56 protein-coding genes and 1 tRNA gene (2 of these 57 cut by a window edge) are annotated in these 54,542 nt (G+C 64.4%); 25 read left to right on the forward strand and 32 right to left on the reverse strand.

Annotated features, from left to right (window positions below; translation table 11 throughout):
* Together AC1D1Y_RS08950 and AC1D1Y_RS08955 are read left to right on the forward strand one after the other, a co-directional pair.
* On the forward strand, positions 1-274 hold the 3' end of the coding sequence (locus AC1D1Y_RS08950; RefSeq protein WP_477676382.1) for a peptide ABC transporter ATP-binding protein. Its footprint begins 740 nt before the window's first position; 274 of the gene's 1,014 nt are visible here — the last part of the coding sequence; the start codon falls outside the window, past its left edge; it ends in the stop codon at positions 272-274.
* Positions 275-408: 134 nt separating this feature from the next.
* Positions 409-2,046 (forward strand): ABC transporter substrate-binding protein, encoded by a 1,638-nt coding sequence (locus AC1D1Y_RS08955; protein WP_477682028.1) that lies wholly within the window; start codon positions 409-411, stop codon positions 2,044-2,046.
* A gap of 83 nt (positions 2,047-2,129) precedes the next feature.
* Here AC1D1Y_RS08955 and AC1D1Y_RS08960 read toward each other — a convergent pair whose 3' ends face one another.
* The 3 genes from AC1D1Y_RS08960 to AC1D1Y_RS08970 form a co-directional block, all read right to left on the reverse strand.
* Positions 2,130-2,753 carry an HAD family hydrolase gene (locus tag AC1D1Y_RS08960; RefSeq protein ID WP_477682029.1) on the reverse strand — a complete coding sequence of 208 codons (624 nt, stop codon included), beginning with the start codon at positions 2,751-2,753 and terminating at the stop codon, positions 2,130-2,132.
* 39 nt (positions 2,754-2,792) lie between these two features.
* Positions 2,793-4,511, reverse strand: a complete 1,719-nt coding sequence (locus AC1D1Y_RS08965; protein WP_477682030.1) for a thiamine pyrophosphate-binding protein — start codon at positions 4,509-4,511, stop codon at positions 2,793-2,795.
* A 146-nt stretch (positions 4,512-4,657) separates the two neighbouring features.
* Positions 4,658-4,966, reverse strand: a complete 309-nt coding sequence (locus AC1D1Y_RS08970) for a hypothetical protein (protein WP_477682031.1) — start codon at positions 4,964-4,966, stop codon at positions 4,658-4,660.
* A gap of 160 nt (positions 4,967-5,126) precedes the next feature.
* Between AC1D1Y_RS08970 and AC1D1Y_RS08975 the strand changes: the two genes are divergently transcribed.
* The 11 genes from AC1D1Y_RS08975 to AC1D1Y_RS09025 all read left to right on the forward strand — a co-directional run bounded on the left by AC1D1Y_RS08975 (position 5,127) and on the right by AC1D1Y_RS09025 (position 15,944).
* Entirely contained in the window at positions 5,127-5,774 is a 648-nt protein-coding gene (locus tag AC1D1Y_RS08975; protein ID WP_477682032.1) for a TetR/AcrR family transcriptional regulator, read from the forward strand.
* Positions 5,775-5,921: 147 nt separating this feature from the next.
* A complete protein-coding gene (locus AC1D1Y_RS08980; protein WP_477682033.1) occupies positions 5,922-6,695 on the forward strand; it encodes an ABC transporter permease in 774 nt (257 codons plus the stop codon).
* Between the two features lie 81 nt (positions 6,696-6,776).
* Positions 6,777-7,784 carry an ABC transporter substrate-binding protein gene (locus AC1D1Y_RS08985; protein ID WP_477675273.1) on the forward strand — a complete coding sequence of 336 codons (1,008 nt, stop codon included), beginning with the start codon at positions 6,777-6,779 and terminating at the stop codon, positions 7,782-7,784.
* A gap of 18 nt (positions 7,785-7,802) precedes the next feature.
* On the forward strand, positions 7,803-8,588 hold the full coding sequence (locus tag AC1D1Y_RS08990; RefSeq protein ID WP_477682034.1) for an ABC transporter ATP-binding protein: 786 nt from the start codon (positions 7,803-7,805) through the stop codon (positions 8,586-8,588).
* A gap of 11 nt (positions 8,589-8,599) precedes the next feature.
* Positions 8,600-10,030 carry an enolase C-terminal domain-like protein gene (locus AC1D1Y_RS08995; protein WP_477682035.1) on the forward strand — a complete coding sequence of 477 codons (1,431 nt, stop codon included), beginning with the start codon at positions 8,600-8,602 and terminating at the stop codon, positions 10,028-10,030.
* Positions 10,031-10,053: 23 nt separating this feature from the next.
* The gene (locus AC1D1Y_RS09000) at positions 10,054-11,217 is read left to right on the forward strand and encodes a Gfo/Idh/MocA family protein (protein WP_477682036.1); all 1,164 of its coding nucleotides are present in this window, start codon (positions 10,054-10,056) and stop codon (positions 11,215-11,217) included.
* 11 nt (positions 11,218-11,228) lie between these two features.
* A complete protein-coding gene (locus tag AC1D1Y_RS09005) occupies positions 11,229-12,413 on the forward strand; it encodes a dihydrodipicolinate synthase family protein (protein ID WP_477682037.1) in 1,185 nt (394 codons plus the stop codon).
* A gap of 60 nt (positions 12,414-12,473) precedes the next feature.
* A complete protein-coding gene (locus AC1D1Y_RS09010) occupies positions 12,474-13,439 on the forward strand; it encodes a Bug family tripartite tricarboxylate transporter substrate binding protein (protein WP_477682038.1) in 966 nt (321 codons plus the stop codon).
* Positions 13,440-13,450: 11 nt separating this feature from the next.
* Complete coding sequence (locus tag AC1D1Y_RS09015) at positions 13,451-14,152, forward strand: SDR family NAD(P)-dependent oxidoreductase (protein ID WP_477682039.1); 702 nt, start codon at positions 13,451-13,453, stop codon at positions 14,150-14,152.
* A 4-nt stretch (positions 14,153-14,156) separates the two neighbouring features.
* Complete coding sequence (locus AC1D1Y_RS09020) at positions 14,157-15,050, forward strand: NAD(P)-dependent oxidoreductase (protein ID WP_477682040.1); 894 nt, start codon at positions 14,157-14,159, stop codon at positions 15,048-15,050.
* Between the two features lie 15 nt (positions 15,051-15,065).
* On the forward strand, positions 15,066-15,944 hold the full coding sequence (locus AC1D1Y_RS09025) for a sugar phosphate isomerase/epimerase family protein (protein WP_477682041.1): 879 nt from the start codon (positions 15,066-15,068) through the stop codon (positions 15,942-15,944).
* A 12-nt stretch (positions 15,945-15,956) separates the two neighbouring features.
* Here the strand turns inward: AC1D1Y_RS09025 and AC1D1Y_RS09030 are convergent, their stop codons facing one another.
* Positions 15,957-16,535: a histidine phosphatase family protein gene (locus AC1D1Y_RS09030; protein WP_477682042.1), complete on the reverse strand. Its 579-nt coding sequence runs from the start codon at positions 16,533-16,535 to the stop codon at positions 15,957-15,959.
* A 98-nt stretch (positions 16,536-16,633) separates the two neighbouring features.
* Between AC1D1Y_RS09030 and AC1D1Y_RS09035 the strand changes: the two genes are divergently transcribed.
* The gene (locus AC1D1Y_RS09035) at positions 16,634-17,185 is read left to right on the forward strand and encodes a DNA-3-methyladenine glycosylase (protein ID WP_477682043.1); all 552 of its coding nucleotides are present in this window, start codon (positions 16,634-16,636) and stop codon (positions 17,183-17,185) included.
* 3 nt (positions 17,186-17,188) lie between these two features.
* Here the strand turns inward: AC1D1Y_RS09035 and AC1D1Y_RS09040 are convergent, their stop codons facing one another.
* A complete protein-coding gene (locus AC1D1Y_RS09040) occupies positions 17,189-17,965 on the reverse strand; it encodes a MipA/OmpV family protein (RefSeq protein ID WP_477682044.1) in 777 nt (258 codons plus the stop codon).
* 106 nt (positions 17,966-18,071) lie between these two features.
* Positions 18,072-19,325, reverse strand: a complete 1,254-nt coding sequence (locus tag AC1D1Y_RS09045; RefSeq protein ID WP_477682045.1) for an MFS transporter — start codon at positions 19,323-19,325, stop codon at positions 18,072-18,074.
* Between the two features lie 48 nt (positions 19,326-19,373).
* Here AC1D1Y_RS09045 and AC1D1Y_RS09050 point away from each other — a divergent pair, with 48 nt between their 5' ends.
* Complete coding sequence (locus tag AC1D1Y_RS09050; RefSeq protein WP_477682046.1) at positions 19,374-20,246, forward strand: AraC family transcriptional regulator; 873 nt, start codon at positions 19,374-19,376, stop codon at positions 20,244-20,246.
* Positions 20,247-20,255: 9 nt separating this feature from the next.
* Here AC1D1Y_RS09050 and AC1D1Y_RS09055 read toward each other — a convergent pair whose 3' ends face one another.
* The 4 genes from AC1D1Y_RS09055 to AC1D1Y_RS09070 all read right to left on the reverse strand — a co-directional run bounded on the left by AC1D1Y_RS09055 (position 20,256) and on the right by AC1D1Y_RS09070 (position 22,498).
* Entirely contained in the window at positions 20,256-20,834 is a 579-nt protein-coding gene (locus AC1D1Y_RS09055; RefSeq protein WP_477682047.1) for a hypothetical protein, read from the reverse strand.
* A 38-nt stretch (positions 20,835-20,872) separates the two neighbouring features.
* Positions 20,873-21,619 carry a hypothetical protein gene (locus tag AC1D1Y_RS09060; RefSeq protein ID WP_477682048.1) on the reverse strand — a complete coding sequence of 249 codons (747 nt, stop codon included), beginning with the start codon at positions 21,617-21,619 and terminating at the stop codon, positions 20,873-20,875.
* 109 nt (positions 21,620-21,728) lie between these two features.
* Positions 21,729-22,283 carry an RNA polymerase sigma factor gene (locus tag AC1D1Y_RS09065; protein WP_477682049.1) on the reverse strand — a complete coding sequence of 185 codons (555 nt, stop codon included), beginning with the start codon at positions 22,281-22,283 and terminating at the stop codon, positions 21,729-21,731.
* Positions 22,280-22,498: a YgaP-like transmembrane domain gene (locus AC1D1Y_RS09070; RefSeq protein WP_477675288.1), complete on the reverse strand. Its 219-nt coding sequence runs from the start codon at positions 22,496-22,498 to the stop codon at positions 22,280-22,282. Before AC1D1Y_RS09070 ends, AC1D1Y_RS09065 begins: the two co-directional genes overlap by 4 nt.
* Before the next feature lie 141 nt (positions 22,499-22,639).
* Between AC1D1Y_RS09070 and AC1D1Y_RS09075 the strand changes: the two genes are divergently transcribed.
* The gene (locus AC1D1Y_RS09075; RefSeq protein ID WP_477675289.1) at positions 22,640-23,524 is read left to right on the forward strand and encodes a CAP domain-containing protein; all 885 of its coding nucleotides are present in this window, start codon (positions 22,640-22,642) and stop codon (positions 23,522-23,524) included.
* Between the two features lie 7 nt (positions 23,525-23,531).
* On the opposite strand, the gene AC1D1Y_RS09080 is transcribed toward AC1D1Y_RS09075, so the two are convergent.
* Positions 23,532-24,977, reverse strand: a complete 1,446-nt coding sequence (locus tag AC1D1Y_RS09080; RefSeq protein ID WP_477682050.1) for a coniferyl aldehyde dehydrogenase — start codon at positions 24,975-24,977, stop codon at positions 23,532-23,534.
* A gap of 156 nt (positions 24,978-25,133) precedes the next feature.
* Between AC1D1Y_RS09080 and AC1D1Y_RS09085 the strand changes: the two genes are divergently transcribed.
* The 3 genes from AC1D1Y_RS09085 to AC1D1Y_RS09095 all read left to right on the forward strand — a co-directional run bounded on the left by AC1D1Y_RS09085 (position 25,134) and on the right by AC1D1Y_RS09095 (position 27,825).
* Positions 25,134-26,078: a DnaJ C-terminal domain-containing protein gene (locus AC1D1Y_RS09085; RefSeq protein WP_477682051.1), complete on the forward strand. Its 945-nt coding sequence runs from the start codon at positions 25,134-25,136 to the stop codon at positions 26,076-26,078.
* A gap of 29 nt (positions 26,079-26,107) precedes the next feature.
* A complete protein-coding gene (locus tag AC1D1Y_RS09090) occupies positions 26,108-27,208 on the forward strand; it encodes a DNA alkylation repair protein (RefSeq protein ID WP_477682052.1) in 1,101 nt (366 codons plus the stop codon).
* Between the two features lie 119 nt (positions 27,209-27,327).
* Entirely contained in the window at positions 27,328-27,825 is a 498-nt protein-coding gene (locus AC1D1Y_RS09095) for a CreA family protein (protein ID WP_477675293.1), read from the forward strand.
* A 3-nt stretch (positions 27,826-27,828) separates the two neighbouring features.
* Here the strand turns inward: AC1D1Y_RS09095 and AC1D1Y_RS09100 are convergent, their stop codons facing one another.
* Positions 27,829-28,134, reverse strand: a complete 306-nt coding sequence (locus AC1D1Y_RS09100) for a plasmid stabilization protein (RefSeq protein ID WP_477654687.1) — start codon at positions 28,132-28,134, stop codon at positions 27,829-27,831.
* A gap of 224 nt (positions 28,135-28,358) precedes the next feature.
* On the opposite strand from AC1D1Y_RS09100, the gene AC1D1Y_RS09105 reads away from it, so the two are divergent.
* A complete protein-coding gene (locus tag AC1D1Y_RS09105) occupies positions 28,359-29,072 on the forward strand; it encodes a YebC/PmpR family DNA-binding transcriptional regulator (protein WP_477682053.1) in 714 nt (237 codons plus the stop codon).
* On the opposite strand, the gene AC1D1Y_RS09110 is transcribed toward AC1D1Y_RS09105, so the two are convergent.
* The 4 genes from AC1D1Y_RS09110 to AC1D1Y_RS09125 all read right to left on the reverse strand — a co-directional run bounded on the left by AC1D1Y_RS09110 (position 29,069) and on the right by AC1D1Y_RS09125 (position 34,181).
* Positions 29,069-29,416 (reverse strand): hypothetical protein, encoded by a 348-nt coding sequence (locus tag AC1D1Y_RS09110; RefSeq protein ID WP_477682054.1) that lies wholly within the window; start codon positions 29,414-29,416, stop codon positions 29,069-29,071. The genes AC1D1Y_RS09105 and AC1D1Y_RS09110 overlap by 4 nt on opposite strands.
* On the reverse strand, positions 29,413-30,258 hold the full coding sequence (locus tag AC1D1Y_RS09115) for a hypothetical protein (RefSeq protein WP_477682055.1): 846 nt from the start codon (positions 30,256-30,258) through the stop codon (positions 29,413-29,415). Before AC1D1Y_RS09115 ends, AC1D1Y_RS09110 begins: the two co-directional genes overlap by 4 nt.
* Before the next feature lie 172 nt (positions 30,259-30,430).
* Positions 30,431-33,031: an ATP-dependent chaperone ClpB gene (gene clpB / locus AC1D1Y_RS09120; RefSeq protein ID WP_477682056.1), complete on the reverse strand. Its 2,601-nt coding sequence runs from the start codon at positions 33,029-33,031 to the stop codon at positions 30,431-30,433.
* Positions 33,032-33,704: 673 nt separating this feature from the next.
* Entirely contained in the window at positions 33,705-34,181 is a 477-nt protein-coding gene (locus AC1D1Y_RS09125) for a molybdenum cofactor biosynthesis protein MoaE (protein ID WP_477682057.1), read from the reverse strand.
* Between the two features lie 285 nt (positions 34,182-34,466).
* Here AC1D1Y_RS09125 and dapA point away from each other — a divergent pair, with 285 nt between their 5' ends.
* Positions 34,467-35,369, forward strand: a complete 903-nt coding sequence (gene dapA, locus AC1D1Y_RS09130; RefSeq protein WP_477682058.1) for a 4-hydroxy-tetrahydrodipicolinate synthase — start codon at positions 34,467-34,469, stop codon at positions 35,367-35,369.
* 10 nt (positions 35,370-35,379) lie between these two features.
* On the opposite strand, the gene AC1D1Y_RS09135 is transcribed toward dapA, so the two are convergent.
* The 6 genes from AC1D1Y_RS09135 to AC1D1Y_RS09160 all read right to left on the reverse strand — a co-directional run bounded on the left by AC1D1Y_RS09135 (position 35,380) and on the right by AC1D1Y_RS09160 (position 41,612).
* Positions 35,380-35,631, reverse strand: coding sequence for a MoaD/ThiS family protein (locus AC1D1Y_RS09135; protein ID WP_477682059.1), 252 nt, complete (start codon positions 35,629-35,631; stop codon positions 35,380-35,382).
* A 22-nt stretch (positions 35,632-35,653) separates the two neighbouring features.
* A complete protein-coding gene (locus tag AC1D1Y_RS09140) occupies positions 35,654-36,895 on the reverse strand; it encodes a molybdopterin molybdotransferase MoeA (RefSeq protein WP_477682060.1) in 1,242 nt (413 codons plus the stop codon).
* Between the two features lie 76 nt (positions 36,896-36,971).
* A complete protein-coding gene (mobB, locus tag AC1D1Y_RS09145; RefSeq protein ID WP_477682061.1) occupies positions 36,972-37,520 on the reverse strand; it encodes a molybdopterin-guanine dinucleotide biosynthesis protein B in 549 nt (182 codons plus the stop codon).
* A gap of 33 nt (positions 37,521-37,553) precedes the next feature.
* Complete coding sequence (gene thrC / locus AC1D1Y_RS09150) at positions 37,554-38,969, reverse strand: threonine synthase (protein ID WP_477682062.1); 1,416 nt, start codon at positions 38,967-38,969, stop codon at positions 37,554-37,556.
* Positions 38,969-40,291: a homoserine dehydrogenase gene (locus AC1D1Y_RS09155; RefSeq protein WP_411883264.1), complete on the reverse strand. Its 1,323-nt coding sequence runs from the start codon at positions 40,289-40,291 to the stop codon at positions 38,969-38,971. The genes thrC and AC1D1Y_RS09155 overlap by 1 nt, the downstream gene beginning before the upstream one ends.
* Positions 40,292-40,388: 97 nt before the next feature.
* Positions 40,389-41,612: a pyridoxal phosphate-dependent aminotransferase gene (locus AC1D1Y_RS09160; protein WP_477682063.1), complete on the reverse strand. Its 1,224-nt coding sequence runs from the start codon at positions 41,610-41,612 to the stop codon at positions 40,389-40,391.
* A gap of 196 nt (positions 41,613-41,808) precedes the next feature.
* Between AC1D1Y_RS09160 and AC1D1Y_RS09165 the strand changes: the two genes are divergently transcribed.
* The 3 genes from AC1D1Y_RS09165 to AC1D1Y_RS09175 all read left to right on the forward strand — a co-directional run bounded on the left by AC1D1Y_RS09165 (position 41,809) and on the right by AC1D1Y_RS09175 (position 44,660).
* On the forward strand, positions 41,809-42,207 hold the full coding sequence (locus AC1D1Y_RS09165; protein WP_477682064.1) for an Mth938-like domain-containing protein: 399 nt from the start codon (positions 41,809-41,811) through the stop codon (positions 42,205-42,207).
* Positions 42,208-42,331: 124 nt separating this feature from the next.
* Entirely contained in the window at positions 42,332-42,808 is a 477-nt protein-coding gene (locus AC1D1Y_RS09170) for a peroxiredoxin (protein ID WP_477654673.1), read from the forward strand.
* Between the two features lie 169 nt (positions 42,809-42,977).
* A complete protein-coding gene (locus AC1D1Y_RS09175; RefSeq protein ID WP_477682065.1) occupies positions 42,978-44,660 on the forward strand; it encodes a PhoH family protein in 1,683 nt (560 codons plus the stop codon).
* Positions 44,661-44,741: 81 nt separating this feature from the next.
* Here AC1D1Y_RS09175 and AC1D1Y_RS09180 read toward each other — a convergent pair.
* The 10 genes from AC1D1Y_RS09180 to uvrB form a co-directional block, all read right to left on the reverse strand.
* Positions 44,742-44,816: transfer RNA gene (locus AC1D1Y_RS09180), tRNA-Val, on the reverse strand.
* A 70-nt stretch (positions 44,817-44,886) separates the two neighbouring features.
* A complete protein-coding gene (dnaQ, locus tag AC1D1Y_RS09185; protein ID WP_477682066.1) occupies positions 44,887-45,594 on the reverse strand; it encodes a DNA polymerase III subunit epsilon in 708 nt (235 codons plus the stop codon).
* A gap of 54 nt (positions 45,595-45,648) precedes the next feature.
* Entirely contained in the window at positions 45,649-45,987 is a 339-nt protein-coding gene (fdx, locus tag AC1D1Y_RS09190) for an ISC system 2Fe-2S type ferredoxin (RefSeq protein ID WP_436154118.1), read from the reverse strand.
* A 14-nt stretch (positions 45,988-46,001) separates the two neighbouring features.
* Positions 46,002-47,864 (reverse strand): Fe-S protein assembly chaperone HscA, encoded by a 1,863-nt coding sequence (gene hscA, locus AC1D1Y_RS09195; protein ID WP_477682067.1) that lies wholly within the window; start codon positions 47,862-47,864, stop codon positions 46,002-46,004.
* A gap of 30 nt (positions 47,865-47,894) precedes the next feature.
* Positions 47,895-48,413, reverse strand: coding sequence for a Fe-S protein assembly co-chaperone HscB (gene hscB, locus AC1D1Y_RS09200; RefSeq protein WP_477682068.1), 519 nt, complete (start codon positions 48,411-48,413; stop codon positions 47,895-47,897).
* A gap of 76 nt (positions 48,414-48,489) precedes the next feature.
* Positions 48,490-48,813 carry an iron-sulfur cluster assembly protein IscA gene (gene iscA, locus AC1D1Y_RS09205; protein ID WP_074575253.1) on the reverse strand — a complete coding sequence of 108 codons (324 nt, stop codon included), beginning with the start codon at positions 48,811-48,813 and terminating at the stop codon, positions 48,490-48,492.
* Positions 48,814-48,855: 42 nt separating this feature from the next.
* On the reverse strand, positions 48,856-49,242 hold the full coding sequence (gene iscU / locus AC1D1Y_RS09210; RefSeq protein ID WP_411879498.1) for a Fe-S cluster assembly scaffold IscU: 387 nt from the start codon (positions 49,240-49,242) through the stop codon (positions 48,856-48,858).
* Positions 49,243-49,276: 34 nt separating this feature from the next.
* A complete protein-coding gene (locus AC1D1Y_RS09215; RefSeq protein WP_477654668.1) occupies positions 49,277-50,494 on the reverse strand; it encodes an IscS subfamily cysteine desulfurase in 1,218 nt (405 codons plus the stop codon).
* 103 nt (positions 50,495-50,597) lie between these two features.
* Positions 50,598-51,134: a Fe-S cluster assembly transcriptional regulator IscR gene (iscR, locus tag AC1D1Y_RS09220; protein WP_092128187.1), complete on the reverse strand. Its 537-nt coding sequence runs from the start codon at positions 51,132-51,134 to the stop codon at positions 50,598-50,600.
* A 269-nt stretch (positions 51,135-51,403) separates the two neighbouring features.
* Positions 51,404-53,527, reverse strand: coding sequence for an excinuclease ABC subunit UvrB (gene uvrB, locus AC1D1Y_RS09225; RefSeq protein ID WP_477682069.1), 2,124 nt, complete (start codon positions 53,525-53,527; stop codon positions 51,404-51,406).
* 208 nt (positions 53,528-53,735) lie between these two features.
* On the opposite strand from uvrB, the gene AC1D1Y_RS09230 reads away from it, so the two are divergent.
* Positions 53,736-54,542, forward strand: the 5' portion of a protein-coding gene (locus AC1D1Y_RS09230) for an amino acid aminotransferase (RefSeq protein WP_477682070.1). 390 nt of this gene lie beyond the right edge of the window; only the first 807 of its 1,197 coding nucleotides appear in the window; it begins with the start codon at positions 53,736-53,738; the stop codon falls past the right edge of the window.

A 54,542-nucleotide genomic window follows, 5' to 3' on the forward strand; every position in this document is an offset into this window, starting at 1 on the left:
AGGCGAAAAAAACACCCTGTTCAACAAACCCCTGCACCCCTACACCCAGGCCTTGCTGGCCTCCACGCCGGGCCTGGCCGGCAGCACCGGCGTCAAGCAGCGCATCGTGCTCAAGGGCGAACTCCCCTCGCCGCTGAACCCGCCCACCGGCTGCGTCTTTTCGACCCGCTGCCCGCATGTCACCGACCGCTGCCGCGCCGAAAGGCCGCAGCTGCGCGAAGTTGCGGACCGGCAGGTGGCGTGCCACTATGCCGAAAACTTTCTCACTGCGTGACCTGAAACCATGCCTTCCCGCACCGGTTTCAGGCCACGTTTTTTAATGACCAGGGCGCACCACGTCACAAATGTGGTGCAAACTGGCCGCAAGCCCCGCTGCGAAGCAGCATCAACCTCCAAAGGGATCGTCAAATGATTCAGACCAAACCAAGTGCAAGCCGGCTCCGTCCGGTCCAGCGCGCATTGCTGTGCGCCGTCGCCCTGCCAGCGCTGCTGGCACTTTCACCCGTCTCCGCGAAGACGCTGGTGTTCTGCTCTGAAGGCAGCCCCGAAAACTTCTACCCCGGCGTCAACACCACGGGTACGTCGTTTGATGCCAACGAACCCGTCTACAACCGCCTCGTCGAATTCGAATACGGCGGCACCAAGGTCGTTCCCGGCCTGGCCGAGAAATGGGACATTTCCGCCGACGGCAAGGAATACACCTTCACGCTGCGCAAGGGCGTGAAATGGCACGCCAGCAACAAGGCCTTCAAGCCGACGCGCGACTTCAACGCCGACGACGTGGTGTTCATGTTCGAGCGCCAGTGGAAGGAAGACAACGCCTTCTTCAAGGTCACCAGCCCCAACCACTCCTACTTCAGCGACATGGGCATGCCCAAGCTGATCAAATCGGTGGAAAAGGTCAACGACCTCACCATCAAGATCACGCTGAACCAGCCTGAAGCACCGTTCCTCGCCAACCTGGCCATGCCTTATGCGGCCGTCCAGTCCAAGGAATACGCCGACGCCATGCTCAAGGCCGGCACGCCGGAAAAAATCGACCAGGACCCGGTCGGCACCGGCCCCTTCTACCTGGTGCAGTACCAGAAAGACGCGGTCATCCGCTACAAGGCCTTCCCGCAGTACTGGGGCGGCAAAGCCAAGATCGACGACCTCGTGTACTCGATCACGCCTGACGCATCGGTCCGCTGGGCCAAGCTGCAGAAGAACGAATGCCAGGTCATGCCTTACCCCAACCCCGCCGACCTGGACGCGATCCGCAAGGACTCCAACGTCACGATCGTCGAGCAGGCCGGCCTGAACGTGGGCTACCTCGCCTACAACACGACCAAGAAGCCCTTTGACGACGTGCGCGTGCGCAAGGCCATCAACATGGCCATCAACAAGAAAGCCATTGTTGACGGTGTGTACCTGAGCACCGGCGTCGCCGCCAAGAACCCGATCCCGCCGACCATGGCCGCGTACAACAACGCCATCAAGGACGACGAGTACAACCCCGAAGCCGCCAAGAAATTGCTGGCCCAGGCCGGTTTCCCCAACGGTTTCACCACCGACCTGTGGGCCATGCCCGTACAGCGCCCGTACAACCCGAATGCCAAGCGCATCGCCGAGTTGATGCAGGCCGACCTGGTCAAGGTCGGCGTGACCGCCGAGATCAAGAGCTTCGAATGGGGCGAGTACCGCAAGCGCCTGCAGGCCGGCGAACACCAGATGGGCATGCTGGGCTGGACCGGCGACAACGGCGATCCTGACAACTTCATGTACACCCTGCTCGGCTGCGCTTCGGCCCAGTCGGCCAGCGGGTCCAACATCGCCAAGTTCTGCTACCAGCCGTATGAAGACCTGGTCCTGAAGGCCAAGACCGTGACCAACCCCGCCGAGCGCATCAAGCTCTACCAGCAGGCCCAGGTCATCTTCAAGGAACAGGCTCCCTGGTTCACCATCGCCCACGCGGTGCAATTGAAGCCCATCCGCAAGAGCGTGATCGGCTACAAGAACAGCCCGTTCGGCCGCCACAACTTCTACGCTGTGGACATCAAGGAGTAATCCCTCATGGTTTGAGGCCGCCTTGTCATGAGGCGGCTTCCCATAAAAAAAGGCCGGGTCACCCCGGCCTTTTTTATGGGAGCTCAGGCAGGTAACAGTGCCGCCACCTGGGCCGGCAAGCCGGCGGGTGCCGTGCAGTGGATGGTCTGCCAGCCCAGTTGCCGGGCCGCGGCGACATTGGCGGCAAGATCGTCGATGAACAGCGTGTCGGCCGGCACCAGCCCATAGCGCTCGGCCAGCAGCTCGAAGATCGCCGGGTCGGGTTTGGCCAATTTCACGTCGCCGGAGAAGATACCACCGTCGAAATGGCGCAGGAAGTCGTGCCGGCTTTCCAGGACTCGCGCAAAAGGCGATGGCATGTTGGAAAGGTAATAGAGATGCACGTCGCCCCGGCTGCCGCGGCGCTGCTGCAACTGCTCCAGCAAAGCCACAGTGGTGTCAATCGGCAGCAGGCGCTCCCCGATGGGCGCGAGAAACCCATGCAGCAAGTCGGCCGGCAAGGCCAGCCGCCGCGCCATGGATGCCACCACATCGGGCAACTCGCGCGTACCGCGGTCGAAGGCCGCCCAGTCCTCATGGTGGAACATATCCGCCGCCAGCTTCCGGGCCGCCTCGGCCGTCGGCGTGACATGGCTCAAGTGGGTGCGTAAAAGCTCAGCCGGTTGCCACTCGAACAGCACCGCGCCGAAGTCGAAGACCACGTTCATGCCATTGCTCTTTACCGTTCGTGAACCAGGTCCACCGGATCAAAGACCCGAGCCGCCGGCGAGCCGCGCAGCGGCCGCCGTGGTGATGGCTGACAGCGTGCCGCGCGTGGTGATGACTTCCGGGTCCAGCGTCACTTCGATCACCGTGCCCTCTTTGCGTTCCAGGGCCGCCAGAAGTTCCGTCTCGAACTCATCCGTGCGCGTGATGCGCACGCCGGCATAACCGTAGGCGCGCGCCAGGCCCGCGAAGTCCGGGTTGTTCAGGCGTGAACCACTTTCGTGCGTCGGGTACTCCCTTTCCTGGTGCATGCGTATGGTGCCGTACATGCCGTTGTTGAGCAGCACGATGATGCTTTTCGCGCCGTGCTGCACGGCCGTGGCCAGCTCCTGGCCGTTCATCAAAAAGTCGCCGTCGCCGGCAATCGTAAAAGCCGTGCGGCCTGTCGTGATGGCCGCGGCGATGCCCGCCGGCACGCCGTAGCCCATGGCCCCCACGGTGGGCGCCAGCTGCGTCTTGTGGCCCTTGACCAGGCCGTGGTGCTTGAAGAAGCGGTGCACCCAGCTGGCGAAGTTGCCCGCGCCATTGGTCAGCACCGCATCAGCCGGCAAATGTTTTTGCAGCAGGCCGACGATGGCCGGCATGTCGATGTCGCCGGGGAGATTGGCCGAAGGCGTGGGCTGGAGGTTCTCCAGGTAGTCCTCGTTGGCCGAGGCCGTCCAGGCCTCCCAGGCTACGGTCACCGGCGCCGTCAGCACCTCCAGCGAACGCGCGGCGGCGTTCATGGTGGCGTTGATGGCGAGGTCGGCCTGGTAGACGCGGTTGAGTTCTTCGGCGCTGGCATGGATGTGCACCAGTTTTTGTTTCGGCCGGGGCGCTTCGAGCAGCGTGTAGTTGCCGGTCGTCATTTCGCCCAGGCGCGGGCCTATGGCGATGATCAGGTCGCTGGCCTTCACGCGCGCGGCCAGCTTGGGGTTCAGGCCTATGCCCACGTCGCCGGCATAAAGCGGGTGGTGGTTGTCAAAAGTGTCCTGGAAGCGGAAGGCATTGCCCACCGGCAGCTTCCAGTTCTCGGCAAAGCGCTGCAGCGCCTGCGCCGACTGCGGCGTCCAGCCCCCGCCGCCCGCGATGATCAGCGGGCGCTCAGACTTGAGCAGCATCTCGCGCAGCGTGCGCAGCGAGCCTGGGTCGCTCCAGGCCTGCACCGCCTCCACGCGCGGCAGCGGCTGCGCGGCCGTCATGCGGGTCAGCATGTCTTCCGGCAGCACCAGCACCACCGGGCCCGGGCGGCCGTTCATCGCGGTGGCAAAGGCGCGCGCCACGTATTCGGGAATGCGGTCGGCCTCATCAATACGTTCCACGCGCTTGGCGAAAGCCTTGGTGCTGGGGCCGAAGAAGTTGAAATAATCCACCTCCTGGAAGGCCTCGCGGTCGCGGCAGTCGCTGGCCACGTCGCCCACCAGCAGCACCATGGGCGTCGAATCCTGGAAGGCTGTGTGCACGCCGATGGAGGCATTCGTGGCGCCCGGCCCGCGCGTGACCATGCAAACGCCCGGCCGGCCGGTCAGCTTGCCATGGGCCTCGGCCATAAAGGCCGCGCCGCCCTCCTGCCGGCAGGTGACAAACTGGATCTTGCCCCGGCGCGCATGCAGGCCGTCGAGCACGGCCAGGTAGCTTTCGCCAGGCACGCCGAATGCGTGGGTAACGCCTTGGGCCAGAAGGCAATCAACGAGGAGGTGGCCGGCAAGTTGTTGAGTCATGAAGGCTATTGTGCTGGATATGGCCCCCACGCTCCCCCACTTCGTGTGGCTCGCTGCCCCCCGAGGGGGCGCTGCGCCTGCGGCCCGGCAAAGCCGGTTCCGCGGCCCCTGCTTGCATGAAGAGGGCCCAGCTTCGAGCGCTGTGCTTATTCAGGTGTGGCGGCGTCGCCATCGCTGCCGCCGGCAGCCAGAGCCTGGCGATCCAACTCTTCATCGCTCAGCGGTGGGGCAGCTTCGAGGGCGGCCAGTTCGTCAAGGAACTCCTGCGTCGGTTCTTCGTGCTCCAGCAGCACTTCCTCGAGTTTTTGCCAGCCGGTTTCCGCATGCACCGAGGGCGAGACGAGGATGGTGGGCGGAACGGGGAATTTTTCGCCAAGCTCAAACCTGAGTGCTTCAGATTTTTCTTCAACCCAGTGCGCGAAGTCACCGTCTTTGGGGGTGTTCGAATTGCTCATGGTGGGCCTCCTTGGCTTGCGTTGCGGCCTGGGCGCGAATGGCCAAAGCCTGTTTTGATTATGCGGCGATAGCGGTTGCGACGATAGTGTCCATGGCGCGGCCTTCGGCAATTTGGCCCACAGGACTTGCAATAATTCACCAAACAGTTAAATTTGCAACATGGCAGCCACCCCCTCATCCGCACAGGAACCCCGCTCACGCGACGCGGACCGCTCGCAGCAGACCATACTCCTGGCCGCGCGCGACGAGTTCGCGCTCTACGGCCTGGCCGGCGCCCGGGTGGACCGTATCGCCGAGCGCGCCGACATCAACAAGCGCCTGATCTACTACTATTTCAAGAGCAAGGACGACCTCTTCCTCGCGGTTCTGGAGAACACCTACGCCGACATACGCGCGGCCGAGCAGAAGCTGCACCTCGATGAAATGGATCCGGTCGAGGCGATACGCGAACTGGTCTCCTTCACCTGGCATTACTACCTTGAGCATCCCGAGTTCATCTCGCTGCTCAACAGTGAAAACCAGCACAATGCGGCGCACCTGAAGAAGTCCTCGCGCATCCAGGAAATGAACTCGCCGCTGGTGCAGATGCTGGACACGGTGCTTGAGCGCGGGCGCCGCCAGGCGCTGTTCCGGGCCGGCATAGACCCGATCCAGCTCTACATCTCGATTGCTTCAATCTGTTACTTCTACCTCTCGAACAACCAGACGCTCTCGACCATCTTCGGGCGTGATCTGCGCGCTCCCAAAGCCATGGCCCAGCGCCTGTCGCACATGACGGACATGGTGCTCGGCTACGTGATGCACTGAGCACCGGCCTGCCGTCTGCCCACCCCCGGAGTTTCCCTAGGGGCCGTTGACAGCCTCCGGCCTAGCCCCAACAATTCACCATATAGTTACATACGGACGTGCCGGCCCGCGGCGCCATGCCGCATGGGCAACCAGGAGACTTATCCGATGCTGCGCAAGTTGCTGTTGTTACCGGCACTCAGGCCCTTCCTGCTGATCCTGCTGCTGCTGGTGCTGTGGGACCTGGCCATACGCGGCTTCAAGATCCCGGCCTACCTGATCCCGCGCCCCGAGCAGGTCGTGGAGCAACTGGTGTCCGAATGGAGCCGCCTGCTGCGCGAAAGCTGGAAGACCACCCAGGCCACGCTGGGCGGCTTCGCGCTCACCATCCTCATCGGCATCCCGCTGGCCATGGTGATCGCCTACTCCCGCGTCGTCGAGTCCTACGTCTACCCCTTGCTGGTGTTTTCGCAAAGCATCCCCAAGGTCGCGATCGCGCCGCTGTTTGTCGTGTGGTTCGGCTTCGGCATCTTTCCCAAGATCATCTCGGCCTTCCTGCTGGGCTTTTTCCCGGTCGTGGTGTCCACCGTCATGGGTTTCAAGTCGGTCGAGCCCGACATGCTGGACCTGGCGCGTTCCATGGGCGCCAGCCGCCTGCAAACCTTTTTCAAGATCAGCCTGCCGCAGGCCCTGCCCGCCATCTTCAGCGGCCTCAAGGTCTCCATCACGCTGGCCGTGGTGGGCGCAGTGGTCGGCGAATTCGTCGGCTCGAATTCCGGCATCGGCTATGTGCTGCAGGTGGCCAACGGCAACTTCGACCTGCCCCTGATGTTCGCCGCGCTGGTGGTGCTGTCCTCCATCGGCGTGCTGCTCTTCGCGGCCATAGACCTGGTCGAGCGGCTGATGATTCCCTGGCATGCCTCGCAGCGCCAGGTGTTTTAGGCCGCCGCGCCTCCCCCTCCCTTTTTTTGTTTTTCGTTCCCCTCGTCACGTTCCATCACCGGCAACCCCAGGAGACACATCATGAAGAACCTCATATCCCCTTTGCTCACCGCCATCGCCGGCGCACTGATGCTGGCCATGTCGCCCGCCCAGGCGCAGACCAAGGCCCCCGAAAAAGTCACGCTGATGCTCAACTGGTACCTCTACAGCGAGCACGCGCCCTTCTTCCTCGGCAAGGAACGCGGCTTCTACGCAGAGGAAGGCATAGACCTCGACATCCAGGAGGGCCGCGGCTCGGCCGTCACCGCCCAAGCCGTAGCGGCCAAGTCCGCCACCTTCGGCTACATCGACGTCACCACCATGATCAAGGCTGCCGCCAAGGGCGCGCCGCTCAAGTCCACCGGCGTGCTGTTCCAGCTGAGCCCCATGTCGGTCATGGGCTTTGCCGACAAAAACATCAAGACGCCCAAAGACATCATCGGCAAGACGGTGGCCACCACGCCGGGCGATTCGATGTCGCAGATGTGGCCGCTGTTCCTCAAGGTCAACAACATCCAGGCCGACCAGGTCAAGATCGTCTCGGGCGACGGCCAGACCAAGCTCAATGCCGTGATGAACGGCCAGGCCGACCTGCTTCTCGGCTACGTGATGGACCAGGCCATCAAGCTGCAGGATGCCACCGGCAAGCAGGTCTACCCGATACGCTTCGCCGACTCGGGCATCAACCAAATCAGCTCCGGCATCATCGCCAACAAAAACCTGCTGACCGAGAACCCCGACCTGGTCAAACGCTTCATGCGCGCCTCCACGCGCGCCGCAGAGGCTGCCGAGAAAAGCCCAGAAGCGGCCGTCGACGCGATGCTCAAGGCCAACCCCAAGGCCGGCGTGCGCGACACGCTGATCGTCGGCATGAAACAAAGCGTGGCGCTGTACCACACCAAGGAAACCGCTAGCCAGCGCCCCTTCCGCGTCAGCATGAAAAACGTCAGCGACTCGCTGGACCTGCTGGTGCAATACGGCGGCATGGATGCCTCCACGCGCGGCAAGCCCGAAGACTACGTGAGCCTGGACTTCCTGCCGACGAACTGAAGAAGGCGTACTTCATCCATGCCCAACGACCACCTGATAGAAGCCCGCGGTGTCTCCAAGACCTACCAGACCAAGGACGGCCCGGTCGAGTCGCTCAAGCCCCTGGATTTTTCGATACGCGAAGGCGAATTCATCTCCGTCGTCGGGCCTTCGGGCTGCGGCAAAAGCACGCTGCTGAAAATGGTGGCCGGCCTGCTGCCCATCTCGGGCGGCACGCTGACCCTGGCGGGCAAGCCCATCAACGGGCCGCAGAAAGACGTGGGCATCGTGTTCCAGAGCGCGGTGCTGCTGGCCTGGCGCACGGTGCTCAAAAACATCCTGCTGCAGGCTGAAATGCGCCATATGCCCAAGGAGCAGGCGCTGGCCAAGGCAATGCAGCTGATCGAAATGGCCGGCCTCAAAGGATTTGAAAACAAATACCCCTGGCAGCTGTCGGGCGGCATGCAGCAGCGCGCCTCGATCTGCCGGGCGCTGCTGCACGACCCTTCGGTGCTGCTGATGGACGAGCCCTTCGGCGCGCTGGATGCGATGACGCGCGAGAAGATGAACCTGGAGTTGCAGCGCATCTGGTCGGCCTCGAAAAAAACCGTGCTGCTGATCACCCACAGCATTCCCGAGGCCGTGTTCCTGTCCGACCGCGTCATCGTCATGAGCGAGCGGCCGGGTTCCATTGCCGCGATCTACGACATAGACCTGCCGCGCCCGCGCCCGCGCACGCTGGACATGATGGGCTCGCCCGAGTTCGCGGTCTATGCCAAAAAGGTGCGCGCGCATTTTTATTCGCAGGGCACGCTGGACCACTGAAGCCGCACGCCATGGACGACGCCCTCCGTTTCCGGATCGACGACATCCGCTTTTTCGAGCGCGACGTGGTGCTGCGCCTTCCCTTCCGCTTTGGCGCGGCCACGGTGACTTCCTGCCCCCAGGTCTATGTGCGGGCCCGCATAAGCTTCGCCGACGGGTCGACCTCAGAGGGCTGCGCGGCGGAAATGATGATCCCGAAGTGGTTCGACAAGAATCCGGCCCTGTCGAATGAAGACAACTTCCGGCAGCTGCGCGATGCGCTCACGGCCGCCCGCGCCGCCTACTGCGCCGATACCTCAGCCCGGACCGCCTGGCAGCACTTCGCGCACCATTACCCCGCGCTGATGGCCAGCGGCGCGGCCGCCGGCCTGAACCCGCTGGCCGCCAGCTACGGCCCGGCCCTGCTGGACCGCGCCATCCTTGACGCACTGCTGCTCAAGCTCAATTGCAGCTTTGCCGCCGGCATGAGCGCCAATGCGGCCGGCATGGACCTGCGCGGCAGCGGCCTGGCCGCCGACCTGCGCGATTTCGACATGGCGCGCTTCCTGTCGCTGCAGATGCCGCGCAAACAAATCGCGGCGCGGCATACCGTCGGGCTGGCCGATGCAATCACCCACGCGGACAAACCGGCGCAGGAGCCAACCGATGGCCTGCCCACCTCGCTGGAGTCGGCCATCACGCGCTACGGCCACCGCCATTTCAAGATCAAGCTCAGCGGCGACACCGAAACCGACATAGCGCGCCTGACGGCCATCAGCCACGTGCTGGAAGGCGCGGCACGCGTCATCACGCTGGACGGCAATGAGCAATACGCCAGCGCCGGCGCCTTTGCCGACTTCTTCGCGCAGCTCAGCGCAGCCCCCCAGCTCGCGCCGCTGCTGGCCAGCACCGCCTTCGTGGAGCAGCCGCTGCGCCGCGACCAGGCGCTGGCGCAGGACGTGTCGGTATTGGCCAGACACGTTCCCCTGCTGGTGGATGAATCCGATGCCACGCTGGATGCCTTCGTCCAGGCCAGGGCGCTGGGCTACACCGGTGTGTCCAGCAAAAGCTGCAAGGGCTTCTACAAGTCGGTGATCAACTCCGCGCGCTGCGCCATGTGGAACCAGGCAACGCCCGGTGCACCCTACTTTCTCTCGGGCGAGGACCTCACCATGCAGGCAGGCCTGGGCGTGCAGCAGGACTTGGCGCTGGTCGGCTGGCTGGGCCTGGCGCACGTGGAGCGCAACGGCCACCACTACGTCAACGGGCTGATGGCCGCCCCCGAGGCCGAGCAGCAAAACCTGCTGCTGGGGCACGACACGCTGTACGAGTACAGCTTTGACGCCGTGCGGCTGCGCATCAAGGGCGGGCAGATTTCGCTGGGCTCACTCGACAGTCCCGGCTTCGCCACCGGCCAGGCCGGCGGCCATATTTCCTGGGACGCGATGCGTTCCGATTACTAAACCTCCGCAACAAGGAAACACACATGAGCACACAACGACTCGGCATCATCATGCACGGCGTGACCGGGCGCATGGGCATGAACCAGCACCTGATCCGCTCCATCGTGGCGATCCGCAAACAGGGCGGCGTCACGCTGTCCAACGGCGGCAAGGCCATGCCAGACCCTATCCTGATAGGCCGCAACGCTGAAAAGATCGAAGCCCTGGCCAAGGCCCACGGCATCTCGCGCTGGGGAACCGACCTCGACGAGGCCTTGAAGAACAAGGACGACACGATCTTCTTCGACGCCGGCACCACGCAGATGCGCCCGACCTTGCTGGCCAAGGCCCTACGCGCCGGCAAACACGTCTACTGCGAAAAACCGATCGCCACCAACCTCAACGAAGCCGTCGAGATCGCCCGCCTGGCCGAGAAATCCGGCCTGAAGCACGGCGCCGTGCAAGACAAGCTTTTCCTGCCCGGCCTGCGCAAGCTCGACATGCTACGCCGCGCCGGTTTCTTCGGAAAGATGCTGTCGGTGCGCCTGGAGTTCGGCTACTGGGTGTTCGAAGGTGACCTGCAGCCGATACAGCGCCCCTCCTGGAACTACCGCACCGAAGACGGCGGCGGCATGATCCTGGACATGATGTGCCACTGGCGCTACGTGCTGGACAACCTGTTCGGCGAGGTCAAGTCCATTTCCTGCATAGGCGCCACCCACATTCCCCAGCGCTGGGACGAAGCCGGCAAGCCCTACAAGGCCACCGCCGACGATGCGGCCTATGCCACGGCCGAACTCACAGGCCACGGCGGCGAACCCGTCATCGCCCAGATGAACATGTCCTGGGCCACCCGCGTGCGCCGCGACGATCTGGTCACCTTCCATGTGGACGGCACACACGGCTCGGCCGTTGCCGGCCTGTCGAGCTGCCGCGCCCAGTCGCGCGTGACCACGCCGCGCCCGGTCTGGAACCCCGACGAAAAGCAGATGATGAATTTCTTCGACCAATGGCAGGAGGTCCCGGATTCGCAGACCTACGACAACGGCTTCAAGATCCAGTGGGAACACTTCATCCGACACGTGGTGGAAAACGAGCCCTACAAATGGACGCTGCCCGAAGGCGCCAAGGGCGTGCAGCTGGTCGAGGCGGCCCTGCAAAGCTGGAAAGAACGGCGCTGGATCGACGTGCCGCCGCTCAAAGTCTGAAGGGGATTTCCATGGCACTGACACTCTCCTTGCCTTCGGCCGATGGCGGCCTGCAGCCTTATACCTTGCGCGGCAAGGCGCCGGCCGCGCCCGCGCCCGGCACGCGTTTCAACCGCATCGCCTATTCCGCCGCGCACGTGGTCGCCGACCCGCTGGCGGCAGTGGACCCCTGGCTGGCCTGCGCGGTCGACTGGGACGCCACCATCGCCTACCGCCGCCACCTGTGGTCGCTGGGCCTGGGCGTGGCCGAGGCCATGGACACCGCCCAGCGCGGCATGGGCCTGGACTGGCCGACTTCGCTGGAATTGATACGCCGCTCGCTGGACGCCGCCAAAGATATGCCGGGTGCATTGGTGGCTTCCGGCTGCGGCACCGACCACCTGGTGCTGGAAAACGTCAAGAACATCGACGAAGTCATTGCCGGCTACGAAGAGCAGATGGCCGCGATTGAAAAACTCGGCGGCAAGCTGATCGTGATGGCCAGCCGCGCACTGGCCCGCGTCGCCAAAAACCCGGCCGACTACGAACGTGTTTACGACCGCATCCTGAGCCAGGCCAAACAACCCGTCGTGCTGCACTGGCTGGGCGACATGTTCGACCCGGCGCTGGCCGGCTACTGGGGCAATGCCGATACCGACCGCGCCATGGACACCGCGCTCGGCATCATCGCGGCGCATGCCGGCAAGGTCGACGGCATCAAGATCTCGCTGCTCGACAAGGACAAGGAAATCGCGATGCGCCGAAAGCTGCCCGCGGGCGTGCGCATGTACACCGGCGACGACTTCAACTACGCCGAGCTGATCGCCGGCGACGGTTTCGGCAAGGAGGCGACGCACGGCCAGAGCGATGCCTTGCTGGGCATCTTTGATGCCATCGCGCCGGCCGCGAGTGCCGCACTCGGCGAACTCGCCAAAGGCAATGTCGACGCCTTCCACGCCATCCTGGGTCCCACCGTGCCGCTGTCGCGCCACATCTTCGCTGCGCCCACGCGCTTTTACAAAACCGGCGTGGTCTTCATGGCCTGGCTCAACGGCCACCAGAAGCACTTCACGATGGTGGGCGGCCAGCAGAGCACGCGTTCGCTGCAGCATTTCGCCGAACTGTTCCGCCTCGCTGATGCCGCCAACCTGTTGGAGCAGCCCGAGTTGGCCCTACGCCGCATGAAAACGCTACTGGCGCTGCACGGCGTCGAGTAGCCAAGAAGAAGTCACAAGAACTTCCCCCGAGTCTATTTTTACGACCTCTGGAGACAAACCATGAAGACGCGCATTTTCCTCAAAGCCAGCCTGGCCGCCGGCCTCGTAGCTGCTGCCTTTGGCGCCGCGGCGCAGGCCTATCCCAGCCGCCCGGTCAAGGTCATCATTCCCTTCCCGCCCGGCGGCACGCTGGACGCGGTGGGCCGGCAGCTGGCGCAGAAGCTCGGTGAGCAGATGGGCCAGCCCTTTGTGGTGGAAAACCGCGCGGGCGGCAACGGCACCATCGGTGCGCATGTGGTCGCGCAGGCGCCTGCAGACGGCTACACCCTGCTCTTCAATGCTTCCACTTTCACCACCGCACCCATGACCATGAAGTCCGTGCCCTACGGTGTGGTGAAAGACTTCACGCCCGTCTCGCTCGTTGCCAAGGCGCCCTTGTCGATTGCCATCAACAAGAACTTGCCGATCACCGACGTGAAGTCGCTGATTGCCCACGCCAAGGCCAACCCCGGCAAGATGACGTTTGCGGTCGGCTCCATCGGCTCGGCCGGCCACCTGTCCACCGAGCTGCTCAAGCGCGCCGGCGGCATCGAATACACCGTGGTGCCCTACAAGGGTACGGCGCCGGCTTTCCAGGATTTGATTGGCGGCCAGATCGACGGCTTTATCGACCCCATCCTCGGCTCGCTGCAGTACCACAAGAGCGGCCTGTTGCGCGTCGTCGCCATCACCGGCGACAAGCGCGTGCCCAACCTGCCCGATGTGCCGACCGTGGCAGAGACGATTCCCGGCTATGAGTTTTACAGCTGGTACGGCCTGTGGGGCCCGGCAAAATTGCCGGCGGACATCACGCAGAAACTCAACGCCGAAACCAACAAGGCGCTGGCAAGCGACATGCGCGAAAAACTGATACAGCAAGGCTTGGTGCTGACGCCCGGCACGCCGGAGGACTTCGCGAAATTCCAGAACAGCGACATGGCGCGCTCACAGAAGATCATCACCGACGGCAACATCCGTGTCGAATAATATGCACAACCATGGCCACTGAAGATGTGAAACGCGCCCTGGTCACGGGCTGCAGCTCGGGCATAGGCCTGGCCGTTGCCCAGGCATTGCTCGACGGCGGCTGGGACGTGATCGGCCTGGACATCGCGCCCGCGCGCATCGTGCACCCGGCGTTTTCGTCCACCGAGGTCAACCTCTGCCATGCCCAGGCGACCGAGCAAGCCGTGCGCTCGGCGGGCGCCGTACAGGCCCTGGTCCACGCTGCCGGCGTGCTGCGCGTGGGCCGGCTGGGCGCGCTCTCCAATGAGGACTCCGCGCTGATGTGGCAGCTGCATGTCGATGCCGTCACGCGCATCGCCAACCAGGTCGTTCCCGCCATGGCGCAGGCCGGTGCGGGCCGTGTGGTGCTGATCGGCAGCCGCGTGGCGCGCGGCATGGCAGGCCGCAGCCAGTACGCGGCAACCAAGGCCGCGCTGGTGGCGCTGGCGCGCAGTTGGGCTGCCGAAACCGTGGCTTCGGGTGTCACCGTCAATGTGGTGTCACCGGCTGCCACCGAAACGGCCATGCTCGCCGACCCTGCGCGCACGACGGTCCCGCCGAAGTTACCGCCGCTGGGCCGGCTGATACGGCCGACGGAGATCGCCGCGCTGGTCGCCTTCCTGCTTTCGCCCGACGCCGCGGCCATCACCGGCCAGGACATCCAGGTCTGTGGAGGCGCGTCGCTCGCGGCGTGACACCATGACGGCGGCAAACTCCATCGGCGTTGTCGGGCTGGGCCTGGTCGGCATGGCGCTGGCGCGGCGCTTGATGGCCGCCGGTTTCCAGGTCACCGGCTTCGACCTGCGCGAAGAGGCCCGGGCGGCCCTGGCCGCCCAAGGCGGCTGCGCTGCCGGCTCCCTGGCCGAAGTGGCCAATGCGGCCTCCTGCATGGTGCTGGCCGTTTTTCATACCGGCGACGTGCTCAAAGTGGTCGAAGGGCCGGGAGGCCTGCTGTCCGTCTTCGGCGTTCGCAGCATCATCGACTGCTCCACCGGCACCCCTCATGAGCTCCAAGCCCTGGCCGCGCGGCTGGGGGCGCGCAGCATTGCCTTCATTGAAGCGCCGCTCTCGGGCTCCAGCCAGCAAATAGCCGCCGGTGAAGCCACCCTGCTGCTGGGTGGCGAGGCCGGCGCACTGCAGGCATGCGAGCCGGTGCTGTCCGCCATTTCAGGCAACCGCATCCACGTCGGCGGCGCCGGCATGGGTGCCAGGGCCAAGCTCGCGACCAACCTCGTGCTGGGCCTGAACCGGGCGGCGCTGGCCGAGGGCATGGTCTTCGCCGAAAGCCTGGGCATAGGCCCCGAGCAGTTCCTGGCGCTGGTGCTGGCCAGCCCCGCCACGTCCGGCGCGGCCGAGGCCAAGGGCAGGATGATGGTGGAGGAAGACTTTGCGCCGCAGTCACGCATTCACCAGCATCTCAAGGACGTCATGCTGATGATCCAGGGCGCCGCGGCCGAAGGCCAGGAGCTGCCCTTGTCCGAAACCCATGCGGCCCTGCTGCGCGCGGCCGTAGCCGCCGGTGACGGCGAACTCGACAACGCGGCCATCATCCGCGAACTGCGGCGGCGCAAAACCACGCCGCCTTCGACCTGACTGAAGTCCCTACCCATGAGAAACTTTTCCCAAGACCACCGCTGGCTCTCCATCAACACCGCGACCGTGCGCAAAAGCCGGGGCGTCGAGCAGCCGCTGACGAAGATCCTCGAAGCCTGCGCGGCGCGCGGCATACGCGCGGTCTCGCCCTGGCGCGACCAGGTGGCCGCAGCCGGCCTGCCGGCGATCTCCAAACTCGTCAAAACCCACGGGCTTGAACTCTCGGGTTACTGCCGGGGCGGCATGTTTCCCGCGGCCGATGCAGCCGGCCTCAAAGCGGCCCATGACGACAACCGCCGCGCCGTCGACGAGGCCTGCGAACTGAACGCCGCCTGCCTGGTACTGGTGGTGGGCGGACTGCCCGGCGCGCTGGCCGGCAAGGCGGCGCACAAGGACATCGCGCTGTCGCGCAGCCAGGTGCATGACGGCATCGCCGCATTGCTGGAGTACGCCAGGGCCAGCAAGATGCCGCTGGCGATTGAACCGCTGCATCCCATGTACGCGGCCGACCGCGCCTGCATCAACACCCTCGAACATGCGCTGGACGTCTGCGATGCGCTCGACCCTTCAAAGACAGGCGCACTTGGCGTCGCCGTGGACGTCTACCACGTCTGGTGGGATCCCAAGCTGGAAGCCCAGATCCGGCGCGCCGGCATGGAGCGGCTGCTGGCCTTTCACGTCTGCGACTGGCTGACCCCGACGACGGACCTGCTCAACGACCGCGGCATGATGGGCGACGGCGTCATCGACATCCCGAAAATTCGCGGCTGGGTGGAAGCCCAGGGCTTCGCCGGCTACAGCGAGGTGGAGATTTTTTCAGCCGGCAACTGGTGGCAGCGCGATAGCGGCGAGGTGCTGGACACCTGCATCGCAAGGCACCGAAGCGCGGTATGAGGGGTGCGCAGCTCAGGGTGTGTGGGCCGTCATCCGGCCCGCCACCTTGAAGCGGCCGCCGCCCTGCGGCGTGAGCACCACCATCTCGCCTGTGTCCGGCGATATGCCGGTCAGGGCGGCAATGGTCGAGCCGTGCGACACCATCACCGTATTGCCGTTTGCCGGTTTCTGTCCGGCCAGCGGCCTGAGGCCGGCCAGTTGCCGCTCAGCCTCCGCTCTGCGGCCAAAGAGGTTGCCCAGGGCCGGCGTCAATTCCGGCGTCGTCCCGAAGGCTAGCTTCGCCGTCTCGATGGACCGGCACCACGGGCTGGACAGCAGCCGCCCGACGGCAACGCCGCGCTGGCGGAAGGCTTCGCCCAGTTGCCGCGCATGTGCGCGGCCTTCATCGCTCAAGTTGCGCTGTGTGCCGCAATCGTCGAGCTTCATGCCGTCGGGGTCGCCCACACCGGGCGTCGTCAAGGCATGCCGGACCAGCACCACCTGGCCGCCGCCCTTGAGCAACGTCCACAGGGCCTCATCCGCCAGTGCGAACGGCGCCCACGCCAGCGCCGCCGCCAAGGCCAGCAAGCGAGAAGTTCGGCTCAGGGTCATAGCGCCAGCTCCATGGGTTTTGGGCCATGCTACGCCGCGCCCTTTGCCCTTGTGATACGGTGGGGCACTGAAACGCTGCGATCTGACAAGCTGACGACATGACCCTTGATTTTCTGGCTCCCTCGCCCACCGTTGCGCGCCGGCTGATAGGCGCCGTCCTGCTGGTCGAAGGGGTGGGCGGGCGCATCGTCGAGACCGAGGCCTACGACCGCGAAGACCCGGCCTCGCACAGCTTTTCCGGCCCGACGCCGCGCAACGCGGTCATGTTCGGCCCGCCTGCCCATGCTTATGTTTACCGTTCCTACGGAATCCACTGGTGCCTGAACATCGTCTGCCGCGAGGAAGGCCATGGCGCCGGGGTGCTGATACGCGCCATCGAGCCGCTTGCCGGGCTGGACCAGATGCGCCTACGGCGAGGGCTGGACGATGCGCGCCTGCTGTGCGCAGGGCCCGGGCGTGTGGGCCAGGCGCTGGGGATCACGCGTGAGCACAACGGCCTCGGCGTCACCTTGCCGCCTTTTGAACTGCTGCCTGCGACCGGGCGCCCGCGCATCGTCAGCGGCCCGCGCATCGGTATTTCCAAGGCCATGGACCAGCCCTGGCGCTTCGGGCTGGAAGGCTCACGCTTCCTGAGCCGGCCTTTTCGCTAGTGTCTAGCGGAAACGATAGGACACCGCGATATAACCAGTGTCCTGCGTGCGCCGGCTCAGCAGCGGGCTATTGCGCACAGACGAATCCAGCCACTTGCGGCGCAGCTGCATGGTCAGCGTCCACGGCTCACCCAGCGGCACATCCACCCCCAACCCCAGCACAGGGGACGTCGAAGCGCCCGCGTTGTACACCGAGAAGCCGCTGGCTGCGGACTCCGCCGCGCTGACGCCGTAGAGGTAGTTGTTGTATTTGGCGTTGCTGTATTCCAGCCCCACCTGCGGAAAGAAGGACCAGCTTCCGAGCTTGAACTCCGCCGCGTAGGTGGCTTCCAGCAATGTGCCGTGCGACTTGTTGGTGTCGACAAAGGCGTTCAGGAACAGGGCGCCGTAAGGCGTTTCCTGGAAGGTGCCTATGCCCAGCGGGATCGGTGTCTTGCGGTCCTTCAGGCCCGACAGCGCGGCGGTGTCGGCGCGCCAGCCGTCCTGGCTGACACGGCCCGCCAACTCCAGGTAGCCGTAGCCGAATTTCACGGTCTTCAGGCTCAGGGTGTCCACACGCACGGCGAGGCGGCCGTAGTCAAAAAAACCGTAGGGCAGCAAACGGGTCTCGTTGCCCTTGCTGCGGATCACGCTTTGCGTGCCGTAGACGGCGCCGCCGACGTCGCCGCTCAGTTCGTACTTCAGCGGCGCGATCTGCGCGCCGGCCAGCATGGGCAGCAGGCATGCGGCACCCAGCAGGGCACGAGCTAAAAAGGCCGTCGCATACCGGGTGTGGCTCATGCAAATCAGTATAGGCTTGGCCCCCTGTTCAAGCCATCGTAGCGCGCAAGTCCACCCGAAAACCGTTGCTGCCGCGCACACAGCCCGCGGCCTGCCCCTGGGTTTTCTAAACGGCCGTCGGCATCTGCCCCGCGGCCGGCAGCGCCGTGCGGCGCACGCGGCGCACATTGAAGGCGCTGGCGATCAGCACGGCCTGCATCAGCGCCAGGCCCAGCAGTACGCCGCGGTACTGGCCGTGGTCCATCATCGCGCCGAAAACCAGCGGCGACACGGCCTGGCCTATGTCCAGGCCCGCATACACCACGCCGTAGACCCGGCCCGAGGCGTTTTCGGGCGTCGAGCGCTTGACCAGCAGGTCGCGCGAAGGCCCGGCAATACCCGAGGCAAAACCCATGACGCCGAACAGCACGGGCACCACCCATGCCGGGTAGCTGCCCAGGGCCAGCAGCAGCGCGAACACGGCCGCCACGCCAAAGCCTATGCCCACGATGCGCTCGCAGCGCGCCGGGTCCGACGCGAGAAAGCCGCCGAACACCATGCCGCCGGCACTGCACACCATGTAAATCGTCAGGCACATGGCGACCAGCGGCAGCGGCACCTCATGCAGGTGGCGCGCGGCTTCAGGCGCGAAAGCCTGCACCACGCTGAGCACGATGGCGTACCAGAAGAAAAACGCAAAACACATCCAGACCGCGGGGATCTTCAGGAAACCCAGCGAGCTGTCGGCCGCCGGCGCGCCCTTGGCCGGGGCCGTCACAGCCAGCGTGAGCTTGTCGCGATTGAAGACCAGCACCGTCAGCACGACAAAGGCCAGCACACCCGCGCAGGCCAACGCCACGCGCCAGGAAAATGCGAAGGTCAGCGGCACCAGCATGGCCGGGGCCAGCGCCCAGCCCAGGCTGCCGGTGATGCCGTGCACGCTGTAGGCATGGCCCAGGCGCGGCGCACTGACCTTGCGGTTGAGCAGCGTGTAGTCGACCGGGTGGAAGACACCGTTGCCGATGCCGGCCATCACGGCAAAGCCGGCCATCATCCAGTAGCTGGTGCTGATGGAATAACCGAAAGCCGCCAGGCCCAGCAGGGTCAGGCCGCCGAACAGGATGGGTCGCGGGCCGAAACGGTCGACCACAAAACCCGAGAGCGCCTGCACCGCGCACGAAACGACGAAAAAAATCGTCATCAGGAAGCCGAGCTCGGCGTAGCTGACGTTGAAGGCTTCCTTGAGCCAGGGAAACAGCGGTGCCAGCAGCAGCTGGCTGAAATGGCTGATCAGGTGGGCCGTGCCGACCAGGCCGATCACGCTGGCGTCCTGTTTGAGGGAAATCGCGTTGCCGGCGGTCGCGGTGCTTGAAGTATTCATGGCGCTATCGTAGTATTGGCCTCGCCTGCTGAAATGCGACAAATAGCCATGATTCATCGAATTTCAGACAAAACCACCCGGGTGGTCATTGACCATGCACGTAGCCCCGGCCTTCGCCTCATGCCGGTGGGTGATACCGATAGCTTCACCCCCAGCCCGAAGCGGCCGGTGCGCGTGCGCGCCCGCTCCATGCCGGCCGACACCCACTTCGAACCGCATTCCCACGACTGGGCGCAACTGGCCTATTGCGCCACCGGCGTCGTGCAGGTCACGGCCGAAAGCGACGGCGCCGGCGGCGAAATCACCTACATCGTGCCGCCCTCGCGCGCCGTGTGGATCGCGCCCGGCGCGCAGCACCACATCACCGTGCTGGAGGCAGCCGAGTTCCGCACCCTCTACATCGACGCCAGCGCCACACCCAAAGGATGGAGCGGCTGCCGCGTGCTGGTGGTGTCGCCGCTGCTGCGCGAATCCATCAGCGCACTCGACGCCGCGTCACCGGGGCATCCCTTGGCCCCTTCGCGCGAGCAATTGCTGAGCGGCCTGGTGCTGGACGAGCTCACGCATGCCGACATCCAGGCGCTGGGCGTGCCCATGCCGCATCCGCAAACCGGCGACAAGCGGCTGCGTGCCCTGTGCGAAGCCGTGCTGCGCGCGCCGTCGCAGCGGGCCACACTGGCCGAATGGGCCGCGGACATCGGCGCCAGCGAACGCACCGTGGCCAGGTTGTTCCGCGATGAGCTGGGACTGAGCTACCAGCAGTGGCGCCAGCAGGCCATCCTGGCCCATGCCCTGCCCTTGCTCACGCGCGGGCAATCGGTCAGCGCCGTGGCGGCGGCCAGCGGTTATGCCAGCGACAGCGCCTTCACCGCGATGTTCAAGGCGGCCATGGGGCAGCCGCCCAGCCATTTCCAGAAATAAGCCCCGCCCCTAGAGATCCCGGGCTGCCTGCCACAGCGCCTGCTTGCCAACCGCGCCATACCAGGCCTGGAAACGCCTGCGCTGGCTTTCAAACGGTTCGGTCAGCGGCTCCCGCGGGTCCTGGCTCAGCGCATAGGCCATGCCTTCCACGAACCACTGCGGCTTGAACAGCAGGCGCAAGGTGCCTAAGCGCTCGGCCTGCGCATAGTGAATCAATTCATGGCGCACAAAATAAGACTCCCAGGCGCGCGGGCCTATCACCGTGCCCCAGGTACCCAGGGTGACCGCCGCGCGCGCACCCAGGCCAAACGAATCGGCACAAGCCTGTGTCGCGCAAAAGATCACGCGGGGTTTGCCTTTGAAGGGGCCCAGCAGCTCCGGCACAAAAGCCATGCCTTCGGCGTAGAGGCCGGCGGCCTGCACCAGCCGGGAGGCGTCGTCGACGCAGACCGACGCGTTCAGGCAGTGCATGCCCATCAGCCCCGGCGCAACCACCCGCACGGGCTTGACCGCGAACCAGGTGATCAAGGGAACGGCCACCAGCATCAGCAGCAGGCGGGCTTTCAATGAGGGGCGGCCCAGGCGCATGCGATGGAGGTCAGCAATGGCGCCGGGGGTTGCCGCTGTCAGCGGCCCTCAAACGCGGCATTCAAGCGCCGCAGCAAAGGCTTGTTGAGCTCGCGGGTGTGCCTGTTCCAGCGCTCCATGGAGCGCTGCAGTTCGACCTGCAGGCGCGCGCTGGTAGCGGTGTCGCCGCTTGTCGCGGCCCAGATGGCGTATTCGGCGCGGCTTTCAAAGCTGCCGAAACGCTCCACGGCGGACTCGAACTCTGCCCTGGCATCGCTGGCCCTGCCGGCGCCCGCGTAGGCCTGGGCCAGCAGCAGCGAGATTTGCTCCGCCCGAAAGGCGGGGTCGGTTTTGCGGATGAATTCCAGGTGGGTGACGGCCTCGGCATAGCGCTCGCAGGCGAAATAGGCGCGCGACGCGCCCAGCCTGATCTCCAGGTCGGACGCGAACGGCCCCTTGAGGCAGGCGTCGTAGGTCTGGGCGGCTTCCAGGGGCTGGCCGGCCTCCAGCAGCGCGGCGGCCAGGCGCATCTGGTTCTGGGCGGTCGGCGTGTAGTCGAAGGCGGCATGCGCCTCCTTGAGTTCCCGCGTCGGATTGAGCGTCTTCGCGGCGGCGGCCACCACCTTGCGTGCGCCGCGCTCCAGCCGCGAGTCCGGCAGGTAGATCGCCACAAAATAGACGATGCTGCCCAGCAGGGGGAAAGAGAACAGGATGATCAGCCAGTACAGCTGCTGGCCGCTGCGCAGGGCGTGGACGGCGAAGAACACCGCCACAAAAAAATGAAGTCCCAATCCGACAAAAGGCATGGCTCACCCCTCCAGGTTATTTTGGGGGCCATTCTAAGGGGGTGCCAAGGCAGCGGACCCCTGCTTTCGACCGCCGGTGGGGGTTGCGAGGACGACCGGTAGCCGGCGCTCAGGGCAGGCCGTCGATGCCGCCATCCTTGTGCCAGTAGCCGCTGGCCATCAGGCGCTCCCGCACCATGGCGCGCGCCCGGTGCAGCCGGCTCTTGACCGCGTCCACGCCCAGGCCCAAATGCTGGGCCACCTCGGGTGCCGTGAGTTCATCGACGTCGCGCAGGATCAGCACCTCGCGATAGGCCTCGGGCAAGGCGGCGATGGCGCGGCTCAAGTCCAACCGCAGGTCCAGCGGCAGCGCCGGCGCGGCGACGGCTTCCACGTCGGCGCCCTCCTGGGCCTGGGCGGCACCGCGGCCGCGGAACAGGCGAAAGCATTCGCGCTCGACGATGCGAAACAGCCAGACGGCGAAAGTCGCGGCGGTTCGCAGCGCGCCTATCTTGCGGTAGAGCTGCCACAGCGCGGCCTGCACCGCGTCTTCGGCATCCTCGGCGGAAGAACAGGTCCGGCGCGCGAAACGCTTGAGGTCCGGCTGGCACTGTGTGAGCAGTTGGGCGATGGCCTGGGCGTCTCCGCCGCGGGCGGCGTCGACCAGTTGGGGACTGGCCTTCACGGCTTGCCTTTGGCCACAGGCTTGCGACCGACGAGCGCGCAGGCCGGGCAGAACCCGATCATGCCCGTCAGCCCCATGACCAGCGCGCTGCCCAGCGCCAAGGCCACGGGCCAGCCGGCCGGTAGCCATAGCAGGCCGGCGCAGGCCAGCAGCAGCGCGCTGCCCAGGCGAAAAGCCCGTTCCCAGGCGGGAAGATTGCGTTGCAGGAAAAACATCAGGAACTCCTTGTTGGTGGTGGATGCTGACAAAGAGGCCTGCCGGCGTCGAAAGGGTTCATATCTTTTCAAAAAAATATCTTACCGGCCCTGCCTCGGCCCCCGCGCCGGTCCGGTCGTACCGCTGGCTATCATGCAGCCATGCGAACTTCCAGCATGGCGACAAAAGCACGGGGCGCGTGCGCGCGTGCGGCGCTGGCGATCCTGCTGGCCGCCGCCAGCCTGGCGCAGGCGCAGCCGGCGGCACAAGACCATGCCCCGCTGCTGCGCGCGCTCAATGCGCTGCGCCAGCAGGGCTGCGGAAAAGGCGCCCGCCCGGCTGCCCCGCTGCGTGAAGATGCCGCGCTGTCGCGCGCCGCAGCGCTGGTCGCGGGCGGCCGCAAGCTCGATGACGCGCTCAAAGCCAGCGGCTACCGCGCCCAGCGCACCGTGCAGATCACGGTGCGGGGCGCCACCGGGGCCGCGGCCCTGACGCAAAAGGCGCTGGGCAGCTCATGCGGCGCGGCCATGCGCAGCGAGTTTCTGGAGGCCGGCTTTTACCAGCGCGGCGCACAAACCTGGGTGGTGTTGGCCGAGCCCTTTGCGCCGCCCGCCGCGGCGCAGGCCGACCAGGTGCAGGCGCGGGTGCTGGCGCTGGTCAACGAGGCGCGTTCCCGGCCGCAGCGCTGCGGCAACCAGGCTTTCGCGGCGGCGCCGCCGCTGCGGCTCAACCCCGCGCTGTACGGCCTGGCCAGCGCCCATGCCGCCGACATGGCGCGTTACGACTACTTCAGCCACACCGGCCGCGACGGCAGCACGGTGGACAGCCGGGCTACGCGTGCCGGTTACCGCTGGCGCGCCATCGGCGAGAACATCGCCGCCGGCCAGGTGGATGCCGACGCGGCCGTGCGCGGCTGGATCAACAGCCCCGGCCATTGCGCCAACATCATGTCGCCCGCTTTCAGGGAGATGGGCGCGGCCTTTGTGGTGAACACCCAGAGCAGCCTGGGAATTTACTGGACGCAGGTGTTTGGGGCCGCGCCTTAGGCAAAGCTCAAAGCAATCGCTTGAGCAATCCCATGACCTGCTCGAAGCGCTTCCCATAAGGCGGATAGAACAAATCCCCGCGCGCCCATTTGGACTGAACCATCACCGGCTTTTGCTGCGTGAGCCGCAGGAAACCGGTCTCACCGTGGTAGGCGCCCCAGCCGCTTTCGCCGACGCCGCCGAAGGGCAGGTTTTCGTGGGCGATGTGCATCAGCGTGTCGTTCACGGTGACGCCGCCGCTCACGGTGCGTGCCAGCACATGGTCGCGCGAACCGGTGTCGGTGCCGAACCAGTAGAGCGCCAGCGGCCGCGGCCTGGCGTTGACGTAGCGGATCGCTTCGTCGATCGACGCATAAGGAATCACCGGCAGGATGGGGCCGAAGATTTCCTCGCTGAGCAGCTTCGAGGTGGCGGGGACATCAAAGGCCAGCACCGGCGCCATCTGCCGGGATGCCGCGCCCACGCCGGCCATACCGGGGTGCACGGGCTGAACAGTCTGCAGCCGCGCACCCTCGCCTTCGGCCTGCGCCAGCAGCGCCTGCAGCCGCTCCAGGTGGCGCGGGCTGATGATGGCCGCGTAGTCGGGGTTGCCGGTGATGGTGGGAAACAGCGTTGCCACGGCGCGGGCAAAAGCCTCACCAAAAGCCGTTTCGCTGCCCTGCGGCAAGAGCACGTAATCGGGCGCGATGCAGGTCTGGCCGGCGTTGAGCAGCTTGCCGTGCGCGATCTTGATGGCGGCCTTGTCGATGTCGCAGGAGGCATCGATGATGCAGGGCGACTTGCCGCCCAGCTCCAGCGTGGTCGGCGTGAGGTTGGCGGCGGCGGCTTCAGCCACCTTGCGGCCCACGGCGGTGGAGCCGGTGAAGAACAGGTGGTCAAACGGCAGGCCGGCGAATTCGGCGGCCAGTTGGCCGTCGCCCTGCACCACACACAGCTCGTTGGGCGCAAAGGACTGTTCAATCAGCGTGGCCAGCAGGGCCGAGGTGCGCGGCGTGAGTTCGCTGGGCTTGAGCATCACGCGGTTGCCCGCGGCCAGGGCGGTGATGACGGGACCCAGCGAGAGTTGCACCGGGTAGTTCCAGGGTGAGACCACGCCCACCACGCCCAGCGGCTGGCGCTGCAGGAAGGCGCGCGAAGGCTGCAAATACAGCGGTGTGCGCACCTTGACGGATTTCATCCACTTCGGCAAATGCCTGAGCGTGCTGGACAGCAGCGAGCGCAGCACAAAGATGTCGGCGATTTCGGTGAGTTGCGGCGAGCGCACCCCGAAGTCGGCGTTGACGGCCTGCGCCAGTTCGGCGCCGTGTTCGTCCAGCAAGGCGCGTATGCGCAACAGGCGGTCGCGGCGCAGCGCCAGCGGCACTTCGACCTGCGCGCGACTGACCTGGTGCTGGGCGTCAAACAGGGTGCGCAGGCCGGCACTTTCAGGGGAGAGGGATGGGCTGGAGGTCATCGCTGGATGATAGGGACCGCCACAACCGCCCGGTAGAGGCGCAACTCCAGCGGCGCTGCGGGTTGACCCTGAGGCGGTCGCCCCCATTTACAAGCCTGGTGCAACTGACCTGGCGGCCGGAGCCGCCGGGCCAACCATCCCCGAGGAAGGTTTTTCATGGAATACAAGGACTACTACAAGGCCATGGGCGTGGCGCGCGACGCCACACCCGACGAGATCAAAAAAGCCCACCGCAAGCTGGCACGTAAATACCACCCCGACGTCAGCAAGGAAAAGAACGCCGAGGCGCGCTTCAAGGAGATTTCCGAAGCCTATGAGGTGCTGCGCGACCCTGAAAAGCGCGCGGCTTACGACAGGCTGGGCGCGAACTGGCAGGCCGGCCAGGAATTCCGGCCGCCGCCGGGGTGGCAGGCGCGTGAGGAAGCCGACGGCCAAGCGTTCTTTGGCGAGGCCGGGGGCTTCGATCACAGCGATTTCTTTGACGCCATCTTTCGCAGCATGGGCGCCGACATGGGGGGCGGCATGGGCCGTGCCCGCGGCGGTTTCGACATGGCCGGCGAGGACCAGCACGCGAAGATACAGATCGCCATCGAGGACTCGTACCAGGGCGCCACGCGCACGCTGCAGCTCAGCGAGCCGGGCAGGCGCGGCCAGCCCCGCAGCATCGAATTCACCATTCCCAAGGGCATACGCGCCGGCCAGCACATCCGCCTGGCCGGACAGGGTGCGCCGGGGGCCGGCAAGGGCGGCGCTGGCGACCTCTACCTGGACGTGGAATTCCTGCCGCACAAGCTCTATCGCGTCGACGGCCGCGACGTCTACATGAACCTGCCCGTGGCCCCCTGGGAGGCCGCCCTGGGCGCGCAGGTCGAGGCGGCCACGCCGACGGGCCGGGTCGAGCTCACCATCCCGCCGAGCTCATCACCGGGGAACAAGCTCAGGCTCAAGGGCCGGGGCCTGCCGGGCAAGCCGGCGGGCGACTTCTACTTTGTGCTGCAACTGGCGCTGCCGCCCGCCGGCAGCAAGGCGGCCAAAAAGGCTTACGAGGACATGGCCGAGGCCTTCAAGGCGTTTGACCCGCGCGCCGCTCTGGAAGCCTGAAAAACCCTGCGGTGGCAGAATCGGGCGCCATGTCCGACACCGCCGCTCCCGCCCTCAAAAACATCTTCGATCCCGCGCGCTATCGCCACATCGCGGCGGAAACCGCTGCGGTCTATCCGCGTTTTGACGGCAAGAAGTTTCTCGCGCTGGCGCTGCCCGGGCTGGACGAGCTCTCGCTGATGCAGCGGCTGCGGCGTACCAGCGAATGCCTGCACGCCACGCTGCCCACGGACTACAAAAAAGCCATCGCCATCCTGCGCAAGCTGGCGCCGCGCATCAACAGCGGGTTTGTCACCCTGGTGCTGCCGGACTATGTGGGCCTTTATGGACGCGACGACTTTGACACGTCCATGGAGGCGCTGAAGTTTTTCACCGCCTTCGGCAGCTCTGAATACGCCATCCGCGAGTTCATCCGCCAGGACCCGGCGCGCACGCTGGCCGTGATGAAAACCTGGGCCACGGACGAGAGCGAACACGTGCGGCGCCTGGCCAGCGAAGGCAGCCGCCCTCGCCTGCCCTGGTCTTTCAGGCTGGATGCGCTGATGGCCGACCCGGAACTTGCCGCGCCCATCCTGGAAGCGCTCAAGGCCGACAGCAGCCTCTACGTGCGCAAGTCGGTGGCCAACCACCTCAACGACATCACAAAGCTGCATCCCGAGTGGGTGCTCAAGCGCCTCAAAAGCTGGCCGCTGGACAACCCGCACACCGCGTGGATCGCGCGCCACGCGCTGCGCACCCTGATCAAACAGGGCGACAGGCAGGCGCTGGGCGTGATAGGCGCCGGCAAAAAGGCGGCGGCCAGCATCAGCGGCTTTACCGTCAGCCCGAAAAAACTCAGCCTGGGTGAACGGCTGGAGCTGTCGTTCACGCTGCAGTCCACCTCGCGCCAGAGCCAGCGCCTGGTGGTGGACTACACCATCCACTACGTCAAAAAAGGCGGCAGCAGCTCGGCCAAGGTCTTCAAGCTCAAGGAACTGAATCTGGGCGCGGGCGAAAGCGTGCGGCTGTCACGCAGCCAGGTGGTGCGCGACTTCACGACGCGTGTGCACCATGCCGGCCGGCATGAGGTAGACATCATGGTCAACGGCGAGCGCCTGGCGAGCGGTTTTTTTGAGCTTTTGAAGCCCTGAGCTGACATTTGCTTGCCCTTCTTGCACCGAGGCGGCTCGCGCGGCGCGTGGGTTTTGTACATTAGAAACCCGGGCCGCGAGAGCCCACGGCATCCAACACATACCAAGAGGGATATTCCATGACCACCCGACACCTTCTGCGCCCCGCGTTCGGCGCGCTCAGCCTGCTCCTGCTCATCTCCGCCTGCGGCGGTGCCGGCGGGGAGGAAATCGGCGCCGTCGACACCGTGTTCAAGTTCATAGGCCCAGACCACAAGATCGTGGTCGATGCCTACGACGATCCCAAGGTCGCAGGTGTGACCTGCTATGTGTCGCGCGCCAAGACCGGCGGCATCAAGGGCGCTTTCGGCCTGGCCGAGGACAAGGCCGAAGCCTCCATCGCCTGCCGGCAGACCGGCGTCATCAGCTTTGGCGCCAAGCCTATGGACAAGCAGGAAGAAATGTTCAGCGAGCGTATTTCGCTGGTCTTCAAGAGACTGCGGGTGGTGCGCATGATAGACACCAAACGCAACACGCTGGTCTACCTGACCTACTCGGACCGGGTCATAGAAGGCTCGCCGCAAAACAGCGTCACGGCCGTTCCGGTGCCGGCCGGCACCGTGATCCCGGTCAAGTAAGGCTTACTTCGAAGCGTTGCGCTTGCGGGTGGCCGCGGCCTTTTTGGCAGACGCCGAACGCTCGGCCGCGGTGCGCGAAGCCGCCGCCGCGCCGCCCAGGCGCCCACCCTTGCGTGAAGGCGCGTGGTTCTCCGCCTTGCCGCGGCCCGAGCCGGACTTTTTGCCGCCGCCAGTTTCCTTGTTCACCGTGGCCCAGGCGCGCCGCTCGGCTTCTTCCTTGCCGACGCCGCGGTCCTCATAGCCTTCCTCGATGTGCTCGGCTTTGCGCTTTTGCTTGTCGGAGTAGGAGGATTTGTCACCTCTTGGCATGTCGGCTCCTTTCGTGTTGACAGGTGTCCAAAATTAGCGCCGCTCCACTCCTGCTGTAGCGGGAAGGCGCTGATGTTCGCGTCGGCGCCGTCCTACCGTTGCGGCCGCACCGTATGGGTGTATAACCAGAGACCCCGATCCCGCAGCGCGCGCTTCGCGCCGTGCCGCAGGACCCCCAATACACAGCCAGGCGCTTGGCGCGGCAACAGCAAGGAAGAACGGACATGGGCGCGCAGTGGAAAGCAAAAGGCAAGGAACTGGCCGCGAATGCCAGGGGCCGGGTATTCGGCAAACTGGCCAAGGAAATCATGGTCGCGGCGCGCAACGGCGCGGACCCGGCCTCGAACGCACGGCTGCGGCTGGTGGTGGAGCAGGCCCGCAAGGTCTCCATGCCCAAGGACACCCTGGAGCGCGCCATCAAAAAGGGCGCTGGCCTCACGGGCGACGCGGTGCATTTCGAGCATGTAATCTACGAGGGCTTCGCGCCGCACCGCGTTCCCCTGATGGTCGAATGCCTGACAGACAACCTGAACCGCACGGCCTCCGAAATCCGTGTGCTGTTCCGCAAGGGGCACCTGGGCACTTCGGGCTCGGTCTCCTGGGACTTCGACCACGTGGGCATGATTGAAGCCGAACCCCTGGCTGCCGGCGCCGACCCCGAACTGGCCGCGATTGAAGCCGGCGCCCAGGACTTCGAGCCGGGCCACGAAGAAGGCACAACCATGTTCCTGACCGACCACGCCGACCTGGACATCGTCAGCCGCGCCCTGCCCGCGCAGGGTTTTACCGTGCTGTCGGCCAAGCTCGGCTACAAGGCCAAGAATCCCGTCAGTCCGTCCACCCTGAGCGCCGGCGAGCTTGAGGAAGTCGAGGCCTTCCTGGCCGCCATCGATGCGAACGACGACGTGCAGAACATTTTTGTCGGCCTGGGCGACTAGGAAGCAGGAACCGCCTCGTAGCGGGGCCGTATCCGGGTTTTCTGCACGATGCCGGACGGCGTAAACAGGATCACAAACTCGGCGCCCGGTGTTTCGCTTTTGGGCGGCTTCTCCCGGTAAGCCCAGACCTCGTAGCCGCTGTCGAACCTGACCACCGTGGCGGGGCCCAGCGCGGCGGCCACGTCGGCTTTGGTGCTGGTTCCGGGGATCACCATCCCCTGCGCACCCTGCATCGACAGGTTGGCATCACGAAAAGGCGGCCGGGTTTCCTCCACCCCGCCCGGGCCGGCGCAGCCCGCCAGCACCAGGCCGGCACACAAAATGAGCCTGCACGCCAGCATCATCCGCCCTCCATGTAGTCAAACTCAACCAGGGTGTCGTTGGGCCAGCTGCGGTCGCCCAGGGGCAGGAAGTAGGTGCGGTCCACCAGCACCTCGCAGTCGCAGTCGGGCAGGTCCCTGTCGAGTTTGGGGTCGTCGCTCGCGGCGGCGTAAAGCATGGCCAGGGGCAGGATTTCGCGGCGCTCGCCGGCGACCAGCGTGACGCTGAACAGCGGGCGCTCCGAAAAGAACAGGTAGAGCGGAGCCGGCTTGTCGCAGTAAGCCGGCGTGTCGAACACGGCGCCGGCAATCCGGTCAACAACGCCGCCGCCGCGCGAAACCAGGCCGGCCTCCATGCCTACCCGACACTCCAGCCGCAGGTCGCCCAGGCGGCGGGTATTGGGCGGCAGGCCCGGCGTGCGGATCTCGGTGCGCCAGGTCATGCTTTGCGCCTTGCGGTTGGGGATGACCTGCGCATCTTCCGAGAAAGCCTTTGGGTCGCGCGGCAGGCTGAAGGTGTGGTCGGGCGCAATGGTCACCGGAAAGGCGACGCTGCTGCCTATGACCTCCATGTCAATCGAGTTCATGTCGGTCTCGCGCCGCCGCGGCAGCAGCTTGAAGCGCAGCGGGGCATTTGGTGCGAGGTTTTTTTCGCGCTCGAAGAGTTCCATGCCCCGGATCATTTTGCGGTAGGACTTCTCGACCGGATCGCGGTTGGCCTTGGCGCTGACGGTCACCGGGGCCAGGGTGCGCGGCGCGCCTGCCTCTTTGCTTCCCGGATCTTGTGCCGCGGCCTGCGAGCCGACAGCCAGGCTTGCCGCCAGGCAGGCGGTGCGCAGCGCGACGCGGGCAAGGCGGTTGGGCATGTCGGTTCCGATGGGGCAGAAGCCCATCGTAGGCCAGGCGGGCCGGTGGAGATGTAGGACGATTCCAGCATTTCCTCCGCGGCGCGGTCATAAAAAAACCCGCCCCGGCGCAAGCCGGAGCGGGCTGTGAGGCTCACCATGAAACTGGTGGCCTGGGGCCGTCAACGGGCCCCTAGTGAACCGTCGATTCGAACCGGAACACGCCCGGGTCGCGGATGGGATCCACGTCCACCGGTATCGTGCTCTTGGGCGGGAAACGCCCTTCCAGCAGCAGCTTGCTCAGCGGATTTTCGATCCGCTGCTGGATGGCCCGCTTGAGCGGCCTGGCGCCGAAGACCGGGTCGAAGCCGACCTTGGCGAGCTCGGCGATCGCCGCTTCCGACACGTCCAGCGCAAGGTCCATCTTCTGCAGCCGGGCGACCAGCACCTTGAGCTGTATCCGCGCGATGGACTCGATATTCTTCGCATCCAGGGCGTGGAACACCACGGTCTCGTCGATCCGGTTCAGGAACTCGGGCCGGAAATAGTTTTTGAGTTCGTCCGTCACCGCGTCCTTGATCTCTTCGGTGGGCTTGCCGACCATGGACTGGATGATGGGCGAACCAATGTTGCTGGTCATGACAATCACGGTGTTCTTGAAGTCCACCGTGCGGCCCTGCCCGTCCGTCAGGCGGCCGTCGTCCAGCACCTGCAGCAGCACATTGAACACGTCGGGATGGGCTTTTTCGACCTCGTCGAGCAGCAGCACGCTGTAGGGCTTGCGGCGCACGGCTTCGGTCAGGTAGCCGCCCTCCTCATAGCCCACATAGCCCGGAGGCGCGCCTATCAGGCGGGCCACCGAATGCTTTTCCATGAACTCGCTCATGTCGACGCGTATCAGGTGGTCTTCGCTGTCGAACAGGAAGCCGGCCAGCGCCTTGCACAGCTCGGTCTTGCCCACGCCGGTGGGGCCCAGGAACAGGAAGGAGCCGGTCGGGCGGTTCGGGTCGCTCAGGCCGGAGCGTGAACGGCGTATCGCGTTGGCCACCGCGCTGATGGCTTCCTCCTGGCCGACCACGCGCTCATGCAACTTGCCCTCCATCTGCAGCAGCTTGTCACGCTCGCCCTGCATGAGCTTGCTGACAGGGATGCCGGTGGCGCGCGCCACGACCTCGGCGATCTCTTCGGCGCCGACCTGGGTGCGCAGCAGTGTGGGCGCGTTGGACTTGCCCTTGCTGGCTTCGATGTCCTGCGCTTCCTTCAGGCGCTTTTCGAGTTCGGGCAGCTTGCCGTATTGCAGTTCGGCGACCTTGTTGAAGTCGCCCTTGCGGGTGAACTCCTCGATCTGGAAGCGGATGCGGTCGATCTCCTCCATGACGTCCTTGGAGCCCAGGGCTTGCGCTTTTTCGGCCTGCCAGATTTCGTCGAGGTCGGAGATCTCTTTTTGCAGCTTGGCGATTTCTTCTTCGATCAGCTCGAAGCGTTTTTGCGAGGCTTCGTCTTTTTCGCGGCGCACGGCTTCGCGCTCGATCTGTAGCTGGATCAGGCGGCGGTCGAGCTTGTCCATGACCTCGGGCTTGGAGTCCATCTCGATCTTGATCTTGGCCGCGGCCTCGTCGATCAGGTCGATGGCCTTGTCGGGCAGGAAACGGTCGGTGATGTAGCGGTGGCTCAGCTCGGCCGCGGCCACGATGGCCGGGTCGGTGATCTGCACGCCGTGGTGCGCTTCATACTTTTCCTGCAGGCCGCGCAGGATGGCGATGGTGGCCTCCACCGTGGGCTCGCCGACCAGGATTTTCTGGAAGCGGCGCTCCAGCGCGGCGTCTTTTTCGATGTACTTGCGGTATTCGTCGAGCGTGGTGGCGCCCACGCAGTGCAGCTCGCCGCGCGCCAGTGCGGGCTTGAGCATGTTGCCCGCGTCCATCGCGCCTTCAGCCTTGCCGGCGCCCACCATGGTGTGCAGCTCGTCGATGAAAACAATGGTCTGGCCCTCGTCCTTGGCCAGCTCGTTGAGCACGGTTTTCAGGCGCTCTTCAAACTCGCCGCGGAACTTGGCGCCCGCCAGCAGCGCGGCCATGTCGAGCGAGAGCACGCGTTTGCCCTTGAGGGAGTCCGGCACCTCGCCGGCCACGATGCGCTGGGCCAGGCCTTCGACGATGGCGGTCTTGCCGACGCCGGGCTCGCCGATCAGCACGGGGTTGTTCTTGGTGCGGCGCTGCAGCACCTGGATGGCGCGGCGGATTTCGTCGTCGCGGCCTATGACTGGGTCGAGCTTGCCCAGGCGGGCGCGCTCGGTCAGGTCCATGCAGTATTTCTTGAGGGCTTCGCGCTGGCCTTCGGCGTCGGCGCTGTTCACGCCCTGGCCGCCGCGCACCGCGTCTATCGCGGCTTCGAGCGCCTTGCGGGTCAGGCCGTTTTCCTTGGCCAGGCGGCCGACGTCGCCTTTGCTGTCGGCCACGGCCAGCAGAAAGAGTTCGCCGGCGATGAACTGGTCGTTGCGTTTGATGGCTTCTTTTTCGGTGGCCTGCAGCAGCTTGGCGAGGTCGGGGCCGACCTGGAGCTGGTCCTGGCCTTGGACCTGGGGCAGCTTCTTGACGGCGACGTCGGCCGCCTGCATGAGGCCGCCGACGTTGACGCCGGCTCTTTCCAGCAGCGCGCGGGGGCCGTCGTCCTGGCGCAGCATGGCGGCCAGCAGGTGGACCGGCTCGATATAGCCGTTGTCATTGCCCAGCGCAAGGGACTGCGCGTCGCTCAGGGCTTCCTGGAATTTGGTGGTCAGTTTGTCTTGTCGCATGAAGAGGGCTCCGTGGATTCCGGCAGGCCTGGTTCAGGCCCATCCGGATGGATGTTGCACAGTATCTGGGGGGCTGGTGCTGGTTTTCAAGCATTTTCCCGGCGCCCCTAAAATCGCCCCATGAACATCCACCAGGTCTCGGTGACCTACCACCAGGAGCAGGACAGGCTGCTGGTGCGCATCAGCAGCCATGAAAGCGAGGAATTGCGCCTGTGGTTGACCCGTCGCATGACGCTCTCCCTGATGCCGATTCTGACGAAAACCGCCGCCGACCAGCTGACCCGGGAAACCCAAGACAGCGACATCGCAACGCCGCAGGACCTGCATCGCCGGCGCATGGTGGAAAGCTTCAACAAAGAAGCTCTGGCCCAGGCAAGCGATTTCAGGACACCCTACCAGGCCGAAGGCGCCGCGCTACCGCTAGGGACTGAGCCGTTGCTGGTGACGGAAGTCAAAATGTCTTTGCTGAAATCGGGCAAACTGGAACTGGCTTTTATCGAAAAGCTGCCCGAACCGGGACGCAATGTGCGAATCGCCATCAGCGCCCGGCTCACCCAGGGATTGCTGCAGCTCCTGAACAAGTGCCTCAAAAAATCCCAGTGGCTCAAGTCACCGCCGGTCGCCGGCCTCGAAGACCGTGGAAAAGCCCCGCTACCTGAACTAGGGCCTGTGTTCAGGCATTGGGGGCCACAATGCCCCACTTGGCCAGCGCCGCGTCGTCGGTCACGCGCGCATCAACCCAGCGCGCACCTTCAGGCGTCTGCTCTTTTTTCCAGAACGGCGCCTGGGTCTTGAGGTAGTCCATCAGGAACTCGCAGGCCTTGAAGCTTTCACCGCGGTGCGCGGAGGTCACGGCCACCAGGACGACTTGGTCCAGCGGCTGCAACAGGCCAACGCGGTGGACCACACGGGCGCCGAAGATGTCAAAGCGCACCATTGCCTCGTCCACCATGGCTTCGATGGCTTTTTCGGTCATACCGGGGTAGTGCTCCAGCTCCATGCTGCTGACGCTCAGGCCGTCGTTACGGTCACGAACGGTGCCGGTGAAGGTGCAGACGGCACCCACCCGCTTGTCGGTGGCGCGCAGTGCAGCCACCTCCTCGGCGAGGTTGAAGTCATCGGTGGTGATCAGGACACGGGGTGAAGCCATAGTGGCAATTTTGCCACTCGCGCCCCCGGAACGCAGTGCCTACGGTAAGATTTGCCGCATGAATGGCCACACCTGCCCCCTCGCCGACCGGACGCACGACAGCGCCCGCGGCCTTGGGGTGTGCGCCAGCAAATCGAAAAAACCGTTGCTCATTTGACCGGGGCTGCGGTTCCGTCGTCGAATGAGCGATGGAACCGCCGGTTACTTTCCAAGCCTTTTGCGGACACCCTTCTCTTGTTCTGATGACGGCCTTTCAAGCCGGTCAGTTTTTTGGGATGTGTCTTCATGCAAACAGCGTTCAATGCCGATCAAACCGATCAGGCCGCCACCGATTTCTCGGGTCTCTGGATCCCGCTCGTCACCCCCTTTGACCAGGGCAAGGTCGATCATGCGGCCTTGAAACGCCTGGTGGCGCATTACCGCGCCAAGGGCATCGCCGGGCTGGTGGTCTGCGGCTCCACCGGCGAAGCCGCCGCCCTGGACGAGGACGAGCAGTTGCAGACGCTGCGCACCGTGATGGAACAAGCCGACGGCCTGCCACTGGTCATGGGCCTGTCGGGCTACCACCTGGGCAAGACGGCGGCACGCATCGAGGCGCTGGGCGCGCTGGGCCTGGTCGGCATCCTGCTGCCCGCGCCCAGCTATATCCGGCCCTCCCAGGCGGGCCTGATTGAATGGTTCACTGCCCTGGCCGACGTGAGCGCCGTGCCGGTCATCCTCTATGACATCCCCTATCGCACCGGCAGCCGCCTGGAACTTGAAACCTTGCTGGCGCTGGCCAACCACCCGCGCATCCTGGCCCTCAAGGACTGCGGCGGTGACCCGGCCAAGACAAAGGCCCTGATCGCCGATGGGCGGCTGCAGGTGCTGGCGGGCGAAGACGTGAATATTTTCAGCACCGTGGCACAGGGCGGCCGGGGTGCGATTGCGGCGGCAGCCCATCTGCACACGGAACGTTTTGTGGAAGTGCTGCGGCGCATCCGGGCGGGTGACCTGGCCGGGGCCGAGGCCTTGTGGGCGCCACTGCAGCCCTTGATAGCCGGCCTGTTTGCCGAGCCCAATCCGGGGCCGCTCAAGGCGTTGATGGCGGAGCGCGGCCTGCTTCGCAACGAGCTGCGCAGCCCGATGACACGGGCTTCTACCGAATTGGCCGAACGCCTTCAGCGGCTGGATGCGCTGGTGGCTTGAGCCGGGCGGGTCAGCCGCCGGTCACGGGCGGGAAGAAAGCGACTTCGCAGCCATCGCTGAGCAGTGCTGCTTCGTCGCTCATGACCTGGTTGAGCGCCATGCGCACCGACCGGCCGCGCGCCAGGCTGGCGGCATGCGCGGGCGTAGCCGCGAGCAGTTCATCGCGCAGGGCAGCCAGCGTGGTGGCGGCGGTGTCGCGCACCTCGCTGCCCTGCCCTATGGCTTCGCGGATGGAGGCAAAGTATTTGATCGTGACTTTCATGGGAAGGCCTTTATGCGGCGCCTTACGCCATCAATGCCGAAAACGGGATGAACTGCACCGTGTCGCCATGGGCAATCACCTGGCCGGCCGGGTTGTCGATGACGCCGTCGCCCCAGACGGCCGAGGTCAGCACACCCGAGCTCTGGTTGCTGAACAGGTCGAGCCCGCCGGCGGCATTGCGCCTGGCGCGCAAAAATTCGCGGCGCTTGTCGGCCTTGGGCCAGTCGAAATGGGCCGGCAGCGCGATGGAAGCGGGAGCCACCTCGGACGCGCCCTGCAGCCTGAGCAAAAAGGGCCGCACCAGCACCAGGAAGGTCACAAAGCTGGACACCGGGTTGCCCGGCAGGCCGATGAAGTGCGCGCCGCCGACCTTGCCGCAAGCGAAAGGCTTGCCCGGCTTCATGGCGATCTGCCAGAGGGCGAGTTCGCCCAGCGCCTGCACGGCGGGCTTGATGTGGTCTTCCTCGCCGACCGAGACGCCGCCGCTGGTGAGGATCAGGTCGTGCTGCTCGCTGGCGCCCTTGAGCGCGGCGACGGTGGCGTCCAGGCGGTCGGGCACGATGCCGAGGTCGGTCACGCTGCAGCCCAGGCGCAGCAGCAAGGCGCGCAAGAAGAAACGATTGGAGTTGTAGATGGCGCCGGGCTTCATGTCGGCCGGTGCGACCTCGCCGGGCATGACGAGTTCGTCGCCCGTGGAGAACAAGGCCACGCGCACCCGGGGCGCGACCTGCAGCTTGTCAAAACCGATGCTGGCGGCCAAGCCCAGCGAGGCCGGCGTCAGGCGTTCACCGCGGCGCAGAACCACGGCGCCGGCGGCCACGTCCTCGCCGCGGCGGCGGATCCATTGGCCGGGCTGCGGCCTGGCTTTGATGCGCACGCCCTCACTCACGGCTTCGCAGTCTTCCTGCATCACCACCGCATCGGCGCCGGGCGGGATGGGCGCGCCGGTGAAGATGCGCGCCGCCGAGGCCGGTGCCAGGGCATGGCCGCTGCTGCCGGCCGGAATGCGCTGGCCGACCGGCAGCACAGCGCCCTCGGCCCAGTCGGCCGCGCGCAGTGCGTAGCCGTCCATGGAGCTGTTGTCATGGGCCGGCACGTCGAGGCTGGAGACCAGGTCCTGGGCCAGCACGCGGCCGTCGGCGTCAAAGGTGGAAACGGTTTCGACACCGGGCAAGCTTGCCGCGCGGGCCAGCAACTCGGCCAGCGCCTGGTCCAGAGGCTTCAGGGGTGCGTGGGCGGTGGGTGCGGTGGGAACAGAACTCATGGTCGGGGTGTCCGGAACAAAGGCATGAACGGAACTGGGCTGGCGTCAGGGCTGGCCTTCACTGCCTCACCCAGGCCTAGCCGAAACGGTCTTCGAAGGAATAAGCAAAGCGCTCCTGATTGTTCATCAGGTAGTCGGCCACGGCGTCGGCGTCGTTCAAATCCAGCACCGGACGCAAGGTTGCTTCGGGCAACTGGTCGGGAGTGTCGGTGGCGATGGCAACGATGAAGTCGTCGTCCATGTAGCGGGCGGGCTTGCCTGGGTAATCGGCCGAAGGACCACGCCAGACTTCGATCTTGAGCAGGTCGCTGCTCTTGAAGCCTTCCACCAGCACCCAGTCGACACCGCCGTAAAGCTCGGCGATCAGCTGGTGCACCGTCATCTCGGACGGCTTTTCAAACTCGCGCATCAGCGCCAGGCGGTTCTGCGAAGCCACCACCACCTCGAAGGCGCCGGCCACGCGGTGGCGGAAGGTGTCTTTGCCGGGGTGGTCGATGTCGAACTTGTGGTGCGCATGCTTGACCACCGACACGCGCAGGCCCCTGGCCTTGAGCGCGGGAATCAGCTTTTCCACCAGCGTGGTCTTGCCCGAGCCGGAGTAACCGGCGAAACCGACGACGTTCATGGCCGGGCCTTCCAGGCGGGGCCGCAGCCCGCGTCAATGCACATGGTCGGCAATGTAGCGCTTGATGACGGCCGCATCGGCGGGCAGCACCTTGACGCGCTTGGGCAGGTCTTCGATGCCCTCGAACTTCGCGGGCCGCGCGGGCGCGTGGCCCAGCGCCTCTTCAATCGTGGCCGCGAACTTGATGGGCAGCGCGGTTTCCAGCACGAGCATGGGCACGCCGGGCTGGAGCTGCTCGCGCGCCACCTTCACGCCATCGGCGGTGTGGGTGTCAATCGTGGTGCCGAAGCGCTTGTGGGTGTCGCGAATCGTCGCGAGTCTGTCGGCATGGGTGCTCTTGCCGCTCACAAAACCGTAGCGCTGCGCGGCCGACTTGAAAGCCGTTTCGGCGCTCAGGTCAAACCGGCCCTGGCTGCCGAGCTGGTCATGGAACAAGGCCTTGGTCTTGGTGCCGTCGCGGCCCAGCAGGTCGAACACAAAACGCTCGAAGTTCGAGGCCTTGGAAATGTCCATGGAGGGACTGGAGGTTTCATGCGTGTCGGCGCTACCGCGCACGCGGTAAACGCCGGTGCGAAAAAACTCGTCGAGCACGTCGTTCTCGTTGGTGGCCACCACCAGCTTGCCGATCGGCAGGCCCATCATGCGGGCGACGTGACCGGCGCAGACGTTGCCGAAATTGCCCGAAGGCACGGTGAAGTCGACTTTTTCAGTGTTGTTGCTTGTGGCCTGGAAGTAGCCGGCGAAGTAGTACACCACTTGCGCCATCAGGCGCGCCCAGTTGATGGAGTTGACGGTGCCGATCTTGTACTGGCGCTTGAAAGGCAGGTCGTTGGACACGGCCTTGACGATGTCCTGGCAGTCGTCGAACACACCTTCGACCGCGATGTTGTGGATGTTTTCGTCCTGCAGGCTGAACATCTGGGCCTGCTGGAAGGGGCTCATGCGGCCCTTGGGCGAGGTCATGAAGACGCGCACGCCCTTCTTGCCGCGCATGGCGTATTCGGCCGCGCTGCCGGTGTCGCCGCTGGTGGCGCCCAGGATGTTGAGCTCTTCGCCGCGGCGCGCCAACTCGTATTCGAACAGGTTGCCCAGCAGCTGCATGGCCATGTCCTTGAAGGCCAGCGTGGGGCCGTTGGACAGGGCTTCGAGGTAGAGGCCGTCTTCGAGTTTTTTCAGCGGAACGATGGCCTTGGTGCCGAACACTGCTTCGGTATAGGTCTTATCGCAGATCGCTTTGAGGTCGGCGGCGGGGATGTCGTCGACGTACAGTGAAAGAACCTCGAAGGCCAGTTCAGCGTAAGACAGGCCGCGCCACTTCTGCAGCGTCACGGCATCCACTTGCGGATATTGCTCGGGCAGGTAGAGGCCGCCGTCAGGCGCCAAACCCTCGAGCAGGATTTCGCAGAAGCGCTTGCGGTCGGCATGGCCGCGCGTGGAGATGTACAGCATCAGGCCAGCTCCTCCTTGCGGATGCGCGTGATGGGGGCCAGCACCGTGGGCAGGGCCTGCATTTGGGCCAGGGCGCCGTTCATCTTGGCTTCCACGCACTCATGCGTGAGGATGATGAGGTCGGTGTGGGTGGAGCCCTCGCCGCCGACTTCATCGGCTTCGCGCTGCAGCACGGCATCGATGCTGATGCCCGCGCCGGCGAGGATGCCGGTGACCTTGGCCAGCACGCCGGCTTCGTCGGCGACCTTGAGCCGCAGGTAGTAGCTGGTGACGACGTCGGACATCGGAACGACCGGCAGGTCGCTCATCGCGTCGGGCTGGAAGGCCAGGTGTGGCACGCGGTGCTCAGGGTCGGCCGTGTGCAGGCGCGCGATGTCGACGAGGTCGGCGATCACGGCGCTGGCGGTAGGCTCGCTGCCCGCGCCCTTGCCGTAGTACAGCGTAGTGCCGACGGCATCGCCCTGCACCACCACGGCGTTCATCGCGCCTTCCACATTGGCGATCAGGCGCTTGGCCGGCACCAGGCTGGGGTGCACGCGCAGCTCGATGCCGTTGGCAGCGCGCTTGGTGATGCCCAGCAGCTTGATGCGGTAGCCGAGCTGCTCGGCGTAGCGGATGTCCTGCGCGGCCAGGCCGGTGATGCCCTCGACATAAGCCTTGTCGAACTGCACCGGGATGCCGAAAGCGATGGCCGACATCAGGGTGACCTTGTGGCCGGCGTCCACGCCCTCGATGTCGAAGGTGGGGTCGGCTTCGGCGTAGCCCAGGCGCTGCGCTTCTTTCAGCACGACGTCGAAATCCAGGCCCTTGTCGCGCATCTCGGACAGGATGAAGTTGGTGGTGCCGTTGATGATGCCGGCGATCCACTGGATGCTGTTGGCCGTCAGGCCTTCGCGCAGCGCCTTGATGATGGGAATGCCGCCGGCGACAGCCGCCTCGAAGGCCACCATCACGCCCTTGCGGTGGGCTGCCGCGAAAATCTCGGTGCCGTGCACGGCCAGCAGCGCTTTATTGGCGGTGACCACGTGCTTGCCGGCCTCGATGGCTTCCAGCACCAGTTGCTTGGCGATGCCATAGCCGCCAATGAGCTCGATCACGATGTCGACGTCGGGGCTGGCCACGACTTTGCGCGCGTCGTCCACGACCTGCACGCCCGGGCCGACGGCGGCCTTGGCGCGCGCCACATCGAGGTCGGCGACCATGGTGATCTCAATGCCGCGGCCGGCGCGGCGGCGGATTTCTTCCTGGTTGCGCTGCAATACGTTGTAGGTGCCGCTGCCCACGGTGCCTATGCCCAGGAGGCCTACGCGGATGGGGCTCAAATTCGTCGGTTTCATAGTTGCTGAAGTCTTGCTTTAGTGTGATCTGGAGGCCTGCCGCCTCAAGGGGCGGAGGGAGCTGAAGGGGGCCGATACAGGGTCAAGTTCGGTTGTTGCGGTAGTTCTCGAGGAACTTCGCGATGCGGCCGATGGCTTCGCGCAGGTCTTCCTCATGCGGCAGGAAAACGATGCGGAAATGGTCCGGGTCGGGCCAGTTGAAGCCAGTGCCCTGTACCAGCATCACCTTGGTCTCCTTGAGGAGTTCCAGGAAAAACTGGCGATCGTCCTTGATCGGGTAGACCTTGGGATCCAGGCGCGGGAACATGTAGAGCGCCGCGCTGGGCTTGACACAGGTGACGCCGGGGATGGCGGTGATGAGGTCGTAGGCCATGTCGCGCTGGCGGCGCAGGCGGCCGCCCTCGCAGGTCAGGTCGTTGATGCTCTGGTAGCCGCCCAGCGCGGTCTGTATGGCCCACTGGCCCGGCACGTTGGAGCACAGCTTCATGTTGGCCAGCATGTTCAGGCCCTCGATGTAGTCCTGTGCCTGCTTCTTGGGGCCGGACACCACCATCCAGCCGGCGCGGTAGCCACAGGAGCGGTAGCTCTTGGAGAGAGAATTGAAGGTCAGCGTGAGCACGTCGGTGGACAGGCTGGCGATGGCCGTGTGCTTGACGTCGTCGTACAGCACCTTGTCATAGACCTCGTCGGCGAGGATGACCAGGCCGTGCTCGCGCGCGATGTCGATGATGCCTTTGAGCAGCTCGTCGGAATACAGCGCGCCCGTCGGGTTGTTGGGGTTGATGACCGCGATGGCCTTGGTCCTGGGCGTGATCCGGGCGCGGATGTCGTCGAGGTTGGGCATCCAGCCATTGTTTTCATCGCAGCGGTAATGCACCGGCGTGCCGCCCGACAGGCTGGTGGAAGCGGTCCACAGCGGGTAGTCGGGCGCCGGCAGCAGCAGTTCGTCGCCGTCGTCGAGCAGGGCGTTGGTGGCCATGGAAATCAGCTCGCTCGCGCCGTTGCCCAGGTAGATGTCGTCCAGCGTGACGCCCTTGATGCCCTGCTTCTGGGTTTCGTGCATCACGGCCTTGCGTGCCGCAAAAATGCCCTTGCTGTCCGAATAGCCGGCCGAGGCGGGCAGGTTGCGGATCATGTCCTGCTGGACTTCCTCGGGCGCATCGAAGCCGAACACGGCCAGGTTGCCGATATTGAGCTTGATGAGCTTTTGGCCCTCTTCCTCCATCTGCTTGGCGGCGTCCATGATCGGGCCGCGGATGTCGTAAAGCACATTGGCAAGCTTGGCGGATTTGGTGATCGATTTCATGGAACGTTAAGAGGCTGTGGACGATGGCCGCGCTGCCCACCCTGCCGGCAACCGGGGAGATGCGGCGCGCTGCGGCGGGGAATTCGGGCGGAATCTATAATTTGACCACATAAAAGAAGGTTTTCGCTGGCAAACACCAGCACGCAAAACCCCGCGCACAGCCGCACCACGCCTTCACAACGCCCGGACCCTCCGCATGAAACTTCAGCCAGACCGCCTCGACGTCCAGTCCATCCTCGGCTACGGCCCCGGCTGGGTGGGCCTGGGGCGCGACGGGGTGGCGGAAAAGATAGAGCACAGCGTGGTGATCGGCTCACGCGGCGAGAAATTCGACTGGAACTGCGCGCGCTTTGAACTGCTGACCGCGGACCATTTCGCCTTGCTGGCCGAAACCCGGCCCGAGCTCGTGATTTTCGGTAGCGGGGCCCGCCTGCGCTTTGTGCCCCCTGCGTTTTTGCGCGTCCTGATGGAGCACCGCATTGGCGTTGAAACCATGGACACGCTTGCGGCCTGCCGAACCTACAACATCCTCGCGGGTGAAGGCCGGCAAGTGATTGCCGCCCTGCTGATTGAAACAGAAGGAACAGAAGGCTGAAATGCCCTCTCTTTCAGGGTAAAATCTAGGGTTGCACTTGGCAGTACATCCCGGGATGGAAATCCTGGGCCGTTTGCCAAAAGGCGCGGCTAATTACAACTACTTTCGTCAGGGTCTACTCAGTATGGCAGTCGTCGTCAATAAACCACTCCCCGAATTTGAAGCGATCGCCACCAGCGGCATCAAGGTTTCCAACCAGTCCCACCTGGGCAAAGTCGTGGTGTTGTACTTCTATCCCAAGGACAACACGCCGGGCTGCACCACGGAAGCCATGCAGTTCCGTGACCGCTATAAGGACTTCGTCAAGGCCGGCGCCACCGTATTCGGTGTCTCCCGCGACAACATGAAGTCCCACGACGAGTTCAAGTCCAAGCTTGAGCTCCCTTTCGAGCTGATTGCGGACACCGAAGAAAAAATGTGCCACATGTTCGGCGTGGTCAAAAACAAGATCATGTACGGCAAAAAGGTCAAAGGCATCGAACGCAGCACCTTCCTGGTGGGCGCCGACGGCCTGCTCAAAGAGGAATGGCGCGGACTGAAAGTGCCCGGCCATGTGGACGACGTGCTGAAAGCCGTCAAAGCCCTCAAAAAGGCCGCCTGAAACCATATTGAGGCCAGTTAGCAACAAAGGATTGCCCTGTCACTTGAGTTGTGCATAATGAACTCATGCTGTTGACACTCGCAACTGCGCCAAAAGAAAAAGCCGCCCTGGTTTCAAGGCGGCTTTTTCGCTTCTGGAACCCTTCTTTTTTTAGAGAGTCTTAAGCACTATGCCCCTGCCCCCCGCCCCGACCAAACGTGCCGCCCTGCTCTCCCCTGATGCGCTTGACGCGCCAGCCCGCTCGCCTTCAAAAGTCGTACGAAAAACGGAAAGTGCTGAATCCGCCCAGAAGCCCCCGGTGATGGACCTGTTTGACAGCCGGGCGGCGGGTGAAGGCAGCCATCCTTCGGCTTTTAAAGGAAAGGAAGCCGCTCACCCCGGAAAACCGGCTCCCGCCAGCTATAAAAGAGAGAGCATTGCCCTGCCGCAACCGGCGGCCAAACCCAAGAAGGCCAAACGCACCGGCCCTGCGAAGCTGTTTGTGCTCGACACCAATGTGCTGATGCACGACCCGATGTGCCTGTTCCGGTTTGAGGAACACGACATCTTCCTGCCCATGATCGTGCTCGAGGAGCTCGACGGCCACAAAAAGGGCATGACCGAGGTGGCGCGCAATGCCCGCCAGACCAGCCGCACGCTGGACGCGCTGGCAGGCGCCCAGGGCGCCGATATCGCCAAGGGCCTGAAGCTGGACACCACAGGCCATCCCGAGGCCGGCGGCAGCCTGTTTTTCCAGACCAAACCGCTGGATTACACGCTGCCCATGAGCCTGCCGCAGGGCAAGGCCGACAACCAAATCCTGGGGGTGGTCGAGGCCCTGCGCAAGGAATACGCACCGCGCGAAGTGGTTCTGGTGTCCAAGGACATCAATATGCGCGTCAAGGCGCGCGCCCTTGGCCTGGCAACCGACGACTACCAGAACGACAAAACCCTGGAAGATGGCGACCTGCTGTACTCCGGTTCGCTGGCCCTGCCGGCGGACTTCTGGACGCGCCAGAGCAAGACCATCGAAAGCTGGCAGCAAGGCAGCCACACCTTCTACCGCATCACGGGACCCATCGTGGGCAGCCTGCTGATCAACCAGTTTGTGTTCTTTGAGGCCCCCGGAGAGCCGCCCCTGTATGCCCGTGTGACGGAAATCCGGGCCAAAACCGCCGTCCTGAAGACCTTGAAGGACTACAACCACCTCAAAAATGCCGTCTGGGGCGTCACCACGCGCAACCGCGAACAGAACTTCGCCATGAACCTGCTGATGGACCCGGAGGTGGACTTCGTCACCCTGGCCGGGACGGCCGGCACGGGCAAGACGCTGATGGCGCTGGCCAGCGGCCTCACGCAGGTGCTCGACGACCGCCGCTATACCGAAATCATCATGACGCGGGCCACGGTAAGCGTGGGCGAGGACATTGGCTTCCTGCCCGGCACCGAAGAGGAAAAAATGGGCCCCTGGATGGGCGCGCTGGACGACAACCTGGAAGTGCTGGGCAAAACCGACAGCGGCTCGGGTGAATGGGGCCGCGCCGCCACCAACGAGCTGATCCGCTCGCGGATCAAGGTCAAGAGCATGAACTTCATGCGCGGCCGCACTTTCCTGAACAAGTACGTGATCATCGACGAGGCGCAAAACCTGACGCCCAAGCAGATGAAAACGCTGATCACGCGGGCGGGCCCGGGCACCAAGATCATCTGCATGGGCAACCTGGCGCAGATCGACACACCTTACCTGACCGAAGGCTCCTCGGGCATGACTTTTGCCGTCGACCGCTTCAAGGGCTGGCCGCATGGCGGGCACATCACGCTGGCACGCGGCGAGCGCTCACGCCTGGCCGATTTCGCGAGCGAAGTCCTCTAAATCCATGAAAAACGGCGCCGATTGGCGCCGAAATGAAAAAAAGGCCAAGTCGCAAGACTTGGCCTTTTGTTCGTCAAATTCTGGTGGGCGGTGCAAGTTTCGAACTTGCGACCCCTGCAGTGTGAATGCAGTGCTCTACCCCTGAGCTAACCGCCCTATCGGTCAGCCTATGATTATATGGTGTTTTGGGCCGATTTTTCGATCTGCCCCCGGAATGCGCTTCAATTCAGGCAGCCAGGGCGCGCCAGACCGTCTTGCCTTTGCTGGACTTGTCGATTTCGGCCAGCAGCTTTTCGTGTTCGGCGGCCTCCTGGTCGTTGGCCGCCAGCAAAGGCAGCTCAAACGTGCTCAGGTCTATCTGCGGCGCCGAGACCTGGCCTTCCTGGGCCCTCTCATCCACGTCCATCACCAGCGCATTCTGCCCGCGGGTCAGGTTGATGTAGACGTCGGCCAGCAGTTCGGCGTCCAGCAAGGCGCCGTGCAGGGTCCGGCCCGAATTGTCGACCTCCAGGCGGTCGCAGAGGGCGTCCAGCGAGTTGCGTTTGCCGGGAAACAGCTCCTTGGCCATCATCAGGCTGTCGGTGACCTTGGCCACGCAATGCTTGATGGGTGGCCGACCTATGAGTTCGAGCTCCTTGTTGAGGAAGCTGACGTCAAAGGGCGCGTTGTGGATGATGATCTCAGCGTCCTGCAGGTATTCCAGCAGCTCCTCGGCCACGGCCGAGAACTTGGGTTTGTCCTTCAGGAATTCATTGCTGATGCCGTGAACCTTGAGCGCATCCTCATGGCTGTCGCGCTCGGGGTTCAGGTAGAAGTGGCGGTTGTTGCCGGTGAGCTTGCGGGCCACCAGCTCCACGCAACCGATTTCGATGATGCGGTCGCCGTTTTCAGCGGAAAGACCGGTGGTTTCAGTGTCCAGGACAATTTGGCGCATGGCTGGATTATCGCCTCCGGACAGGGCAGACCCCGCCCGGCTTCACCTGAAAACTCAGTGGTTTTCTTTGGCGTGGTTGATGGAGTATTTGGGTATCTCCACCGTCACGTCGGACTGGGCCAGGAAGGCCTGGCAGCTCAGGCGCGAATTGGGCTCCAGGCCCCAGGCGCGGTCCAGCAGGTCTTCTTCGCTTTCGTCGAGCTCGTTCAACGAATTAAAGCCTTCGCGCACAACCACGTGGCAGGTCGTGCAGGCGCAGCTCAGGTCGCAAGCATGCTCAATGTTGATCTTGTTGTCGAGCAGGGCTTCGCAGATCGAGGTGCCGGCCGGTGCGCTGATTTCAGCACCCTGGGGGCAGTATTCGGGATGAGGCAGTATTTTGATGATGGGCATGGTTGTCAGTCGATTCAGACGGCCTCGATGTTTTTGCCGGCCAAGGCTTGCTTGATGCCCCGGTTCATGCGCTGGGCGGCAAAGGCTTCCGTGCCCTTGGCCAGCGCCTGGGTGGCCGCTTCTATCGCGGCCGCGTCGCCGTGCGCACGCGTGTCGGCCAGGCCGACGATGAGGCTGTCGATCTGCGCGCGCTCATTGGGGCTGAGCAGATCGGCGTCCGCCGCCAGGGCGCTTTGCGTGGCCAGGATCATGCGGTCCGCATCGACCCGGGCCTCGGCCAGGGCGCGGGCATTCATGTCCTGCTGGGCGGTAGAAAAGCTGTCCTGCAGCATGCGCGCGATGTCTTCGTCCGACAAGCCGTAGGAAGGCTTCACGTCAATGCGTGCCTCGACGCCGCTGACCTGCTCTTTCGCGTTCACGCTGAGCAGGCCGTCGGCATCGACGGTAAAGGTCACGCGGATGCGCGCGGCGCCGGCCACCATGGGCGGGATGCCGCGCAGCTCGAAGCGAGCCAGGCTGCGGCAATCGGCCACCAGGTCGCGCTCGCCTTGCACCACATGCAGGGCCAGGGCCGTCTGGCCGTCCTGGTAGGTGGTGAAGTCCTGCGCCATGGCCGTGGGAATGGTCTGGTTGCGCGGCACGATGCGCTCAACCAGCCCGCCCATGGTTTCAATGCCCAGCGACAAAGGAATCACGTCCAGCAACAGCAGCTCGTCGCCGGTGTTGTTGCCGGCCAGTTGGTTGGCGGAAATGGCCGCGCCCAGCGCCACTACTTCATCGGGGTTGAGGTTGACCAGCGGCTCGCGGCCGAAGAAGCTGGCGACCGCCTTGCGCACTTGGGGCATGCGCGTGGAGCCGCCCACGAGGACTGCGCCCTGGATATCTTCCTTGGCCAGCTTGGCGTCGCGCAAGGCCTTGCGGACAGCCGCCAGCGTGCGTTGGGTCAGGTGGGCCGTCGCGGTTTCGAAGTCTTCGGCCTTCATCTCGAAGTTGACGAGGGCCTTGGCCAACTGCACCGAAAAAGGCACGGGGTCTGCGGCCGACAGGGCCTCCTTGCAGCTGCGCGCGGCGCGCTGCAGGGCCGCCTTGTCGGAGGGCGTGAGCGTTTCCGCTGCCAGGCCTGCCTTGGCCAGCACCCAGTCGACCAGCGCACGGTCGTAATCGTCACCACCCAGTGCCGAATCGCCGCCGGTAGCCACCACTTCGAAGACACCTTGCGTCAGCCGAAGGATGGAAATGTCGAAGGTGCCGCCGCCCAGGTCATAGACGGCGTAAACGCCTTCGCTGGCGTTGTCCAGGCCGTAGGCAATCGCGGCCGCTGTGGGTTCATTGAGCAGGCGCAGCACGTTCAGGCCGGCCAGTTGCGCGGCGTCTTTGGTGGCCTGGCGCTGGGCGTCGTCGAAGTAGGCCGGCACGGTGATCACGGCGCCGTAGATGTCGTCGTTGAAAGTGTCTTCGGCCCGGTAACGCAGCGTGGCCAGGATCTCGGCGCTGATCTCGACCGGGCTTTTTTCGCCGGCGACGGTCTGCAGCGTGACCATGCCCGGCTTGTCGTTCAACTCATAAGGCAACTGGGCGCGGCCGCCAATGTCATGGATGCCACGGCCCATCAGGCGCTTGACGGAAGAAATGGTGTTGCGCGGATCATCCACCTGCGCCGCCAGGGCTTCATAACCGATCTGGCGTTTGTCGCCCTCAAGATAACGGACCACGCTCGGCAGCAGCACCCTTCCCTGCTCGTCGGGCAGGCATTCGGACACGCCGCTACGCACGCTGGCTACCAGCGAATGCGTGGTGCCCAGGTCAATGCCGATCGCTATGCGCCGCTGGTGCGGGTCAGGCGTCTGGCCGGGTTCGGAGATTTGCAGGAGTGCCATGCGCGGTCGTTGTACTTCTCTGTAATGCTTTTATTGTCCCAGCTGGTCGATGCGCGCATCAACCTCGCTGGCAAAGCGCTCAATAAACATAAGGCTTCTAACCTGCCGGGCGGCTGCGGGGAAATCCCTGTCCATGTCCAGCAGTTGCTCTATCTTTGACAGCTTCTCGCGCCCATTCATGGCGGCCTGCGAGGCGATCTCTTCAAAATCCCCGGCCGTCTCGGCTTCATCGAGCGCCTCACGCCACTGCATCTGCTGCACCAGAAAATCGTGCGGCATGGCCGTGTTGTTTTCGGCGTTGATGGGCGCGCCATTCAGTTCGCACAGGTAGCTGGCGCGCTTGAGCGGGTCCTTCAGGCGCTGGTAGGCTTCATTGATGCGCACCGACCACTGCATGGCCACTCGCTGCGCCGCCGCGCCCTGGGCGGCGAACTTGTCGGGATGCGCCTCGCGCTGCAGGTCCTTCCAGCGCGCATCCAGCACGGCGCGATCCTGCGCGAAGCGCTGGGGCACACCGAAAAGCTCGAAGTCATTGGATTGAAGATTCATGCCGAGAAAAAGCCGCCAGCACAATCAGTGGAGGCGGCTTCGGTAAGGGTGCAGCACGCGTAAGACCGCTCGCCCGTCAAACCCGGAAACTTTCGCCGCAGCCGCAACGGTCGCGCTCGTTGGGGTTGATGAACTTGAAACCCTCATTCAGGCCTTCACGGACAAAATCCAGCTTGGTGCCGTCGATGTAGGCCATGCTTTTCGGGTCGACCAGCACCTTGACGCCGTTGTCTTCAAACACAACGTCTTCCGGCGCGATCTCGTCGGCGTATTCGAGCTTGTAAGCCAGACCGGAGCAACCGGTGGTCTTGACACCCAGGCGTACGCCGACACCCTTGCCGCGCTTGGTCATGTAGCGGGTCACGTGCCGGGCGGCTGCATCAGTGAGGGTTACGGACATTTAAATCACTCGAAAATGAAACAGGTGACGGGAATGCGTTGATCAGTGCGCGTGCTTTTGCTTGTAGTCGTTCACAGCGGCCTTGATGGCGTCTTCCGCCAGGATGGAGCAGTGAATCTTGACGGGCGGCAGGGCCAGCTCTTCAGCGATAGCGCTGTTCTTGATGCTGGCCGCTTCGTCCAGCGTCTTGCCCTTGACCCACTCGGTCACGAGCGAACTGGAAGCGATTGCGGAGCCGCAGCCGTAGGTCTTGAAGCGCGCGTCTTCGATCACGCCCGTCAGCGGGTTGACCTTGATCTGCAGCTTCATCACGTCGCCGCAAGCCGGCGCGCCGACCATGCCGGTGCCTACCGATTCGTCGCCCTTTTCAAAAGAGCCAACATTGCGGGGGTTTTCATAGTGGTCCACCACTTTTTCGCTGTATGCCATTTTGTTTACCTCTTTAAGCTGTTCGACGTGCCGCTCAGTGGGCGGCCCACTGGATGGTGGACAAATCAACACCATCCTTGAACATCTCCCACAGGGGAGACAGTTCGCGCAGTTTGGCCACGTTTTCCTTGATGGTGGCGACCGCGTAGTCAATTTCTTCTTCGGTGCTCCAGCGGCCAATCGTCATGCGAAGGCTGCTGTGCGCCAGTTCGTCGCTGCGGCCCAGGGCGCGCAACACATAGCTTGGCTCCAGGCTGGCCGAAGTGCAGGCCGAACCGCTGGAAACCGCCAGGCCCTTGATGCCCATGATCAACGACTCGCCTTCGACGAAATTGAAGCTCATGTTCAGGTTGTGCGGAACGCGCTTGTCGGCATGGCCGTTGAGGAATACCTCTTCCACATCCTTGAGCCCGTTGAGCATGCGCTCGTGCAGGGCGCGGATGCGCTTGTTTTCTTCGTGCATCTCGGCCTTGGCGATACGGTAGGCCTCGCCCATGCCCACGCACTGGTGCGTGGGCAGCGTGCCCGAACGCATGCCGCGCTCATGGCCGCCGCCGTGCATTTGCGCTTCCAGGCGCACACGCGGCTTGCGGCGCACGTACAGGGCGCCAATGCCCTTGGGGCCGTAGGTCTTGTGCGAAGTCAGGCTCATCAGGTCGACCGGCAAGGTGGCCAGGTCGATGTCGATGCGGCCGGTTGCCTGGGCGGCGTCCACATGGAAGATGATGCCTTTTTCACGGCACAGGGCGCCAATGGCCGGGATGTCCTGGATCACACCGATTTCGTTGTTGACGAACATGACGCTGACGAGGATGGTGTCGGGGCGGATAGCGGCCTTGAGGGCTTCCAGGTCCAGCAGGCCGTCGGCCTGCACGTCCATGTAAGTCACTTCAAAACCCTGGCGCTCCAGCTCGCGGCAGGTGTCAAGAACGGCCTTGTGCTCGGTCTTGACCGTGATGATGTGCTTGCCCTTGGTTTTGTAGAAATGGGCCGCGCCCTTGAGTGCCAGGTTGTTGGACTCGGTGGCGCCGCTGGTCCAGACGATCTCGCGAGGGTCGGCACCGATAAGGTCGGCGATCTGACTCCGCGCCTTCTCGACGGCGGCTTCCGCCTCCCAGCCCCAGGCGTGGCTGCGGGAAGCGGGGTTGCCGAAGTGTTCGCGCAACCAGGGAATCATGGCGTCCACCACCCGCGGGTCGCAGGGGTTCGTGGCGCTGTAGTCCATGTAGATGGGAAAGTGTGGGGTGTCCATGTGGCTAGCTTTTTTAATTCACGGGCTGGCTGGCAGCGCGATCAAGGGTCAATGCTTCAGTTCACAAAGGGATGAAGCCGGGCGAACGCCCGGCCTGGATCCATCAGGATTTGGAAAATGCATTGCCCAGGGCAAAGACCGAGTTCGGCGCGTTCACGCGAATCGGCTTGACCGCCGGCGCCGTGAAAATGGCTTTTTTCACCTGGGGGGTGTTCTCGATCACCACGCCCTTGGCAAGCTGGTCTTCGACCAGTTTTTGCAGGGTCACGGAATCCAGGAACTCCACCATGCGGCTGTTCAGCGATGCCCACAACTCGTGCGTCATGCAGCGGCCGCCTTCGCCCAGGCAGTTTTCCTTGCCGCCGCACTGGGTGGCATCGATAGGCTCGTCCACCGACACAATGATGTCGGCCACGGTGATTTCGGAAGCCTTGCGACCCAGGGTGTAACCGCCGCCGGGGCCACGGGTGGATTCCACCAGTTCGTGGCGGCGCAGCTTGCCGAAGAGCTGTTCGAGGTAAGAAAGGGAAATCTGCTGGCGCTGGCTGATCGCAGCCAGGGTGACCGGGCCGTTGTTTTGGCGCAGTCCCAAATCAATCATCGCGGTGACCGCAAAGCGGCCTTTGGTTGTGAGGCGCATAACAAGCTCCTTTAAATGGCTTGACTGTCGTTTTCACCCTGCAAGCTTGTGGCTTACAGGGAACTCTTCCTCCAGCCGCCCAGGTCAGTCAACCGGTATCGCGGGGGCTTTTTTGTTGTTCTGGTATTGTTCTTGACTGTTTTCGTCAAGTATAACACAAGCAGGGTTTTTCCCGCTGGCGGCGCCAAAAACATGGGGCTAACCCGTAGACCCAGCCCCTCGTTGCACCAATATGGTGCGATGAGGGGCTGCACTGGCGCGGTTGCGGCTCAGAGCCGGGCTTGGCCCGCAACGGTCACGGGCGGCACGTTGTCGGTGCCAGGGGCGCCGAAAGCCTGCTCCTTGAGGCTGTGCAGCTGGTCCCGGACCCGGGCGGCTTTCTCGAACTCCAGGTTCTTGGCGTGTTCGATCATCTGCTTTCCCAGGCGCTTGATTTCGCGTGCGATGTCCTTTTCGCTCATGTCCTCGACCAGCGCCTTCTGCATCTCGAGCTTTTCGGCTTCCTTGCCCGATTTCTCGCTGTAGACACCGTCGATAAGGTCACGGATGCGCTTGACCACGCTGCGTGGCGTGATGCCGTGCTCGAGGTTGAAGGCGATCTGCTTGTTGCGCCGCCGCTCGGTCTCGCCCATGGCTTTTTTCATGGAATCGGTGATCCGGTCGGCATACAGGATGGCACGGCCGTTCAGGTTGCGGGCGGCCCGGCCTATGGTCTGGATCAGGCTGCGTTCGGCGCGCAAAAAACCCTCCTTGTCGGCGTCCAGGATGGCCACCAGCGACACCTCTGGAATATCCAGGCCCTCACGCAGCAGGTTGATGCCGACCAGCACGTCAAAAGCGCCCAGCCGCAGGTCGCGCAAGATTTCCACGCGCTCGACGGTGTCCACGTCGCTGTGCAGGTAGCGCACCTTGACGCCGTTGTCGCTCAGATAGTCGGTCAGCTGCTCAGCCATGCGCTTGGTCAGCGTGGTGATCAGCACCCGCTCGTTTTTCTCGACCCGGATGCGGATTTCCTGCAGCACGTCGTCGACCTGATGGGTGGCCGGCCGCACTTCGACTTGCGGGTCGACCAGGCCGGTCGGCCTGACGACCTGCTCCACCACTTTGCCGGCGTGCTCCTGCTCGTAGGCCGCGGGCGTTGCCGAGACAAAAATCGCCTGCCGCATCTTGGCTTCGAACTCCTCAAACTTCAGCGGCCGGTTGTCCAGCGCGCTGGGCAATCGAAAACCGTATTCCACCAGCGTGGTCTTGCGCGCCCGGTCGCCGTTGTACATGGCGTTGAGCTGGCCGATCATGACGTGGCTTTCGTCCAGGAACATCAGCGCGTCCTTGGGCAGGTAGTCGCATAGTGTCGAGGGCGGCGATCCCGGCGGCGAACCGCTCAGGTGGCGGGTGTAGTTCTCGATACCCTTGCAGTGGCCGATTTCGCTGAGCATTTCCAGGTCGAAACGGGTGCGCTGCTCGATGCGCTGGGCCTCCACCAGCTTGCCGTCGGCGATGAACTGTGCCACGCGCTCGGACAGCTCCAGCTTGATGGTTTCCACCGCCGTCATGACCTTGTCGCGCGGCGTGACGTAGTGGCTCTTGGGATAGACCACAAAGCGCGGGATTTTTTGGCGGATGCGGCCCGTCAGCGGGTCGAACAGTTGCAGCGATTCGATCTCGTCGTCGAACAGTTCGATGCGTATGGCCAGCTCGGAATGCTCGGCCGGGAAGACGTCGATCACATCGCCGCGCACCCGGAAAGTGCCGCGCGCGAAGTCCTGCTCGTTGCGCGTGTACTGCATGCGGATCAACCGCGCGATCACGTCGCGCTGGCCCATCTTGTCGCCTATGCGCGCGATAAAGCGCATCTGCGTGTAATCTTCCGGCGCGCCTATGCCGTAAATCGCGCTGACCGTGCCGACGATGATGGTGTCGCGCCGCTCCAGCACGCTCTTGGTGGCCGACAGGCGCATCTGCTCGATGTGCTCGTTGATGGCCGAGTCCTTTTCAATGAAAAGGTCGCGCTGCGGCACGTAGGCCTCAGGCTGGTAATAGTCGTAATAGCTGACGAAGTATTCAACCGCGTTCTTGGGGAAAAACTCGCGGAATTCGCTGTACAGCTGCGCCGCCAGCGTCTTGTTCGGCGCAAACACAATGGCCGGGCGGCCCAGGCGGGCGATCACATTGGCCATGGTGAAGGTCTTTCCCGAACCGGTCACGCCCAGCAGGGTCTGGAACACCTCGCCGTCGTTGACGCCCTCTACCAGCTGCTCAATCGCCTGCGGCTGGTCGCCCGCCGGCGGATAGGGCTGGAACAATTCGAACGGCGAATCCGGGAAACGGATGAACTGGCCCTCGCCGGGGGCCGAACCTGCCACCTCGGTTATGACTTCTATAGCTTCTGGCATAAAACCTCGATCAAGCCCCGTTAAAATTCAGGGCAACCAAACAGAATACGACATTCGGCCGAAAATGGGAATTGCAATCCCCCATCGCCGCCGGATCGCCTTTTGATACCTCTTGTAGCCTTTTTTCCGGTCAGCTTGTGACCTAAATCCGTGGCCTGAATCCCCGATCATCGCTTTCGCCTTCTTTTCACTTCTCTGAGGATATTTCATGTCTTTGTTTACCGCTGTCGAAATGGCCCCGCGTGACCCCATCCTGGGCCTGAATGAGCAGTTCAATGCCGATACCAATCCCGCCAAGGTCAACCTGGGCGTAGGCGTGTACTACGACGACAACGGCAAACTCCCCCTGCTGCAGTGCGTGCAGGCGGCCGAGAAACAGATGATGGCCGACCCCAAGGCCCGCGGCTACCTGCCGATCGACGGCATCGCCGCCTACGACGCCGCCGTCAAAGGCCTGGTGTTCGGCGTTGACAGCGAGCCCGTCAAGAGCGGCCGCGTTGCCACCGTGCAAGGCATAGGCGGCACCGGCGGCCTCAAGGTGGGCGCCGACTTCCTCAAGAAGCTCAGCCCCAATGCCAAGGTGCTGATTTCCGACCCAAGCTGGGAAAACCACCGCGCGCTGTTCAGCCAGGCCGGTTTTGTCGTTGAAAGCTATCCTTACTACGACGCAGCCAAGCGCGGCATCAACTTCGAGGGCATGCTCGCCGCCCTCAATGCCGCAGCCGAAGGCACCATCGTCGTGCTGCACGCCTGCTGCCACAACCCGACCGGCTACGACATCACCGCCGCCCAGTGGGACCAGGTGATCGCCGCCGTCAAGGCGCGCAAGCTGACGCCTTTCCTCGACATGGCCTACCAAGGCTTTGGGCACGGCATTGCGGAAGACGGTGCCGTCATCGGCAAGTTTGTGGCCGCCGGCCTGAGCTTTTTCGTGTCGACGTCCTTTTCCAAGAGCTTCAGCCTCTATGGCGAACGCGTGGGCGCCCTGTCGGTGCTCTGCGAGTCCAAAGAAGAA

Source organism: Polaromonas sp. P1_G1, assembly GCF_056405595.1.

Bases quoted from the DNA above. Each gene is read 5' to 3' on its own strand.
- AC1D1Y_RS08955 (WP_477682028.1), top strand. From the start codon at position 409: ATGATTCAGACCAAACCAAGTGCAAGCCGGCTCCGTCCGGTCCAGCGC.
- AC1D1Y_RS08960 (WP_477682029.1), bottom strand. From the start codon at position 2,753: ATGAACGTGGTCTTCGACTTCGGCGCGGTGCTGTTCGAGTGGCAACCG.
- AC1D1Y_RS08965 (WP_477682030.1), bottom strand. From the start codon at position 4,511: ATGACTCAACAACTTGCCGGCCACCTCCTCGTTGATTGCCTTCTGGCC.
- AC1D1Y_RS08970 (WP_477682031.1), bottom strand. From the start codon at position 4,966: ATGAGCAATTCGAACACCCCCAAAGACGGTGACTTCGCGCACTGGGTT.
- AC1D1Y_RS08975 (WP_477682032.1), top strand. From the start codon at position 5,127: ATGGCAGCCACCCCCTCATCCGCACAGGAACCCCGCTCACGCGACGCG.
- AC1D1Y_RS08980 (WP_477682033.1), top strand. From the start codon at position 5,922: ATGCTGCGCAAGTTGCTGTTGTTACCGGCACTCAGGCCCTTCCTGCTG.
- AC1D1Y_RS08985 (WP_477675273.1), top strand. From the start codon at position 6,777: ATGAAGAACCTCATATCCCCTTTGCTCACCGCCATCGCCGGCGCACTG.
- AC1D1Y_RS08990 (WP_477682034.1), top strand. From the start codon at position 7,803: ATGCCCAACGACCACCTGATAGAAGCCCGCGGTGTCTCCAAGACCTAC.
- AC1D1Y_RS08995 (WP_477682035.1), top strand. From the start codon at position 8,600: ATGGACGACGCCCTCCGTTTCCGGATCGACGACATCCGCTTTTTCGAG.
- AC1D1Y_RS09000 (WP_477682036.1), top strand. From the start codon at position 10,054: ATGAGCACACAACGACTCGGCATCATCATGCACGGCGTGACCGGGCGC.
- AC1D1Y_RS09005 (WP_477682037.1), top strand. From the start codon at position 11,229: ATGGCACTGACACTCTCCTTGCCTTCGGCCGATGGCGGCCTGCAGCCT.
- AC1D1Y_RS09010 (WP_477682038.1), top strand. From the start codon at position 12,474: ATGAAGACGCGCATTTTCCTCAAAGCCAGCCTGGCCGCCGGCCTCGTA.
- AC1D1Y_RS09015 (WP_477682039.1), top strand. From the start codon at position 13,451: ATGGCCACTGAAGATGTGAAACGCGCCCTGGTCACGGGCTGCAGCTCG.
- AC1D1Y_RS09020 (WP_477682040.1), top strand. From the start codon at position 14,157: ATGACGGCGGCAAACTCCATCGGCGTTGTCGGGCTGGGCCTGGTCGGC.
- AC1D1Y_RS09025 (WP_477682041.1), top strand. From the start codon at position 15,066: ATGAGAAACTTTTCCCAAGACCACCGCTGGCTCTCCATCAACACCGCG.
- AC1D1Y_RS09030 (WP_477682042.1), bottom strand. From the start codon at position 16,535: ATGACCCTGAGCCGAACTTCTCGCTTGCTGGCCTTGGCGGCGGCGCTG.
- AC1D1Y_RS09035 (WP_477682043.1), top strand. From the start codon at position 16,634: ATGACCCTTGATTTTCTGGCTCCCTCGCCCACCGTTGCGCGCCGGCTG.
- AC1D1Y_RS09040 (WP_477682044.1), bottom strand. From the start codon at position 17,965: ATGAGCCACACCCGGTATGCGACGGCCTTTTTAGCTCGTGCCCTGCTG.
- AC1D1Y_RS09045 (WP_477682045.1), bottom strand. From the start codon at position 19,325: ATGAATACTTCAAGCACCGCGACCGCCGGCAACGCGATTTCCCTCAAA.
- AC1D1Y_RS09050 (WP_477682046.1), top strand. From the start codon at position 19,374: ATGATTCATCGAATTTCAGACAAAACCACCCGGGTGGTCATTGACCAT.
- AC1D1Y_RS09055 (WP_477682047.1), bottom strand. From the start codon at position 20,834: ATGCGCCTGGGCCGCCCCTCATTGAAAGCCCGCCTGCTGCTGATGCTG.
- AC1D1Y_RS09060 (WP_477682048.1), bottom strand. From the start codon at position 21,619: ATGCCTTTTGTCGGATTGGGACTTCATTTTTTTGTGGCGGTGTTCTTC.
- AC1D1Y_RS09070 (WP_477675288.1), bottom strand. From the start codon at position 22,498: ATGTTTTTCCTGCAACGCAATCTTCCCGCCTGGGAACGGGCTTTTCGC.
- AC1D1Y_RS09075 (WP_477675289.1), top strand. From the start codon at position 22,640: ATGCGAACTTCCAGCATGGCGACAAAAGCACGGGGCGCGTGCGCGCGT.
- AC1D1Y_RS09080 (WP_477682050.1), bottom strand. From the start codon at position 24,977: ATGACCTCCAGCCCATCCCTCTCCCCTGAAAGTGCCGGCCTGCGCACC.
- AC1D1Y_RS09085 (WP_477682051.1), top strand. From the start codon at position 25,134: ATGGAATACAAGGACTACTACAAGGCCATGGGCGTGGCGCGCGACGCC.
- AC1D1Y_RS09090 (WP_477682052.1), top strand. From the start codon at position 26,108: ATGTCCGACACCGCCGCTCCCGCCCTCAAAAACATCTTCGATCCCGCG.
- AC1D1Y_RS09095 (WP_477675293.1), top strand. From the start codon at position 27,328: ATGACCACCCGACACCTTCTGCGCCCCGCGTTCGGCGCGCTCAGCCTG.
- AC1D1Y_RS09100 (WP_477654687.1), bottom strand. From the start codon at position 28,134: ATGCCAAGAGGTGACAAATCCTCCTACTCCGACAAGCAAAAGCGCAAA.
- AC1D1Y_RS09105 (WP_477682053.1), top strand. From the start codon at position 28,359: ATGGGCGCGCAGTGGAAAGCAAAAGGCAAGGAACTGGCCGCGAATGCC.
- AC1D1Y_RS09110 (WP_477682054.1), bottom strand. From the start codon at position 29,416: ATGATGCTGGCGTGCAGGCTCATTTTGTGTGCCGGCCTGGTGCTGGCG.
- AC1D1Y_RS09115 (WP_477682055.1), bottom strand. From the start codon at position 30,258: ATGCCCAACCGCCTTGCCCGCGTCGCGCTGCGCACCGCCTGCCTGGCG.
- clpB (WP_477682056.1), bottom strand. From the start codon at position 33,031: ATGCGACAAGACAAACTGACCACCAAATTCCAGGAAGCCCTGAGCGAC.
- AC1D1Y_RS09125 (WP_477682057.1), bottom strand. From the start codon at position 34,181: ATGGCTTCACCCCGTGTCCTGATCACCACCGATGACTTCAACCTCGCC.
- dapA (WP_477682058.1), top strand. From the start codon at position 34,467: ATGCAAACAGCGTTCAATGCCGATCAAACCGATCAGGCCGCCACCGAT.
- AC1D1Y_RS09135 (WP_477682059.1), bottom strand. From the start codon at position 35,631: ATGAAAGTCACGATCAAATACTTTGCCTCCATCCGCGAAGCCATAGGG.
- AC1D1Y_RS09140 (WP_477682060.1), bottom strand. From the start codon at position 36,895: ATGAGTTCTGTTCCCACCGCACCCACCGCCCACGCACCCCTGAAGCCT.
- mobB (WP_477682061.1), bottom strand. From the start codon at position 37,520: ATGAACGTCGTCGGTTTCGCCGGTTACTCCGGCTCGGGCAAGACCACG.
- thrC (WP_477682062.1), bottom strand. From the start codon at position 38,969: ATGCTGTACATCTCCACGCGCGGCCATGCCGACCGCAAGCGCTTCTGC.
- AC1D1Y_RS09160 (WP_477682063.1), bottom strand. From the start codon at position 41,612: ATGAAATCGATCACCAAATCCGCCAAGCTTGCCAATGTGCTTTACGAC.
- AC1D1Y_RS09165 (WP_477682064.1), top strand. From the start codon at position 41,809: ATGAAACTTCAGCCAGACCGCCTCGACGTCCAGTCCATCCTCGGCTAC.
- AC1D1Y_RS09170 (WP_477654673.1), top strand. From the start codon at position 42,332: ATGGCAGTCGTCGTCAATAAACCACTCCCCGAATTTGAAGCGATCGCC.
- AC1D1Y_RS09175 (WP_477682065.1), top strand. From the start codon at position 42,978: ATGCCCCTGCCCCCCGCCCCGACCAAACGTGCCGCCCTGCTCTCCCCT.
- dnaQ (WP_477682066.1), bottom strand. From the start codon at position 45,594: ATGCGCCAAATTGTCCTGGACACTGAAACCACCGGTCTTTCCGCTGAA.
- fdx (WP_436154118.1), bottom strand. From the start codon at position 45,987: ATGCCCATCATCAAAATACTGCCTCATCCCGAATACTGCCCCCAGGGT.
- hscA (WP_477682067.1), bottom strand. From the start codon at position 47,864: ATGGCACTCCTGCAAATCTCCGAACCCGGCCAGACGCCTGACCCGCAC.
- hscB (WP_477682068.1), bottom strand. From the start codon at position 48,413: ATGAATCTTCAATCCAATGACTTCGAGCTTTTCGGTGTGCCCCAGCGC.
- iscA (WP_074575253.1), bottom strand. From the start codon at position 48,813: ATGTCCGTAACCCTCACTGATGCAGCCGCCCGGCACGTGACCCGCTAC.
- iscU (WP_411879498.1), bottom strand. From the start codon at position 49,242: ATGGCATACAGCGAAAAAGTGGTGGACCACTATGAAAACCCCCGCAAT.
- AC1D1Y_RS09215 (WP_477654668.1), bottom strand. From the start codon at position 50,494: ATGGACACCCCACACTTTCCCATCTACATGGACTACAGCGCCACGAAC.
- iscR (WP_092128187.1), bottom strand. From the start codon at position 51,134: ATGCGCCTCACAACCAAAGGCCGCTTTGCGGTCACCGCGATGATTGAT.
- uvrB (WP_477682069.1), bottom strand. From the start codon at position 53,527: ATGCCAGAAGCTATAGAAGTCATAACCGAGGTGGCAGGTTCGGCCCCC.